This is a genomic window from Rhodanobacter sp. MP1X3 (assembly GCF_014207165.1).
Lineage (GTDB): Bacteria > Pseudomonadota > Gammaproteobacteria > Xanthomonadales > Rhodanobacteraceae > Rhodanobacter.
Map to the genome: position 1 here is coordinate 344,341 of NZ_JACHCO010000002.1, position 57,016 is coordinate 401,356.

General features: G+C 61.3%; 56 protein-coding genes, 2 pseudogenes and 1 riboswitch (1 of these 59 cut by a window edge). Of the genes and pseudogenes, 34 read left to right on the forward strand and 24 right to left on the reverse strand.

Annotated elements, in window-relative coordinates; translation table 11 throughout:
- The 5 genes from HDE79_RS08030 to HDE79_RS08050 form a co-directional block, all read left to right on the forward strand.
- Positions 1-37, forward strand: the 3' end of a protein-coding gene (locus tag HDE79_RS08030) for a cytochrome c biogenesis protein DipZ (RefSeq protein ID WP_184601417.1). The gene continues 1,685 nt to the left of window position 1, outside the view; the window shows 37 of its 1,722 coding nt (coding positions 1,686-1,722); its start codon lies beyond the left edge, outside the window; it ends in the stop codon at positions 35-37.
- Positions 38-146: 109 nt separating this feature from the next.
- On the forward strand, positions 147-761 hold the full coding sequence (gene msrB, locus HDE79_RS08035; RefSeq protein WP_184601418.1) for a peptide-methionine (R)-S-oxide reductase MsrB: 615 nt from the start codon (positions 147-149) through the stop codon (positions 759-761).
- A gap of 114 nt (positions 762-875) precedes the next feature.
- Positions 876-1,613, forward strand: coding sequence for an SH3 domain-containing protein (locus HDE79_RS08040; RefSeq protein WP_184601419.1), 738 nt, complete (start codon positions 876-878; stop codon positions 1,611-1,613).
- A gap of 205 nt (positions 1,614-1,818) precedes the next feature.
- A complete protein-coding gene (locus tag HDE79_RS08045) occupies positions 1,819-3,333 on the forward strand; it encodes a peptidase S10 (RefSeq protein ID WP_184601420.1) in 1,515 nt (504 codons plus the stop codon).
- Positions 3,334-3,517: 184 nt separating this feature from the next.
- On the forward strand, positions 3,518-4,225 hold the full coding sequence (locus tag HDE79_RS08050; protein ID WP_184601421.1) for an SH3 domain-containing protein: 708 nt from the start codon (positions 3,518-3,520) through the stop codon (positions 4,223-4,225).
- A gap of 86 nt (positions 4,226-4,311) precedes the next feature.
- On the opposite strand, the gene egtD is transcribed toward HDE79_RS08050, so the two are convergent.
- From egtD to HDE79_RS08075, 5 genes are all read right to left on the reverse strand, one after another.
- Entirely contained in the window at positions 4,312-5,298 is a 987-nt protein-coding gene (gene egtD / locus HDE79_RS08055) for an L-histidine N(alpha)-methyltransferase (RefSeq protein WP_184601422.1), read from the reverse strand.
- Positions 5,295-6,548, reverse strand: a complete 1,254-nt coding sequence (gene egtB, locus HDE79_RS08060; protein ID WP_184601423.1) for an ergothioneine biosynthesis protein EgtB — start codon at positions 6,546-6,548, stop codon at positions 5,295-5,297. The genes egtD and egtB overlap by 4 nt, the downstream gene beginning before the upstream one ends.
- Positions 6,549-6,823: 275 nt before the next feature.
- Positions 6,824-7,216, reverse strand: a complete 393-nt coding sequence (locus HDE79_RS08065; RefSeq protein ID WP_184601424.1) for a hypothetical protein — start codon at positions 7,214-7,216, stop codon at positions 6,824-6,826.
- A 63-nt stretch (positions 7,217-7,279) separates the two neighbouring features.
- The gene (rlmKL, locus tag HDE79_RS08070) at positions 7,280-9,466 is read right to left on the reverse strand and encodes a bifunctional 23S rRNA (guanine(2069)-N(7))-methyltransferase RlmK/23S rRNA (guanine(2445)-N(2))-methyltransferase RlmL (protein ID WP_184601425.1); all 2,187 of its coding nucleotides are present in this window, start codon (positions 9,464-9,466) and stop codon (positions 7,280-7,282) included.
- A complete protein-coding gene (locus tag HDE79_RS08075) occupies positions 9,463-9,990 on the reverse strand; it encodes an alpha/beta hydrolase (RefSeq protein ID WP_184601426.1) in 528 nt (175 codons plus the stop codon). The genes rlmKL and HDE79_RS08075 overlap by 4 nt, the downstream gene beginning before the upstream one ends.
- A 72-nt stretch (positions 9,991-10,062) precedes the next feature.
- Here HDE79_RS08075 and HDE79_RS08080 point away from each other — a divergent pair, with 72 nt between their 5' ends.
- The 4 genes from HDE79_RS08080 to HDE79_RS08095 all read left to right on the forward strand — a co-directional run bounded on the left by HDE79_RS08080 (position 10,063) and on the right by HDE79_RS08095 (position 12,746).
- Positions 10,063-10,617, forward strand: a complete 555-nt coding sequence (locus HDE79_RS08080; protein WP_184601427.1) for an N-acetylmuramoyl-L-alanine amidase — start codon at positions 10,063-10,065, stop codon at positions 10,615-10,617.
- A gap of 80 nt (positions 10,618-10,697) precedes the next feature.
- Positions 10,698-11,564: an acyl-CoA thioesterase II gene (gene tesB, locus HDE79_RS08085; protein WP_184601428.1), complete on the forward strand. Its 867-nt coding sequence runs from the start codon at positions 10,698-10,700 to the stop codon at positions 11,562-11,564.
- A gap of 14 nt (positions 11,565-11,578) precedes the next feature.
- The gene (locus HDE79_RS08090; RefSeq protein WP_184601429.1) at positions 11,579-11,971 is read left to right on the forward strand and encodes a hypothetical protein; all 393 of its coding nucleotides are present in this window, start codon (positions 11,579-11,581) and stop codon (positions 11,969-11,971) included.
- Positions 11,972-12,032: 61 nt separating this feature from the next.
- On the forward strand, positions 12,033-12,746 hold the full coding sequence (locus HDE79_RS08095) for an arginyltransferase (RefSeq protein ID WP_184601430.1): 714 nt from the start codon (positions 12,033-12,035) through the stop codon (positions 12,744-12,746).
- Between the two features lie 82 nt (positions 12,747-12,828).
- On the opposite strand, the gene HDE79_RS08100 is transcribed toward HDE79_RS08095, so the two are convergent.
- A complete protein-coding gene (locus tag HDE79_RS08100; RefSeq protein WP_184601431.1) occupies positions 12,829-14,349 on the reverse strand; it encodes an FMN-binding glutamate synthase family protein in 1,521 nt (506 codons plus the stop codon).
- An 86-nt stretch (positions 14,350-14,435) separates the two neighbouring features.
- Complete coding sequence (gene purT / locus HDE79_RS08105; protein WP_184601432.1) at positions 14,436-15,617, reverse strand: formate-dependent phosphoribosylglycinamide formyltransferase; 1,182 nt, start codon at positions 15,615-15,617, stop codon at positions 14,436-14,438.
- 160 nt (positions 15,618-15,777) lie between these two features.
- Here purT and HDE79_RS08110 point away from each other — a divergent pair, with 160 nt between their 5' ends.
- From HDE79_RS08110 to HDE79_RS08120, 3 genes are read left to right on the forward strand one after another with little or no spacing between them, the layout of a single operon-like run.
- Positions 15,778-16,647 (forward strand): SPFH domain-containing protein, encoded by an 870-nt coding sequence (locus HDE79_RS08110; RefSeq protein ID WP_184601433.1) that lies wholly within the window; start codon positions 15,778-15,780, stop codon positions 16,645-16,647.
- A 10-nt stretch (positions 16,648-16,657) separates the two neighbouring features.
- Complete coding sequence (locus tag HDE79_RS08115) at positions 16,658-17,011, forward strand: hypothetical protein (RefSeq protein ID WP_184601434.1); 354 nt, start codon at positions 16,658-16,660, stop codon at positions 17,009-17,011.
- Entirely contained in the window at positions 17,001-17,189 is a 189-nt protein-coding gene (locus tag HDE79_RS08120; RefSeq protein ID WP_184601435.1) for an Arc family DNA binding domain-containing protein, read from the forward strand. Before HDE79_RS08115 ends, HDE79_RS08120 begins: the two co-directional genes overlap by 11 nt.
- A 63-nt stretch (positions 17,190-17,252) precedes the next feature.
- Here the strand turns inward: HDE79_RS08120 and HDE79_RS08125 are convergent, their stop codons facing one another.
- Both HDE79_RS08125 and HDE79_RS08130 read right to left on the reverse strand, forming a co-directional pair.
- Complete coding sequence (locus HDE79_RS08125; RefSeq protein WP_184601436.1) at positions 17,253-17,639, reverse strand: hypothetical protein; 387 nt, start codon at positions 17,637-17,639, stop codon at positions 17,253-17,255.
- 95 nt (positions 17,640-17,734) lie between these two features.
- Complete coding sequence (locus tag HDE79_RS08130; protein WP_184601437.1) at positions 17,735-18,112, reverse strand: DUF423 domain-containing protein; 378 nt, start codon at positions 18,110-18,112, stop codon at positions 17,735-17,737.
- 82 nt (positions 18,113-18,194) lie between these two features.
- Between HDE79_RS08130 and HDE79_RS08135 the strand changes: the two genes are divergently transcribed.
- Positions 18,195-18,809, forward strand: coding sequence for an SCO family protein (locus HDE79_RS08135; RefSeq protein ID WP_184601438.1), 615 nt, complete (start codon positions 18,195-18,197; stop codon positions 18,807-18,809).
- Entirely contained in the window at positions 18,806-19,258 is a 453-nt protein-coding gene (locus tag HDE79_RS08140) for a copper chaperone PCu(A)C (RefSeq protein ID WP_184601439.1), read from the forward strand. Before HDE79_RS08135 ends, HDE79_RS08140 begins: the two co-directional genes overlap by 4 nt.
- Positions 19,259-19,274: 16 nt before the next feature.
- Here HDE79_RS08140 and HDE79_RS08145 read toward each other — a convergent pair whose 3' ends face one another.
- The 7 genes from HDE79_RS08145 to HDE79_RS08175 form a co-directional block, all read right to left on the reverse strand.
- Entirely contained in the window at positions 19,275-20,150 is an 876-nt protein-coding gene (locus HDE79_RS08145) for a cytochrome c oxidase assembly protein (RefSeq protein ID WP_184601440.1), read from the reverse strand.
- Between the two features lie 28 nt (positions 20,151-20,178).
- The gene (locus tag HDE79_RS08150; protein ID WP_184601441.1) at positions 20,179-22,119 is read right to left on the reverse strand and encodes a Gldg family protein; all 1,941 of its coding nucleotides are present in this window, start codon (positions 22,117-22,119) and stop codon (positions 20,179-20,181) included.
- 3 nt (positions 22,120-22,122) lie between these two features.
- Positions 22,123-22,857, reverse strand: a complete 735-nt coding sequence (locus tag HDE79_RS08155; protein ID WP_184601442.1) for an ABC transporter permease subunit — start codon at positions 22,855-22,857, stop codon at positions 22,123-22,125.
- A complete protein-coding gene (locus HDE79_RS08160; RefSeq protein WP_184601443.1) occupies positions 22,854-23,813 on the reverse strand; it encodes an ABC transporter ATP-binding protein in 960 nt (319 codons plus the stop codon). Before HDE79_RS08160 ends, HDE79_RS08155 begins: the two co-directional genes overlap by 4 nt.
- Before the next feature lie 197 nt (positions 23,814-24,010).
- Positions 24,011-25,369, reverse strand: coding sequence for a polyketide cyclase (locus HDE79_RS08165; RefSeq protein ID WP_184601444.1), 1,359 nt, complete (start codon positions 25,367-25,369; stop codon positions 24,011-24,013).
- 286 nt (positions 25,370-25,655) lie between these two features.
- Positions 25,656-26,297: a response regulator transcription factor gene (locus HDE79_RS08170; protein WP_184601445.1), complete on the reverse strand. Its 642-nt coding sequence runs from the start codon at positions 26,295-26,297 to the stop codon at positions 25,656-25,658.
- Between the two features lie 157 nt (positions 26,298-26,454).
- Positions 26,455-27,678 (reverse strand): sensor histidine kinase, encoded by a 1,224-nt coding sequence (locus HDE79_RS08175; RefSeq protein WP_184601636.1) that lies wholly within the window; start codon positions 27,676-27,678, stop codon positions 26,455-26,457.
- A gap of 233 nt (positions 27,679-27,911) precedes the next feature.
- Here HDE79_RS08175 and HDE79_RS08180 point away from each other — a divergent pair, with 233 nt between their 5' ends.
- The 7 genes from HDE79_RS08180 (at position 27,912) to HDE79_RS08210 (ending at position 34,228) form a co-directional block, all read left to right on the forward strand.
- Entirely contained in the window at positions 27,912-28,556 is a 645-nt protein-coding gene (locus tag HDE79_RS08180; RefSeq protein ID WP_184601446.1) for a GNAT family N-acetyltransferase, read from the forward strand.
- Complete coding sequence (gene minC, locus HDE79_RS08185; RefSeq protein WP_184601447.1) at positions 28,553-29,347, forward strand: septum site-determining protein MinC; 795 nt, start codon at positions 28,553-28,555, stop codon at positions 29,345-29,347. Before HDE79_RS08180 ends, minC begins: the two co-directional genes overlap by 4 nt.
- A 44-nt stretch (positions 29,348-29,391) precedes the next feature.
- A complete protein-coding gene (gene minD, locus HDE79_RS08190; protein WP_184601448.1) occupies positions 29,392-30,207 on the forward strand; it encodes a septum site-determining protein MinD in 816 nt (271 codons plus the stop codon).
- 5 nt (positions 30,208-30,212) lie between these two features.
- The gene (minE, locus tag HDE79_RS08195) at positions 30,213-30,497 is read left to right on the forward strand and encodes a cell division topological specificity factor MinE (RefSeq protein WP_184601449.1); all 285 of its coding nucleotides are present in this window, start codon (positions 30,213-30,215) and stop codon (positions 30,495-30,497) included.
- A 57-nt stretch (positions 30,498-30,554) separates the two neighbouring features.
- A complete protein-coding gene (locus tag HDE79_RS08200) occupies positions 30,555-31,070 on the forward strand; it encodes a hypothetical protein (protein ID WP_255488330.1) in 516 nt (171 codons plus the stop codon).
- 122 nt (positions 31,071-31,192) lie between these two features.
- Positions 31,193-32,974 (forward strand): DUF885 domain-containing protein, encoded by a 1,782-nt coding sequence (locus tag HDE79_RS08205; protein ID WP_221440080.1) that lies wholly within the window; start codon positions 31,193-31,195, stop codon positions 32,972-32,974.
- A 99-nt stretch (positions 32,975-33,073) separates the two neighbouring features.
- Positions 33,074-34,228 carry a DUF2235 domain-containing protein gene (locus HDE79_RS08210; RefSeq protein WP_184601450.1) on the forward strand — a complete coding sequence of 385 codons (1,155 nt, stop codon included), beginning with the start codon at positions 33,074-33,076 and terminating at the stop codon, positions 34,226-34,228.
- 36 nt (positions 34,229-34,264) lie between these two features.
- Here the strand turns inward: HDE79_RS08210 and HDE79_RS08215 are convergent, their stop codons facing one another.
- A complete protein-coding gene (locus HDE79_RS08215; protein ID WP_184601451.1) occupies positions 34,265-35,533 on the reverse strand; it encodes a multidrug effflux MFS transporter in 1,269 nt (422 codons plus the stop codon).
- A 125-nt stretch (positions 35,534-35,658) separates the two neighbouring features.
- A riboswitch (Fluoride riboswitch) is annotated at positions 35,659-35,766 on the forward strand.
- 72 nt (positions 35,767-35,838) lie between these two features.
- Here HDE79_RS08215 and crcB point away from each other — a divergent pair.
- The 4 genes from crcB to HDE79_RS08235 all read left to right on the forward strand — a co-directional run bounded on the left by crcB (position 35,839) and on the right by HDE79_RS08235 (position 38,796).
- Complete coding sequence (gene crcB, locus HDE79_RS08220; protein WP_184601452.1) at positions 35,839-36,225, forward strand: fluoride efflux transporter CrcB; 387 nt, start codon at positions 35,839-35,841, stop codon at positions 36,223-36,225.
- A 46-nt stretch (positions 36,226-36,271) separates the two neighbouring features.
- Entirely contained in the window at positions 36,272-36,610 is a 339-nt protein-coding gene (locus HDE79_RS08225; RefSeq protein WP_184601453.1) for a DUF190 domain-containing protein, read from the forward strand.
- Between the two features lie 72 nt (positions 36,611-36,682).
- A complete protein-coding gene (cfa, locus tag HDE79_RS08230) occupies positions 36,683-37,801 on the forward strand; it encodes a cyclopropane fatty acyl phospholipid synthase (protein WP_184601454.1) in 1,119 nt (372 codons plus the stop codon).
- A gap of 110 nt (positions 37,802-37,911) precedes the next feature.
- Complete coding sequence (locus HDE79_RS08235) at positions 37,912-38,796, forward strand: TraB/GumN family protein (RefSeq protein WP_184601455.1); 885 nt, start codon at positions 37,912-37,914, stop codon at positions 38,794-38,796.
- A gap of 28 nt (positions 38,797-38,824) precedes the next feature.
- Here the strand turns inward: HDE79_RS08235 and HDE79_RS08240 are convergent, their stop codons facing one another.
- A complete protein-coding gene (locus tag HDE79_RS08240; protein ID WP_184601456.1) occupies positions 38,825-39,373 on the reverse strand; it encodes a hypothetical protein in 549 nt (182 codons plus the stop codon).
- Positions 39,374-39,492: 119 nt separating this feature from the next.
- On the opposite strand from HDE79_RS08240, the gene parC reads away from it, so the two are divergent.
- On the forward strand, positions 39,493-41,733 hold the full coding sequence (parC, locus tag HDE79_RS08245) for a DNA topoisomerase IV subunit A (protein ID WP_184601457.1): 2,241 nt from the start codon (positions 39,493-39,495) through the stop codon (positions 41,731-41,733).
- 100 nt (positions 41,734-41,833) lie between these two features.
- Positions 41,834-42,373, forward strand: coding sequence for a hypothetical protein (locus HDE79_RS08250; RefSeq protein ID WP_184601458.1), 540 nt, complete (start codon positions 41,834-41,836; stop codon positions 42,371-42,373).
- A gap of 27 nt (positions 42,374-42,400) precedes the next feature.
- Here HDE79_RS08250 and HDE79_RS08255 read toward each other — a convergent pair whose 3' ends face one another.
- Positions 42,401-42,889: an 8-oxo-dGTP diphosphatase gene (locus HDE79_RS08255; protein ID WP_184601459.1), complete on the reverse strand. Its 489-nt coding sequence runs from the start codon at positions 42,887-42,889 to the stop codon at positions 42,401-42,403.
- Positions 42,890-43,077: 188 nt separating this feature from the next.
- On the opposite strand from HDE79_RS08255, the gene HDE79_RS08260 reads away from it, so the two are divergent.
- The 7 genes and pseudogenes from HDE79_RS08260 to HDE79_RS08290 all read left to right on the forward strand — a co-directional run bounded on the left by HDE79_RS08260 (position 43,078) and on the right by HDE79_RS08290 (position 51,675).
- The gene (locus HDE79_RS08260) at positions 43,078-43,833 is read left to right on the forward strand and encodes a phosphodiester glycosidase family protein (protein WP_255488331.1); all 756 of its coding nucleotides are present in this window, start codon (positions 43,078-43,080) and stop codon (positions 43,831-43,833) included.
- Positions 43,830-46,247 (forward strand): penicillin acylase family protein, encoded by a 2,418-nt coding sequence (locus HDE79_RS08265; protein ID WP_184601461.1) that lies wholly within the window; start codon positions 43,830-43,832, stop codon positions 46,245-46,247. Before HDE79_RS08260 ends, HDE79_RS08265 begins: the two co-directional genes overlap by 4 nt.
- A gap of 91 nt (positions 46,248-46,338) precedes the next feature.
- A pseudogene (locus HDE79_RS08270) lies at positions 46,339-46,443 on the forward strand (transposase); the annotation flags it as partial.
- 753 nt (positions 46,444-47,196) lie between these two features.
- Positions 47,197-49,290, forward strand: a complete 2,094-nt coding sequence (locus tag HDE79_RS08275; protein ID WP_255488332.1) for a TonB-dependent siderophore receptor — start codon at positions 47,197-47,199, stop codon at positions 49,288-49,290.
- Between the two features lie 39 nt (positions 49,291-49,329).
- Positions 49,330-49,647 carry an iron uptake protein gene (locus HDE79_RS08280; RefSeq protein ID WP_184601462.1) on the forward strand — a complete coding sequence of 106 codons (318 nt, stop codon included), beginning with the start codon at positions 49,330-49,332 and terminating at the stop codon, positions 49,645-49,647.
- A gap of 14 nt (positions 49,648-49,661) precedes the next feature.
- Positions 49,662-51,332: a PepSY-associated TM helix domain-containing protein gene (locus HDE79_RS08285; RefSeq protein ID WP_184601463.1), complete on the forward strand. Its 1,671-nt coding sequence runs from the start codon at positions 49,662-49,664 to the stop codon at positions 51,330-51,332.
- Positions 51,325-51,675, forward strand: coding sequence for a DUF3325 domain-containing protein (locus tag HDE79_RS08290; RefSeq protein WP_184601464.1), 351 nt, complete (start codon positions 51,325-51,327; stop codon positions 51,673-51,675). Before HDE79_RS08285 ends, HDE79_RS08290 begins: the two co-directional genes overlap by 8 nt.
- 309 nt (positions 51,676-51,984) lie before the next feature.
- Here the strand turns inward: HDE79_RS08290 and HDE79_RS21930 are convergent.
- The 5 genes and pseudogenes from HDE79_RS21930 to HDE79_RS08315 form a co-directional block, all read right to left on the reverse strand.
- Positions 51,985-52,565: pseudogene (locus tag HDE79_RS21930) on the reverse strand (transposase); the annotation flags it as partial.
- A 121-nt stretch (positions 52,566-52,686) separates the two neighbouring features.
- Complete coding sequence (locus tag HDE79_RS08300; protein WP_184601466.1) at positions 52,687-53,559, reverse strand: hypothetical protein; 873 nt, start codon at positions 53,557-53,559, stop codon at positions 52,687-52,689.
- 584 nt (positions 53,560-54,143) lie between these two features.
- Positions 54,144-54,599, reverse strand: a complete 456-nt coding sequence (locus HDE79_RS08305; protein WP_221440081.1) for a hypothetical protein — start codon at positions 54,597-54,599, stop codon at positions 54,144-54,146.
- A 411-nt stretch (positions 54,600-55,010) separates the two neighbouring features.
- Positions 55,011-56,558 (reverse strand): M56 family metallopeptidase, encoded by a 1,548-nt coding sequence (locus HDE79_RS08310; RefSeq protein WP_184601468.1) that lies wholly within the window; start codon positions 56,556-56,558, stop codon positions 55,011-55,013.
- Positions 56,558-56,932, reverse strand: coding sequence for a BlaI/MecI/CopY family transcriptional regulator (locus HDE79_RS08315; protein WP_184601469.1), 375 nt, complete (start codon positions 56,930-56,932; stop codon positions 56,558-56,560). The genes HDE79_RS08310 and HDE79_RS08315 overlap by 1 nt, the downstream gene beginning before the upstream one ends.
- Positions 56,933-57,016 lie beyond the last annotated feature (84 nt).

Here is a 57,016-nt window from a genome sequence, read left to right on the forward strand (position 1 = left end):
TCCGGGTGTGCAGGCGTATGCCTTCACGTTCGGCTGATCCGGAGACACTGCGATGGCCGTTCCGATAGTGCCGCGTGCGGCAAGTCACTCGCGGAAGCATCGCCACTGGAGTCGTTCCAGCTTTACCCGTTTCAACGGAGGTTCCCATGTCACGCATCAATGAAACTCTCGCGGCGGATCGTCGCCGCTTCGTTCGTGCCGCCGTCGCCGGTGGCGCGCTGCTGGCTATCGGCGGTGGCGTGCTTATCCCGCGCCTGTTTGCTGAGGAATCCGCGGCGAGCAACAAGCCGATCGGCAAACCGGGCAATGTGCTGCTGGAAGTCTTTTCCGATGACGGCAAAGATCTCGGCGCGCGCCCAGTGCCGCGGTTGATATTGAGCGACGCGCAATGGAAGCAGCGGCTGTCACCGGCCAGCTACGACGTACTGCGCCGTGACGGCACCGAGCGGGCCTTCAGTGGCGATCACGAGAAGCCCGCCAGCCCGGGCCTGTTCCGCTGCGTCGGCTGCGCCACCGCGCTGTACGACGCGGCAACCGAGTTCGACTCGGGTACCGGCTGGCCCAGCTTCTGGCAGCCGATCGCCAAGACCAACGTGTTTGAAAAACACGACAATACGTTCGGCATGGATCGCGTCGAAATCCGCTGCGCCAATTGCGATAGCCACCTCGGCCACGTTTTCGACGATGGCCCGAAGCCGACCGGCTTGCGCTACTGCATGAATGCCGTGGCGCTACGTTTTGTTCCAAGAAAAGCTGCCTGAACGGCGAGCCAAAGCCTCGCCGTAAAAACCACGTGATCGCGGTCAAAAGCGCATATAAAGTGAACGCGCTCGCTCGATAGGGAGCGCGCTCTTTTTTCGCCGGAGATCGACGTGATGAAACGCAAGCTTTGGTCTTCCCTCGCTGTGCTGTGTCTGGCAGCGCCCGTATGTGCCTATGCGGCCGAAGGGTATGTGGTCGATAACGTGAACCTGCGCGCAGGTCCCGACCCGAGTTACCCGCTGGTCGACCAACTGCCGACCGGCACAGAAGTCGATGTACAGGGGTGCACCAACGGCTGGGAATGGTGCGACGTGATCAACGAGGGCGACGGCAGCCGCGGCTGGATCCCCGGCGGTTACATCCAGTACGAGTACCAGGATCAGCAGGTTCTGCTGCCGGAGTACGGCGAACAAATCGGCATTCCCATCGTCGCCTTCAGCATCGGCGCCTATTGGGATCGCTACTATCGCAGCCGTCCGTTCTATGGCCAACGCGCCAACTGGTATAACCGGCCTTACGTGAGCAGGCCGCCATCGCCACCGTCGCACGGCCCCTACCCGGGACGTCCGGGTGGATCCGGCCAGTGGCATGGGCCAAACGGTAACTATGGCGGCCAACCCGGAGCAGGGTATCAGCGGCCAGGGCGTCTCGGACCCGTGAGCCCGGGTTATCCCGAGCGCGCCATACAGAACGGCCAGTCATCGGTTCCGCAGCGGGGGCAAGGCCCCGCTGTTCGGCCAGGAACAGGCCAGCCGGCAACCAGCCAGGGCCGACCGCAGCCGCAAGCTCATCCGACAGGGCACCCTGAAGAGCACCACGACAATGATCATAACGACGACAACGGCCATTGATCGATCGATCATGCTGTCCAGATGATCGTGATGACACAGAACGGGATGATGCAAATCATCCCGTTCTGCTGTGTGGCTACGCACGCCATCGCATGGCTATGTTTTCAATGCGACGCGCAGCGAATGCCTCACCCATGCCTTTATGCACACTCCGGCGGCACAACGGACGGTTAGGCTTGTGCCTTTAGTCCTGAGGAACGGATCTGTGCGCAAGTCTCTGCAATCTGCCCTGCTGGCCACGCTTGTGCTAGCCGGTTTCAATCTATCCGCCATTGCCGCCGATGGTCACAAGTCGGACAAACCGGCATCGACGGATGATGCCGGCAGCAGCAATGGCTTCCACCTGCCACCGCTGCCGGCCGACGCACACGTCTCGCAGAGCACCAGCGTGGATGGCCGATCGCTCAAGTACACCGTCACCGTCGGCTCGCTGCCGGTGCGCGATGACAAGGGCACTATCACCGCTGAAGTGGTATTCACCGCATACACGATGCCCGGCAAGGATCGGCCGGTGACATTCGCCGTCAACGGCGGACCGGGCGCATCGTCGGTCTATCTCAATTTCGGCGCCATCGGACCGAAGAAAGTGAGTTTTGGCGTCGAGGGTGACACGCCTTCGGCACCCGCCACCTTGCACGACAATCCAGGCACCTGGCTGGGCTTTACCGATCTGGTCTTCATCGACCCGGTCGGCACGGGCTACAGTCGCGCGCTGGTCGATGACAAGGAAGCAACCAAGCAGTTCTACAGTACCGATAACGACATCAAGTACCTGTCGCGCATCGTCTACGACTGGCTGGTCAAGAACGGGCGCATGACCTCACGCAAGTATCTGGTCGGTGAGAGCTACGGCGGCTTCCGTGGCCCGCGCATCACCGACTATCTGCAAACCCAGCTCGGTGTGGCGATGAACGGCCTGGTACTGCTGTCGCCGTATCTCGACTCGGCGGCATCCAATGACGAAAACGTATCGCCGCTGCCATGGATGCTGACCCTGCCCTCAATCGCCGCGGCGCACCTGGAGCGTGAGCACAAGCTCACGGACGCAGCGATGGCACCGATCATCGAATACACACGCGGCGAATACGCCACCGACCTGATGAAGGGCCGCTCCGATCCGCAGGCGACTGATCGCGTAGTCAGCAAGGTCACCGAATTGACTGGGCTCGATCCACTGTTCGTAAAACGCTCCGGCGGTCGGCTGGAAACGCAGGCTTATCTGCGCGAGGTCTATCGCGCCGAGGGCAAGCTGGGCAGCCGCTACGATTCCAACGTCACTGCATGGGACCCGTTCCCGTACGCACCGCATCAGCAGACCGGCGATCCGATCCTCAACGGCATCATCGCGCCCACCACCAGCGCGATGGTCAACTTCGTCACGCAGACGGTCGGCTGGAAATACGACGGCCGCTATAACGCACTGAGCTATGACGTGAACAAGCTGTGGCATGAGGACGACGATGCCAATCAGGGCTCGGTATCGCAGTTGCGCGAAGCGGTCGCCAACGATCCCGGTCTGCGCGTGCTGATTGCTCACGGCTGGGACGACCTGTCCTGCCCGTTCATGGCCTCGGTGCTGATCGTCGATCAGATGCCCGAGATGGGTGATCCGACCCGCGTGCAGGTGAAAGAGTATGCCGGCGGACACATGTTCTACGCGCGCGAAGACAGTCAGTCCGCGCTGTCGCACGACGTACGCGCACTTTACGGCGTCAAGTAATCGTTATTGAACGGCAGAGGGCGAAGCACGCCCTCTGCCGTTGAGGCGGTTGAACTAAATTCGCACTAAGCTTGCGCTGCTGCCAAAACTGGAACAATGTCATGGGGTGCGAGGCGGCTTCGACCATGTCAGGTGCATGGTCAGCCGGCCTGCCAACTCGAGCTGACCGCCGGAGATTGATCTCATGAAACGTCCAGTATTCGCTTTGCTGGTTTCATTGTTTCTTCTCGCACCGCTGCTCGCACATGCGGCGGATGGCTTCGTTACGACCAACGTCAATTTGCGTGCGGGACCGGATAGCAGCTATCCGCGAATCACCACGATCCCGATCGGCACTCAGATAGCCATCCAAGGGTGCACGGATGGATGGGAATGGTGCGATGTCATCGCCTTCGGTAATCGCGGCTGGATCGCCGGCAATTATCTGCAATACAACTACCAGAATCAGCGCGTACTGGTGCCTGCATATGGCGCACAAATCGGCATCCCGATCGTCAGCTTCGTGATCGGCAGCTACTGGGGTAACTATTATCGGGATCGACCGTTCTACCGCGATCGCAGTCGCTGGTATGGTCGTCCGATCCCCCATCGCCCGCCGCCACGTCCGATCCAGCGCCCACCGCCACGCCCACCGGTACAGCACCGCCCGCCGCGCCCTACCCGCCCGCCCACAGGCAATCGTCCACCAGCGCGTCCGCAACCTGGTGTCGGCGGCCCTGGCCGGCCCGGTCAAGGGAATCAGAACGGTAATCGGCCAACCCGACCGGGCCAGGGAAACCCCGGTAGCAGCAATCAGCGGCCCGGTTCAGGCCCCGGCAACAACCGCCCCAATCCGGGTCAGCAGCGTCCACCGGGTCGGCCTGCGACAAAGCCTGCCAACAACGGCAACTGAAACATAAAAACACCTGCCGCACAGGCAGGTGTTGACGCGCCTGATTTCAGGTCGCTGGCAAGAGCCGGCCTATGAGACCTGCCGGTTCAACGCGCTACCGTGCTGGCACGCACGAGGTATTGCACGCTGAACATCTGCTGCGCATCGGTCCACACGCGAAGCACGGCCAGCCCTGCCTTGGCAGCCAACGCCTCGAAGTCCGCCAGCGAATACTTGCAGCTGTATTCGACTTGGATCGCCTCATCTTCGCGGAACGCCACGTTGGCGCGACCAATTTTTACTTGCTGCGACTTGGCGCTGACGATATGCGTCTCGATGCGACCAGCCATCGGGTTGTAGTGCGCGCGATGACGGAAGGCAGTCAGATCGAAATTGCTGCCGATATCCCGGTTGAGGCGTGTCAGCATGTTGAGCGTAAATCTGGACGTGACACCGGCGCGATCGTTGTAAGCCGCCTCGATGACTGCATGATCTTTCTTCAGATCCACGCCGATCAGGATGCCGCCGGCATCGCCCATCTCGTTGCGCATCTTGCGCAGCAAGACGGCCGCATCACGGTTGTCGAAATTGCCAATGGTCGAGCCCGGAAAATACACCACCGTACGACGCGGCGCACGCGGAGGAATCGGCAGGCGCAACGGCTTGGTGAAATCCGCACACAGCGGCTGCACTGGCAGCGATGGAAATTCCGCGCCGAGTCGTTCGACACTTTCGCGCAGGGGCTCGGCTGAAATCTCCACCGGCACGTAGGCCACCGGTTCATGCAGATGCTGCAGGAGCATGCTCGTCTTGCGTGCGTTGCCGCTGCCGTACTCGACCAGGCGTACGTCGCTGCCCAGGGTGTCGGCGATGTTGCCAGCATGTTCATCCATCAGCGCGATCTCGCTGCGCGTCAGGTAGTACTCGGGCTGTTCGCAGATCTCGTCGAATAGTGCGGAACCGCGTTCGTCATAGAACAGCCACGACGGTAGACGCTTCGGCTTCAGCGCCAATCCACGCTGGGCAATTTCCAGCAATTCATTGGAAGGTGGGCGACGATCGTCGTCGCTGAGACCCGAGACTTGCGCGTTCATTGATCTTGTCCCAATCGTAGCCCGGCAAACTGCCAACGGGCATGGGGTGGAAAAAAGTTGCGATAGCTGGCGCGGATATGATCGCGCGGCGTGGCACAGGAGCCACCGCGCAGAATCCATTGTCCGCTCATGAATTTGCCGTTGTACTCGCCCAGCGAGCCGGGCAAAGGTTGGAAACCCGGATAGCTGATGTAGGGCGATGCCGTCCACTCCCAGACATCGCCATACATCTGCAGCAGGCCGCCGTCGTCGCTGGCGGCAGCAGGATGAAACCGCTGGTCGTCCTGGAAGTTTCCCTTGATGGGCAGACCTTGAGCCGCGGATTCCCACTCGGCCTCGGTCGGCAAGCGGGCACCGGCCCAGCGGGCAAACGCTTCGGCTTCGAAGTAGCTGATATGCGATACCGGATCGTTTGGGCGGATTTCCTGCACACCGGCCAGCGTAAATTCGCTCGCCAGATCATCCTGCCAGTAAGCCGGGTGCTCCCATCCTTCGCGCTGCACGGTAGCCCAGCCATCGGAAAGCCAGAGGCCAGGCTCGCGGTAACCACCCTCGCGCACAAACGCGAGGTATTCAGCATTGGTCACCAGCCGATTGGCCAGCGCGTGTGGCTGCAATAGCGTGCGATGCCGCGGTGTCTCGCTGTCGAAAGCAAAACCTTCACCACGATGACCAATTTCTACGATGCCTTCCTTGCCGCTGATGAAACGCAAAGGCAGCAAACTCGCCGACCCCGGCAAGGCCGCTTTCCTGTCGTGATAAGCAGGCAGCAGCGGATTGCACGAGAGTGCGTGTTTGATGTCGGTGAGCAACAACTCCTGATGCTGCTGCTCGTGCTGCAACCCGAGTTCAATCAACTCTGCCAGCTCGGGATCGTCATCGCGCGAAAGCAGCTCATTGACCGCCGTATCGATACGTTCGCGATAGTCGAACACCTCGCCCAGCGACGGACGGGATATCAGTCCGCGCTGCGGGCGGGCGTGCATTGGCCCGATAGATTGGTAATAGGAATTGAAGAGGAAATGCCAAGCCGGATCGCGCGTCTTATAGCTGGGATCGCGGCCAAGCACGAAGTGCTCGAAAAACCAGGTGGTATGCGCCAGGTGCCATTTGCCTGGACTGGTATCCGGCATCGACTGCACCAGCAGATCTTCCGCACTCAGTCCCTCGACCAGCCGGAGCGTCTTCGCACGAATCCTGCTGAATCGCACGGCAGCTTTGGAAGAAACCAGAAAAATTTCGCTAGACATGGCAACCATCCTTCGCTCTACACCTTGGCGCAGTTACGGTGCCCAGAACCTGGCGCGGAGGATGGCTGAAAAACATGGCGGCAAGGATGCCGTGCCAAGCGTTGAAATCTTGTGATTGGGGCGCGACATTCGCGGATGGCTGGCACCCGGCCAGGGATGACGCCATGCGATAACTGGTGTTTGAGCCCCACCTTGGTAGGCATATGCCCCAATGAAAGAGCCCAGCATCAAGCCGGGCTCTTTTGTCTTGCTAGATCTTGAAAACAGATCTGATATCAGTTGCCGTAATAGCCATCGTCGCGGACGTACTGCGTAGGCTGGCTGTAAGTCGTCACGGTACGGGTAACGACCGGGGCATTCTCATACACGACCGTGGTTGGCTGTGAGTACACGACCGGAGGACCGTAGCCGTAGTACACCGGCGCCGGACGGGTCGCGCTGTAGACGAGGCCGCCAACCAAACCGGCAACAATGGCGCCGCCGATCCAGCGTCCACCACTCCAGTAACCACCGCGGCCGTAACCGCCGTGATAACCACCGTAGCCGCCATGGTAGCCATATCCGCCCCAGCCGCGTGCTGATGCGCTAAGCGGCATGGCGACTGCCGCTGTTACAGCAAGGCCGAGGGCCAACATCTTGGTTGCACTACTGAAACGTTTGTTGCTCATGGCAGTTCTCCGTTGGTACGGGACCTATGCTCGACTTTTCGGGCTTAATGTGAACTGAAGCGTTTACTTTTTAATACGGGCCGAATCCCATGGATTTATTCCCGGGTCAGCCGGACGACGACGCAGCAGCCAGCAGCCGTGGATGTCGGCCCGGCGAGCGAAATCGAACGGGATGCTGGGCACAGTCCATTCCTCGATCACGAAGCGCTGTCCCAGCTCGGCCTTGTCCAGTTTGAAACGTCGGAAATTGTTGGAAAACACAATCACGCCATCGCGCGTCAATCGCTCGTTACAGGCATCAAGCAGCTTCACATGATCGCGCTGCACATCGAAATCGTCGGCACGCTTGGAATTGGAGAACGTCGGCGGATCGACGAAGATCAGCCCGTAATGACCGCGGTCACGCTGCAGGAATTCCAGTGCGTCGAATTGCATCAACCGATGGCTTGCGCCACTGAATCCGTTGAGCGCGAGATTGCGCGAGGCCCATTCCAGATACGTGGCTGACAGATCCACACTGGTGGTTTCCAGCGCGCCACCGGCAGCCGCATGCACGCTGGCCGTCGCGGTATAGGCAAACAGGTTGAGGAAGCATTTGCCATCGGCCAGCTCGCGCACTTTTCCACGCACCAGCCGGTGGTCCAGGAACAGACCGGTATCCAGATAGTCGGTGAGGTTGACCAGAAACTTCAGGCTGTCCTCTTCCACCTCGATGAACTCATTGCGCTGGTCGAGCTGGCCGTACTTCGAACCGCCCTTGCCGCGCTCGCGGGTTTTCAGCGCGATGCGCTCGCGCGGCACGTTGAGTACTTCACCCGCGACGCGAGCAATCTCGCGCATGCGCAGTCGTGCCACGTCCGGCGGCACATCGGCAGGCGCGCGGTATTCCTGAATGTGCAGATGATCGTTGCCATGCGTGTCGCCGTAGATGTCGATCGCCGCGGCGTACTCGGGCAGATCCTGGTCGTAGGCACGCCAGCAGTGGACGCCTTCGCGGGTCAGCCGCTTGCGCAAGTGCTTGACGTTCTTTTCCAGCCGGTTCTTCAGCATCTGCGCACCGGCCGACAGTGGCTTGGGCTCGCGTGGTGCTTCGTCCCGCTTGCTCAGGTCGAACGTCAGCAACACGGTTTCCAGTGCGCCGTTGTACAGCGTATAGCGCTTGTCGGCATGCAGCTGCATGGCCCGGCCCAGTTCCACGTCGCCGGCCAGCACGGCAGCGCGCCAGCCGGTGAAGCGAGCGCGCAAGGCATCGCCGACGGCGCGATACAGCAGCGGCATCTCGGCACGTTCGCCCAGGCGTTCGCCGTACGGCGGATTGGTGATGACCAGGCCGTAGTCGACGCCCGGCGGCGGCGCGGCGTGCGACACCTCCTGCCGATCCAGCGTAAAGAATCCGGCCACACCCGCTTCCTGCGCATTGCGTTTGGACGTCTGAACCATGCGCGGATCGGCATCGCTGCCGAAGAACACGCTGCGCAATTCGCGCAGGCCCTTTTCGGCACGCTCGTTCGCCTCGGTCAACAAGCTACGCCACAATGTGATGTCGTGCTGATGCCAGCCAAGGAAACCAAAGTATTCGCGGCGCAGGCCGGGCGCCACATCGGCAGCCATCAGCGCGCCTTCGATCAGCAGCGTGCCCGAACCGCACATCGGATCGAGCAGCGCACCGCCAGCGGCGTACACCTCAGGCCAACGCGCGCGCAGCAACATGGCGGCGGCGAGGTTTTCCTTCAGCGGCGCCTCACCCTGTACTTCACGCCAGCCGCGTCGGTGCAACGGCGTGCCGGCGAGATCCAGCGATACCGTCGCGCGGTCGCGACGTAGCCTCAAGTTGATGCGGATATCCGGCTCGTCGGTATCCACACAGGGTCGGTTGCCATCGCGCTGACGGAACTGGTCGACCACCGCATCCTTCACGCGCTGCGCAATGAATTGGCTATGCGTGAGCTTGCTCAGCGCCGTGCCCGCATCGACCGACAGCGTGCCGTGGGCGGCCAGATGCGTGCTCCAGTCGATCGATTGCACGCCGCGATACAGCGCATCGTCATCGGCTGCATCAAAATCCGCCAGCGGCAGCAGAATCCGGCTGGCCAGCCGCGACCACAGACAGGCACGGTAGGCGGTTTCCAGCGTGCCTGAAAAATGCGCACCGGCCAGCGCTTCGCGGACATCGACCGCACCCATCGCAACCAGTTCGTCACGCAGCAGGTATTCGAGCCCCTTTGGGCAGGTGGCAAAGTAATGACTCATGCGGCGGTCGCCAATTGATCGAGCAGGCTCTGGAACTGCGCAGAAATCACATCCATGTTCGCACCCAGGCGGTGATCGTCATCCAGCATCAGCAGCGGCAGCCGATGTTTGCCTGCAAAGGCCAGCATGCCCTCGGGCGGGCAGACATCGTCGCGCCAACCGTGGATCAGCATGGTGGGCACGCCGTGCCTGAGATCGAACGCCCGCGCATAGCCCGGGATCTCACTGGGCGTAGCCAGCAGCAGCAAGCCGAGTACCGGCACATCCAGCGAGGCCAGACCCGAGACAAATGCACCCATGCTGGAACCCACCAGCAGTGGCGGCGTGGGCAGCGCCTCAATGGTGGCGCGCAGGCGGGCGACGCGCGGCGCGACGCAACCATCATGGCCGCGTGCGTCGTCGTCGCGGTAATCCGGCCGTTGTGTCTGCCAGCCCTGGGCCTCGGCCTGCGCAGCCAGCGCGCTGACCTTGGTGGCATTCGGTTCGGAGTTCAGGCCGTGCGAAAGAATGATCTGGCCGCGCATGGCGGACTCCGTCTAACTGCAATAAGTGAGTTGCACATGGTAACAGGCGGCGTTTCCGGCGAGACTTGGCCCATGTCACTGACCATCCACGATCAACCGCTGCCCTATATCGACCAATTGCCCGAGCGCGACGTCAGCGCAGTGGAAGTCGTGGTAATCCACTGCACCGAACTGCCGGACCTTGCCATCGCCCGCGAGTATGGTGAAAGAGCGCTGCATGAAAACGGTACCGGCAACTGCGGCCACTACTACGTCGATCGCGACGGCGGGATTTATTGCTACGTCCCGTCCACTCGGGTGGCCAACCACGTGCGCGGCCACAATCCGAACTCCGTAGGCATCGAGCTGGTGAACCTGGGCCGCTATCCGCACTGGTGGGATTCGCGCCACCAGATCATGACCGAGCCCTACACCGACGCGCAGATCACCGCATTGCTCGCCTTGCTTGAGCAGCTGCGGCTCGATCACCCCAACCTCCACGCCATCGCCGGGCATGAGGATCTGGACACCGCACGCATGCCAGCCAGCGACGACGCATCGAAGGAAGTGCCGCGCAAGCTCGATCCAGGTCCGCTGTTTCCCTGGGATCGCGTGCTACACGACAGCGGACTGACTCGCCGAGCCTAGGCCAAGTCAAACGGTCCGCAGCGGGTGATGGATCGGCTACCGCTATAATCGTGGCACTCCACCTGTACTGAGCCAACGCCATGCTGGAAAATCACGTCGCCGAACTGGTCGACCTGCTGCACCTCGAGCGGCTGGAAGACAACCTGTTCCGCGGTCAGAGCCGCGACATCGGCACCCAGTTCGTGTTCGGCGGGCAAGTTTTGGGACAGGCGCTGGCAGCGGCACAGAATACGGTCGATCCGATCCGCGAGGCACACTCGCTGCACGCGTATTTCCTGCGTGCCGGCGATATCGATGCTCCGATCGTCTACAGCGTGGAGCGCACCCGCGACGGCGGCAGTTTTTCGTCGCGCCGCGTGGTGGCGATCCAGCATGGACAACCGATACTCAACGGCTCGGTCTCGTTCCAGGTGCCGGAAAAGAGCTTCGAACACCAATCCTCGATGCCCGAAGTTCCCGCGCCGGAAGATATCGAACCCATGCAGCCACTGAGCGCCGAGCAGCTGATCAAGCTGCCGGTAAAGCTGCAGCGCTGGCTGGGCGTGGATTCGCCGATCGAATTTCGCCACGTGTGGCCGCAGGACAGACTGCATCCAGTCAAGCGACCGCCGATCCAGCACATCTGGTTCCGCGTCGCCGCGCCAGTAGACGACTCACCCGCGCTGCACCGCGCGCTGCTGGCCTACGCCTCGGACTTCAACCTGATCGGCACGGCCACGCTGCCGCACGGCATTTCCTATTACACGCACAACGTGCAGATGGCCAGCCTCGACCATGCATTGTGGTTCCATCGCCCTTTCCGCGTTGACGAGTGGCTGCTGTACTCGTTCGACAGCCCCACCGCGCAGGGCGCCCGCGGGTTTGCCCGTGGGCAGATTTTCAGCCGCGACGGCCGGTTGGTGGCCTCCACCGCGCAAGAAGGCCTGATCCGGCTTCGCGGCGATTGATACACTAACTAACTATGCGCCAGATCTATACCTCCCAGCGACAGGAAAACATCGACCGCGTGGTTGCCCTCATGAGCGAACACGCCATCGAAACCCTGGTTACGAACCGCTCCAATTGGAATCGGCCCAGCTACCAGCGCTTCAGCTATTCCGAACGCACTGAAGATCGCGAAACCTGGCCGCAGGTGTGGATCAGCCGGGCGGACGACTACACTCGTGCCCGCGAACTGCTGCGCAGCATCGGCATCGAGCCAGTCATCCGTCACGGCGAGGAGCTGGCGGCCGCGCGCAATCCCACGCCCACCATTCAGCGCCGTGGCACCGTGGTGCGCGTACGTCGCATTGTGATGATCGCCGTGCTTGCGGCCTGCGCCATGGTCGTACTGCGGTACATGCATATCGTCTAGCGACGAGCGGATGATTCATGCTGCATCGCTTCGTGCTGCCGCAACGGCATAGAATCGGAGCATGCGCGCCGAGCCCACCATCCGCCTGTTCCAGACGCTGCCCCACGCCTGCGGCTATTACGCCGAACGCACGGCGCAGAATCTGGTGATCGACCCGGCCGCACCGCAGCTCGACAAGCTTTACGGCCCTGCGCTTGAACAGGGGTTTCGGCGCGCCGGTGGTCACCTGTATTTTCCACAGTGTCCGCAGTGCCACGCCTGCACCCCGTGTCGCGTGAATGTGGAAAATTTCCAGCCGGATCGCTCACAGCGCCGCTGCCTGAAACGCAATGCTGATCTCAGCATCAGCGAATCGATACCCAGCTACAACCGCGAGCGGCATGCGCTATACGAAAGTTATCTGCGTCGCCGCCATGTCGGCGGTGGCATGGACGAAGCGGAAGCCAGCGACTTCCGCCGCTTCCTCACCGCGCCGTGGAGCCCCACGCTATTTCTGGAAATCCGTAACGGCGAGCGTTTGCTGGCTATCGCCGTCACCGATGTCTGCCTCACCGGTGTGTCCGCGGTCTATACCTTTTTTGATCCTGCTGAATCCGCACGTAGCCTCGGCACCTTCGCCATCCTGCAGCAGATCGAACTCGCTCGCCGCCGCGGCATACCCTGGCTGTATCTGGGCTTCTGGATAGACGGCCATCCGAAGATGGATTACAAGCGCCGCTTCCAGCCGCTTGAAATTCGCAAAGCCGGCAGCTGGTTGCCGATGCTGCCTTCGTAGGTTGGGATGAGCATTGGCGAATCCCAACGCCGCGGCACGACATGTTGGGATTCGCGTACCGCTCATCCCAATCTACGCAAGATCAGGCATTTTCCGGCAACTTCGCCACTTTCGGATACGGGTACAACGTCTCCAGCGGAACCGACAAACCATCGTTGCCAACCACGCGGCAATGGCTGCGGTTGAGCTCACGGGGTTCGCTGACGCCGCAGCTATGGGCGATGATGCCGACCTCGTGCATCAGGTTGTCGGCATAGTGGAATACCCGCTCGCTCTTGTCGGCAACCACTAGGCCGCGCTGCAACTTGGTGTTCTGCGTCGTAATGCCGGTCGGACAGGTATTGCGATTGCACTGCAGTGACTGGATGCAACCCAACGCCAGCATGAAGCCGCGTGCCGAGTTGACGAAATCCGCGCCGATCGAGAGGGCCCATGCCACGTCATAGGCGGTGATGCACTTGCCCGAACAAATCACCTTGACGCGCTCACGCAGGCCCTTGGTAATCAGCATGTCGAGCAGTGCCGGCAATGCCTCGTGCAGCGGCAGGCCGACACCTTCCATCAGCGTCTGCGGCGCCGCGCCGGTGCCTCCTTCGGAGCCATCGACGATGATGAAATCCGGTGCGCTCTGAATACCTCGCTTTTTCACCTCGTCACAGAGATCGCCGATCCAGTCCACCCCGCCCAACACCGCCTTGAAACCCACCGGCTTGCCGGTGAGTTCGCGGATATGCGCGATCTTGTCGAGCAGCTGGTGAATATTGCCGATGTCCAGATGACGGTTGGGGCTCTGCGAGTCCTTGCCGACCGGGATGCCGCGGATCTCCGCGATTTCCCGCGTGACCTTGGCCGCCGGCAACAGGCCGCCCATGCCCGGCTTGGCGCCCTGCCCCAGCTTGATGCTGACCATCTTCACTTGCTTGTGTGCGCAGATCGCCAGCAGCTTGTCGTCGTCCAGCTGACCGTCTGGCGTGCGCACGCCGTATTTGGCCGTACCGATTTCGAACACGATGTCGCAACCGCCCTCGAGGTGGTACGGCGCCAGACCACCCTCGCCGGTATCCATCCAGATGCCCGCCTTGGCCGCGCCGCGCGACAGCGCACGCACCGCAGGCGCTGACAAAGCGCCGAAGCTCATCGCCGAGATATTGAAAAACGCGGAGTGGCTATATGGCTCGCGCGCATACGGGCCGATCGTGACTGGCACGGGCTCGACGTGCTCCTGGCCAAGATCGGGAAACGGCGCATTGACGAAAAACGGTACGCCTTCCGCACGCAGGTCACGGCTGGAACCGAACGCCGCCGTGTTGTCGACGTTCTTGGCGGCACGGTATACCCAAGTGCGCTCGGCCCGATTGAACGGCATCTCCTCGCGATCGCTGGAATACAGGTACTGGCGAAAGAATTCGCCCAGATGCAGAAACCAGTAGCGAAAATGGCCCACCACCGGAAAATTGCGCAATACCGAATTGGCCTTCTGATTGCGGTCGATGAACCACATCGATGCGATCACCACGACACCAAGCGCCAGCACCATCAGCGCAATCGCCGCACCGATTTCCACCACCACGATCAACCAGTGTGCGAAGCCCGTCGATTGCATATTCGTTCCCTTGTGTCGTTGGCGTCGCGATGCGGACGCGGAGTTTTGTCGTTTCGGGCGGAGCCTAACCCATAAGGTTTACCGGATTACAGCTCAATGCGCAGGCAACCTGCCGCCCGCTTTGCCTTGGCTACCGCTGCCTCCACCGTCTCGGCGCGTGCCAGCGTCACACCCATGCGCCGACGTCCTTTCACCGCCGGTTTGCCAAAGATGCGCAGCTGCGTATCCGGCTCGGCGAGCGCCTCGGCCACGCCGTGATACCGAGGTGCCTCCCCTTCACCTTCGACCAGCACGGCACACGACGCCGAGGGGCCGTTCTGATGGATCACCGGAATCGGCAGCCCGAGGATCGCCCGCGCGTGCAGCGCAAATTCGGAAAGCTCCTGCGAAATCAACGTCACCAGCCCGGTATCGTGCGGGCGCGGGCTGACTTCGGAAAAAATGACCGCGTCACCCTTGACGAAAAACTCGACGCCGAACACGCCCCAGCCACCCAGCGCGCCGGTGATCGCTTCGGCTTGGCGCTGTGCTTCGGCCAGCGCAATATCACTCATCGGCTGCGGCTGCCACGATTCACGGTAGTCACCGTCTTCCTGACGATGGCCGATCGGTGCACAGAAACTCACGCCGCCCTTGTGACGGACGGTGAGCAAGGTGATCTCATAGTCGAAGGCCACAAAGCCCTCGACGATGGTGCGCCCTTTGCCTGCACGGCCGCCGGACTGCGCGTAATCCCACGCGGCCTGCAGTTGGTCCTCGCGCTTCACCACACTCTGGCCCTTGCCCGAGGAACTCATCACTGGCTTGATCACGAACGGCAGGCCGATCGCCGCCACGGCTTCGCGGTATTGCGCTTCGTCATCGCAGAAGCGGTACGGCGAAGTCGGCAACTTCAGCTCCTCGGCAGCGAGTCGACGAATGCCTTCACGATCCATCGTCAACCACGCAGCACGCGCGGTGGGAATCACGTGCAGGCCTTCCTTTTCCATGGCGATCAGGGTCGGCGTGTGGATCGCCTCGATTTCCGGCACCACCAGATCGGGCTGCTCCTGCTCGATCACGGCGCGCAACGCGTCGCCATCGAGCATGTCGATGACGTGGCTACGATGGGCAATCTGCATCGCCGGCGCATTGGCATAACGATCCACTGCGATCACCTCGACCGCAAATCGCTGCAGCTCGATAGCGACTTCCTTGCCCAGCTCGCCGCAACCCAGCAACAGCACGCGAAACGCATGCGACGAATGAGGGGTGCCGAACGGTTTCATCGGGTGCTCCTGAGGCAAACCCGCATTGTAGGGCGAGGCCATGGCGAACGGCCGGTCACCAAACGACAGGCCAGCATCCCGGTCAGGCGTCCTGCCACAAGGCACTTGAATTAGATATCATTTTGATATCTAATTTTATCTCCACGGGAGGATCGCACCAATGAACGAACGCAAGGGTTTCTCGATTGCCGGCATTCCTTTCATCGCTGTCTGTCTGCTGCTATTGGCGATGGGGTTCGGGTTCGGCATCCAGGCAAACGGCGGCTTGCCACTTTGGCTTCCCGCCATCGGCGTGCCGATTTTTGCCATCGCGGTGTTTGTAGCGAAAGGCTTTTTCCAGGTCGCCCCGAACGAGGGCCAGGTACTGCAGCTGTTCGGCAAGTACGCCGGCACGGTGCGCGTTGAGGGTCTGCGCTGGACCAATCCATTTTTCAGCAAACAGCGAATCTCGCTGCGCGTGCGCAACTTCGAGAGCGGCAAGCTCAAGGTCAACGACAGCGACGGCAACCCGATCGAGATCGGCGCCGTGGTGGTGTGGCAGGTGCTGGATACCGCTGAGGCCGTGTTCTGCGTCGACGACTACGAAAACTATGTGCACATCCAGAGTGAATCGGCCCTGCGGCAGATGGCACAGAGTTACCCCTACGACGCGCACGATGACAGCAAGGCCTCGCTGCGCAGCCACGGCGAGGTGATCAATTCGCACCTGCGCGACGAGATCCAGACACGGTTGGGCAAGGCCGGCGTGCAGGTGGTCGAGGCGCGCATCAGCCACCTCGCCTATGCACAGGAGATTGCTCAGGCGATGCTGCAGCGACAGCAGGCCGGCGCCATTATCGCGGCCCGCACGCAGATCGTCGAAGGCGCGGTGAGCATGGTCGAGATGGCGCTCGACCAACTCTCCAAGCGCGGCGTGGTGCAGCTCGACGAGGAGCGCAAGGCGTCGATGGTCAGCAACCTGCTAGTGGTGCTGTGCGGTGAGCGCGGCACGCAGCCAGTGGTGAATACTGGCTCGCTGTACAGCGGTTGAGGCGCTCGGCATGTCCACACAACTTTCCGAATTGCTGACCCAACTGTTTCCCGCCACCATTCTCGCCGTGCTGGGTTGGGTCATCCGCACGAATGGCCCGCAGGGTTTCGTGCACGGCATGGTCGACTGGAGCAAAGTCGACGATGCCATGCGTCGGCGCGCCGGCCGGGATGTCGGCAACCTCCTGTTTGCGATGGCCATCTGGATAGTCGGCTATGTCGTATTCCGCTATCAGGGCGCATACGACCAGGCGACCGACAATCTTGCCCAGGTGATCTTTGTTGGCGGCATCAGCGTGCTGGTGATCGTGATGATCTTCGTGCTGCTGCGACTGCGGGAGACCAAACCAAAGCATGGCCGCTGACAAAAAAGCCTACCCGCTGCGCATCAGCGCTGATGTGCTGAAGGCCATGCAGCAGTGGTCGGACGACGAGCTGCGCAGTGTCAATGCGCAAATCGAGTATGTGCTGCGGGAGGCGCTACGCAAGGCGGGCCGCCTGAAAGCCGGCAAGACATCTACCGCCGATGACGAGAGCAACTGAACTGCTGACCTTCGTTTTGCACGCTGCATTGCCGCGGGTCAGCAGCTGCTAACCCGCTCTGGATCAAGGGCCGTTGGCGGCAACCATTTGCAACTGCGGCAGCTTCAGCTCGCCGAGCTTGCCATCGTCACCGACGACAAACAGACGACCATCGCGTTGCGCGAGGGCGTTTGCATCATTGAGGCCATGCCGCACGGCAACACGCCGCACCAGGCTGCCATCAACCGCGTTGTAGATGCTCAGCTGGTCGCTCTGCCCATCGCCCACCAACAGCCAGTCGTGACTGGCGTCGTGCCAGTGGACCAGCATGTTGGATGTGGGCGATGCCGGGCCAGCAAGACGTGCCGCGTGGCTGAGACCAAAGCCGCTCATGACAACCACGACGAGCGCGGCGAGCATGGCGGAGGCCGGCAACCAGGGGGACATTCGCAAGCGATTGGCGATGTTCATGGCTGCATGCTGACGCCATGGCATGACACGGGGATGACGCCGAGCCTGCCTCAAGTCGCCAATCGGCTCGAATCGATACCTTCTTTCAACACGCTTCAATCAGCGCGGGCACGAAGCGACAGGCCAAGCGCCAGCCAGCCAATGATGAAAGCCAGGCCACCAAACGGCGTGATGATGCCCGTCCAGCGCGGCGCTCCGAGCGCCAGCGCGTAAAGGCTGCCACTGAATAGTGCGATACCCAGAGCGAAACAGATGATCGCAACCCGTCTGCTGCGGCCACCGCCAACAGCCACGGCCAGCGCGAGCGCCAACGCGTGCCATACGTGATAGTTCACTGCGGTATGCCACAACTCGCTGTGGTACTCGTCGAGCACGCTCTGCAGCGCATGCGCACCGAAAGCGCCCAGCAGCACGGCGCTGGCGCCGGCTGCGCCGACCAGCAGGCTGGCGCGTGTACTGACAATTTGACGCATGGGTCCGGGACTTCCTGATTGACGAGCGCCGAGCTGCAGCCGGTGTCGTATGCTTGACGGGATGAACTTGCCGAATTCTCGCATGAAGCCTCTGCCATCACTCCGCCTCGCGCTGCTATTGCTTTTGCTCGCTTTCATCGCGTTGAGCGGCTGCGATAGCAGCCAGAAGCTACCGTTCCGACTGACCGACGTCAGCGGCCATATGCCCGATCTCGATTTCAAGCTCACCGACGATCACGGCAAACCGGTGACTGGCGCCGACTATCGCGGCAAGGTGGTGGTGCTGTACTTCGGCTACACGCACTGCCCCGACGTCTGCCCGCTGACGCTGGCACAGCTGCATGTGGTGATGCAACGGCTGGGACCATTGGCCGACAAGGCGCGCATCCTGTTTGTCAGTGTTGATCCGGCGCGCGACACGCCCGCAGTGATGCACGCCTACGTCAATGCATTCGACCCCCGCGCGATTGGCCTTACCGGCGACGCGCGCGACATCGAGGCGCTGAGCAAGCGCTATCGCTCCGCGTATACGCGCGAGCCGAGTGGCAAGGATGGCAGTTACGAAGTAAGCCACAGTTCGGCGATCTACGTTTTCGACAGCAAAGGCGGCGCGCGGGTGCTGGCGACACCGGCCGACTCGCAGGATGATCTGGTGCACGACCTGCATCTGCTGCTGGATAACGGAACCCCTTCATGAAATCACACGCGCTGTTACTACTGCTTGCCGGCCTGATGGTGACGAGCGGCGTTCATGCCACTGAAGCCGAGCACGTCCGTGCCAGCCATGCGTGGCTGCGCGTCTTGCCGGGTGACCTGCCCGCCGGCGCGTATGTGACGCTGGAAAACGATGGCGCTCAGCCGGCCGTGCTGAGCGGCGCCAGTAGTCCGCTTTATGCGGACGTGATGCTGCACAAGAGTTCCAGCGACGGCGGCATGAGCCGTATGGCCATGGTCGACTCGCTGAGCGTACCCGCACATGGCAAAGCCGTATTGGCACCAGCGGGTTACCACCTGATGCTGATGAAGGCGATTCATCCGGTGAAACCCGGCGATACGATAACGCTGAATCTGAAATTCGCGGACGGCAGCACGCTTGCCACGAATTTCCTTGCGCGCCCGGCAAACGCTGTGGACTCCGGTCCTTAGAGGCCGAACACAAGAATTACTTGTTCGATACAGCACCTGTAGCCGACCGCACGATCGGCTGTCTCGGCACACGACGTGGCAGCCGCCCGTTACGCGACAAGCGTAGCCATTGACGCAATGCCATCAGGCCGCCGATCGATTCGATCAATGCCGCCGGCACCCAAGTGATCACGCCGCCAATCAGTTGCCCTGTCAACACGTTGAAGGTAAACGCACGACCGCAGATTTCGAAGATCGGATACAAATCGGTTTTCGAAAACGTGACGATCGCGCCGGCGAGAATCTGCGGCGTCATGGTGACCGCCGGCGACAGCACGCGCAGCCCGGCAATCATCCGTCCGGGCGGGTGCGGTCGGTGATCCAGCACCAGCGACCAGTAGGCGAAGCCGCTGATCAGCATCGTCCAGTTCATGAAGCGGTACACGCGCCAGTCCAGCATCGCCGTGGTCTGCATTGACGGAATCAGCCAGATCAGGATGAAGCCAATAAACAGCACCGTTGCTACCGCCGGATTCAGCAGCACGCCCATCACTACACGCCATGGCCACGAACGCTGCAACGGGCGCAGCACGCGCAGCCGCCACGCCAGCGGCAGGCCAGCCCGCAGTACGCTCGCCGGATATGCCGTGACGATCAATAGTGGCGCCAGATGGTGCAGCAACACCTGCTGGATGCGATGCATGAAGAACTCATGCTCGGCGTAGTAATCGAGATACGTCTGCAGCGACAGATAGATGATCGCCATGCCGACCCAGAACACCAACTGGCGACTGAAGCTCACCGACAGCCGACGGCTGCCGCGTACATAGAGCACGCAGGTTCCGAGGAAAATCGCCAGAAACACCCATGAGAATTCCCACGGCACCAGCCATTTCAGCAGCGTGGCGATCATGTCGGCGCGTTATCCAGGACAACCACCATTAGCGGCGCTCGCGGCTGCGCCGTGAACGCCGCCAGCCGTATAGCAGTCCGAACAAGGTCACCAGAAGCGGGACCAGGACGATATTGATGAACTTCAGCCGGAAACCCAGCGCATCGATTTCAGCATTGAGCTGATGTTGCACGTCACGCAGTTCCTTGTTGATCGCCAACTGGCGCTGACGAAACTGCTCGATCTCGCGACGCTGTTCGGCACTGGCCGTGCTGGGTTGGCTGCCCTTGGCCGGCTGCAGTTCGTCCAGCCTGCGGCGAGTATCGGCAAGCTCTTGCTCCAGCTCGTGCTCTTTCTGAAGAAACTTCTGATCGGCCACGTTGCGCAACGCCTGCACGCGGGTGAAGGGCCGCTGCGAAGTCGAGCGTCCATGGATCGACAGCAGGGCCGACGAGCCAGTGAGATTGTCGACCAGATTGGTAACAAAATCGCCGTTGTTGGCAAACACCCGCATCATGGTCTGCCCCAGAATGTTCTGCGGCTCCACCCACAGCCGGTCGGTGAGCAGATCCGTGTCGGCCACCAGAATCACCTCGGCATTCGGCACTGAGATCGCCAGGTGCCCGGACTGACGTGCACGTTCAGGAAATGCCGACTCGAACGGCCCGCGCAACCGCGCCGCCAGCACGTAGTTCGCGTTATCTGGCCGGTAACCCTGCAGTAGCAAGGTGGGATCGTTGCTCGCCGCAATCACTCGTTGCGTTGACACGAGCTCTGCATCGAGACTGCTTTGCAAAAGTGGAATCAACCGGGTGCGTGCCGTCGGCGTCAGATCGAAATGGCCGGCATTGGATACGTCGATGCGCTGCAGGCTCGCAGTGATGACGTCGTTGCGATTGAGCTCCTGTGAGCTCAGGCCGAGCATGGCCGGATGATTGAAACTGTTGCCGCCCAGCTCGATCGACAGCATGCGCGCACGGTCCAGCACGATCTTGTGCGGATCGAAAACCACGCCCCATGCCGCAAACAGCCGCGGCAAATCCGAACTCTGATCAGGTTGCCCGCCCATCACCGCGCTGGCCGACGCTTCCGTCGAGGTGTCCAGCTCGGCATCCGGATCGACGAATACGGCGAGGTGACCGCCGCGCAGCACGTATTGATCAATGGCATATTGCGCATCGACCGACAGCTGGCGTGGGTGGATCAACAACAGCATCTTCAAATTGTCATCGACATGCTTGAGCGTATCCATGTCCAGCGTCTTGACGTCGAACAACTGGCCAAGCTGCTGCATCACAGCCCACGGCTGTTCGCCGAGCACCGGGTTGCCGTCGATCGGCAGCGAACTGAGCACACCGATTACCGGCTTGCTGGTCTGGTTCAGCTCGTACAGCAGCTTGGCCACGTCGTATTCGAGAAACGCTTCGCGGGCTGGATCGAAAAACGGAATCGCCAGCGTGCGGTCGACCGGGCGATCCTCCATCACATCGCTGTCGACTGTGCCTGAGACGGCATTGCCGGCCAAACCAAAAAACATCCGCTCGCCGTTGGTGCCACCGCTGGCTGCGGTGAGGCCGCTGCCCTCGGCACTGGCCTCGTCGTCTGAGTACGGCACCGGGTCGATGATCTGCAACTGGATGCGCCCATGCGAACGCGCCACCATCTCCTGCAACATTTCGCTGACGCGCTGTTCATAACTGCGCAGCTGCGGTAGATCGCGCGCCGCGTGGTCGGAAAAATACAGGGTGATCTTCAGCGGCCGCTGCAACGTATCAATGATCTGCAACGTACCCGGCGTCAGCGTGTACAGCTGATCGGTCGTGAGATCGACCCGAGACGCGCGCAACCAGCGGCTGGTGGTAACGATCAGCGTGGCGAAGACCAGCAGCAACAGCAGCAACAGCCCGTAAAGCACGGTGCGACGGCTCAGATGCAGCGCCCTGGAAAGCGCACGGCGCAAACGCTGAATGATTGGCGGAAGGCTGGCCATCGGTCAGCGCGTCCGTTTCAGGTCAAGCAGCAGCACGCCGGCGATCAACCAGCCGATCATGCTGATCAGAAAATACAGCAGGTCGCGAACGTCCAGCACGCCGCGCGAGATCGCTTCGAAATGCTGCAGCATGCTCAGATGCGCAATGGCGCGGACGAGCTTGCGTGGCAGCGTGCCCTGAAAGAAATCCAGCACCTGCGGCTGGCCGGCCAGGATCAGCAGCACGCATACCAACGCCGTGAGGATGAACGCCACCACCTGACTGCGTGTCAATGCCGAAAGACACGCGCCAATCGCGATAAACGTTCCCGCCATCAGCCAGCTGCCCAGATAACCAGCCGCGATCACACCGTTGTCGGGCGCACCCAGATAATTGACCGTGATCCAGATCGGAAAGGTCAGCAGCAGCGCCAGCCCGATAAACAGCCATGCCGCCAGAAACTTGCCCAGCATTGCTTGCCACAATGTCAGCGGCAACGTCAGCAACAGTTCCAGCGTACCGCCCTTGGATTCTTCCGCCCACATGCGCATGGTGATCGCCGGCACAAGAATCAGGTATAGCCACGGATGCATCACGAAAAATGGCTGCAGGTCCGCCTGTTCGCGCTCGTAGAAGTCGCCGGCGTAGAACGTGAGCGTGCCTGCCAGCACCAGAAAGATCACCAGGAACACGTACGCCACCGGCGTCACGAAATAACTGCGCAATTCGCGCCGCATCACCGCGTTGATCGGACTCATTCCGCCGTCTCCGAATTGACGTTGCGGCCACCGTCGACGTCTTGCGTGGTGATCTGGCGAAACACCTCGTCCAGGCGGCCACGTTCCAGCTGGATTTCCGAAACCTCGAGGCCCTGCTCGCGCAGCAGCGTTTCCACCGGTTCGAGAATGCGTTCACCGGTTTTCGGAAACACAGTGATGCGACCATCCAGTGGATCGACTTCGATCGATGCCACCTGTGGCAAGCGACCGAGCATTTCCTGCGACATGCCGGCCCCGGGTGCGCTGAACGATACCGCGCCGTGATAACGCGAGCGCTGCTCAAGCTCCGCCGGCGTGGCGTCGGCCAGCAGCTTGCCGTGAGCGATGATCACCACGCGGTTGCACAGTGCATGCACCTCTTCCAGCAAATGGGTGGAGATCAGAATCGTCCGCTCACGCGCCATCGTGTCAATCAGCTGGCGCACCGCATGCTTTTGATTCGGATCGAGGCCATCGGTTGGCTCGTCCAGCATCAGCACCGGTGGGTCGTGCAGGATCGCCTGGGCCAGACCGACACGGCGACGCAGGCCTTTGGACAGTGTATCGATGCCCAGTCCCAGCACTTCCTCCAGCTGCAGGCGGTGCACCACCTCGTCGAAACGCCGATACGCCGCGTCCGCTTTCAGCCCGCGCATGCGCACGATGAACTGCAAAAATTCGCGCACCGTCATCTCGCCATAGCTTGGCGCACCTTCCGGCAAATAGCCGAGTGCACGCTTGGCTTTCAGCGGCTCACGCGAGACATCGTAGCCGCAGACGCGGGCCGTACCCGAGGTGGGAATCAGGAATCCAGCGATCATGCGCATCGCCGTGGATTTGCCGGCGCCGTTGGGGCCAAGCAGACCAAGCACCTGGCCCGGCTCGACGCGAATGCTCAATGCATCCACTGCAGTCAGGTTGCCATAGCATCGGGTGAGCTGGTCGGTTTCGATCATGTCCGCGGAAAGACTGTGACTGGACGGGTCATCGAACGCCCGTGATCTGCATCATCGGCGCACGACATCCTGCTGCAATGTAGCGCAAGACTCCTGCACGGTTAGGCATCGTTATCGGCAGATGGTTCGCCTGATGGACAAAAACAAAAGGCCCTTCCCATGGGAAGAGCCTTTTGCTCATGCAACAGCGATCAACCTTACTTGCCTGCGCTGGCGGCCTGCGCAGGTGCTGCGGCGGCCGGCGCCGAGCTGGCACTGGCAGGCGAATCGGAATCCGGTGACGGCGGCTTCATGCCGGCTTCCTGTTCTGGCGTCTGCAGTGGCGCATTGGTGATCGGCAGATAGATGTCGTATTTGGCGTAGCTCGTGATGTTGCCGCCGGCGTCCTTCACTTCCGGCGTCACCAGGATGTCGTACGAGCGGTTGATGACGTCGTCAAACTTGTAGCCATGCGTCTGTGCATAGGCCTTGAGCATGTCACGCACCTGCGGCACACCGGCGAAGGTGCCGTTCCAGACACCCTCCAGTGTGGAGCCGCCGAAGGCGAGCAAGGCGCGCACATTGCCGTCGATCACCAGACGGCCAAAGCGGTCACGGCTGCCCGGGGCAGCGTTGTCAGCTGCAGCGGGCGTTGCCGCAGTGCCGGCCTCAGCCGGCGCACCGGAGGCGTCCAGCGCCGGCGGCGTTGCGACAGTCAGCTGCTGGCTCTGCCCGGCGACGGTCAGGGTGCTCGAGTCGATCGGCATCGCCACGTCGAAGGTGAACGTGTCATCGCCATAATTGGTGGTGATCAGCTCGCGCGGGCCGGTGATGTTGACACCCAGCTTCTTCGCTGCCGCCTGAATCTGGCCAATGGCCTTGTTGGTGGCGTCATCCAGACCATCCAGACCATCCTTGCGGGCAATCGAGGTGGACACCATGAGCACCGGCGCCTGCTGCGTCTGCGCGATGTAGGGGATCAGCTCGCTGTAGTCGATGTTGGGCACGCCGGCCAGCACGTTCTGCAGGTTGTTCAGGCTGAACTGGATGAATGAATCGGGGTCGCCATGGATGTACAGATTGGCAAAGCGATTGACCAGATTCCAGCCGTAGGACACGTCATACGACCACTTCACCGTGGTCAACTGCCCGCGGCTGCCCTTGCGCTCCAGGTCCAGCGTGAAGTGCTTGTCCAGACCGCGCCAGCTGTTGTCCAGATCCCAGACGATGGAGGCGCTCTTGGTGTTGCTGTCGATCTTGTCGAAGTTCGGGGTGGCGCTGGCAATGGTCAGGCCGCCGTTGCCGACTTTCGGGTCGTTCGCGGTCCAGCTGATTTCCGCACCCGGGCCGTAAGCCTTGCCGGAGAACTTGAAGTCCACGCTCGAATCAAGCGTACGCAGCACCGAGTAATCCGGGAAGCGGTGGAAGTTGTCCAGCACGTCGTAAACCTGGCGCAAGTCCTTGCCGACGTCCAGCGAGCGATCCACATGACCACTGCCTGGCATGACCACCGCTGCCAGCACGCCGAGTGCGGCGACGATGACCAGCGCAACAAGAAATTCAAGGGCACGCATCATTCCAGAGTTCTCCGAGCGTCTCTACGCCAATGACAAACAGCTTAAGTGTCTAAAAATGGATTGCCGGCTTCTGCACGAGCTTGTGCAGCAGTAACGGCGGGGTCCGGCAGATGCCGAGCTTACGGATGTTACTTGCTCGCGGGCCCGAACGCCATGACGTTTTCCCTGGCCATCCAAAACGCCCAAACCCAGCTGCAGCGCCCGCGCCAACCCTATATACCGAGCCGGGTTTTCGTCGCGCCAAGCAAAGTGTTCGGCGGCGAAAAGGGTACGAACGGGCAAAAATTCAGACGATGCCCAGTTCCAGCGCTTTCAGTACCGCCCGCGTGCGGTCGCGTACGCCCAGCTTGGAAAGGATATTTGACACATGGTTTTTCACCGTGCCCTCGGCCACTTTCAACGAATTGGCGATCTCTTTATTGCTATAGCCGCCGGATAACAGGCGCAGAATTTCCGTCTCGCGCTCGGTCAGCGGATCGGGCTGCTCCAGGCTGGTGAACTGGTTATGCATGCGCGAGACGCCGGCCATCAGCCGCTGGGTCACCATCGGCGCCACCAGCGAACCGCCTGCCGCCACTGTGCGAACGGCCTCCACCAGCTGTTCCAGCGAAACGTCCTTCAGCAGATAACCGCGTGCGCCCGCCTTGAGGCCCTGCAACACCAGCTGGTCGTCGTCGAAGGTGGTCAGAATGATCGTCGGCGGCAGTTCGTTGCGCGCGGAAAGCGCCTGCAGCACTTCCAGCCCGCTCATGTTGGGCATGCGCAGATCGAGCAGCACCACGTCCGGCTTGATACGCGGAATGTCTACAACCGCCTGGGCGCCGTCGACGCACTCGGCGATCACGCGAATATCTTCAGCAAGATCCAGCAGGGATCGGACACCTTGGCGCACCAGATTCTGGTCGTCAACAAGACAAACGGAAATCATCGCGAATCCTCGGACAAACGTGAGCTCGCCAAACGCAGCTCGCAAAATAACTCGTGGAATGATGCACGAAGTAACGCATGAATTCGGCGGTGCCTGCCCTGCACGGCCGTCACTATTCTGGCACGACTGCCGTGGTCACCGGGCTCTGACCGCAATGTTACGACACGCTCAAGGCTGGCGGCTCGAAGCGGGTCGGCGCATGTGCCAACGCGCTGTGCTCGCCCAGCGGCAGCCGCACGGTCAGGGCAAACCCCTGACTCATGCCCGTTTCCAGCGTCAGGCTGCCACCAAATTCGGCCAGCCGCTCGCGCATACCCGAAAGTCCATTGCCTGGCTCGATCTGCGCCGCGCCGCGACCGTCATCACGGGCATGCAAGCCCAGCAGGCTGGCGTCAGCGTAGGCAAAATTGAGCCACAGGTTGCGCGCGCCGGCGTGCTTGGCGGTATTAGTGATGATCTCCTGCGCGCAGCGCAGCAGCACTTGTGCGCGACGCGGATCTTCCATGCTGAAACGCGGCGGCATGGCCACGTGAATGCTGAGTCCCGGTACGCCGTCGGTAAGGCTGCGCAGCGCCTGGGTCAGATCAATCGCGTCATCCTGGCGCAGCTCGCTGACCGCCTCGCGCACGTCAGCCAACAGATGCTTGGCCGTACTCTGCGCCTTTCGCACGTGTGCGCCGGCCGCTTCGTTGGTGAGATGGCTGGCCACTTCCAGATTCAGGCTGAGCGCGGTCAGATGATGCCCGATCAGGTCATGCAGGTCGCGGGCGATACGCATGCGCTCAGCGATACGGCTGGACTCGGCCAGCAGCGCGCGGGTGGCGCGCAGTTCGGAATTGAGCCGTCGTTGCACCTCGCGCTGTTCGGCCTGCTGGCTGGCCACCGTGGAGGTGACGAACACCAGCACCGAAATGCCCAGATAAATACTGGCCTGCAGGAAACTCAGCGCGATGCTCTGGTCGTATTCGGGAAAAGTGACGAAAATCGCGACTAGGCTCAACTGTTGCAACACCAGCCAGAGCACGCCCAGCCAGAACGGCAACAGCCAGGGCAGCACCAGCGACGCCACCACCATCAGCATCGCCGACAGGCCGCTATGGCTATACCAGCCTACCGCCACGGCCATCGCCGTCATCAGAGTCAGCCCAAGCAGTTTCAGCACGGGGTGGCGGCGCGAGCCGAGGTTGCTGGTCAGCAGCCAGTACATCAGGCCGAAGATGAGGTAACACAGCGTCCACAGCAGCAGCGCGAAATTGGGACGCTGCAACTGGTTCAGCCGTTCAGTCGCCCAATTGGTGATCAGCGGCGTACCCACCGACAGGTAGGTAAAAAAGCCCGCGTAACGAAGCAAGCGGGTGTGATTGAAAAAGGGCCAGCGCATACCGTGCATCATTGGCCGTCGCGGGCCATCGCGCAATGCGCGAGAAGTCATGCCTGATCCTTTGGCGATCCTGCGCCATGAGCTTTACGAAACTCTTACTTACAGATCGACTACCTGCCGGGCCAACTACCTGCCGCGATGCGAGATGTAAGGGCCGCATCCGCATGCCATAATGCCGTCTTGCACGAGGCAGCATCGGCCTCGTTATCGATCTCATCATTGCGGAGCAACGCATGGCTCTTGCCATCCGCGACGTGCACGAGCACGACCTGGATGCCGTACTGGCACTCAACAACACTGCCGGTCGCTCCATCCTCGCCCTTGACGCCAACCACCTGCGCTATTTCCACGATCACGCCGAGTATTTTCGCGTGGCGGAGATCGACGGCAACCTGGCCGGCTTCGTCATCGCCCTGCGTGAAGGCGGCGATTACGAAAGCACCAATTACCGCTGGTTCGCCGCGCATTACCCGCAGTTCGTCTACATCGACCGCATCGTGATCGCCAACGCCTACCGTCGACACGGCCTGGGCCGCATTTTCTATTCCGACGTGAACAGCTACGCCGAAGTTCGCGTGCCGCTGATGACCTGCGAAGTGTTTCTGGAGCCACGCGATGACGTCGTGGTGCTGTTCCACGGCACCTACGGCTTTCAGGAAGTCGGCCAGCAGCGCATGGGCAATGACGGTCCACAGGTGAGCCTGCTGGCCAAGGATCTGCCCAGCTATACCTTTGTGCGCGAAACCTGGCTCGATCACGGCGGCCTGCCCGACCTGCCGTGGCTGGCCGAGAGCACGCGCCTGATTTCACCGATTACTGTCTCATCAATCACCCTTTCACCGATTACCAAGCCATCGTCCGGAGAACCCCGCTCATGAACGTCAAAGCGGAGACTTCCGACGCCTGCGATCTGCGCTTTGGCCAGGTCGGTATTGCCTGCGTGCGCGTGCGCCGAGTCGATGCAGCCGCACTGTGCGATGAACTGGAGCGGCGCGTGCGCGCCGCGCCAGCCATGTTTTCGCGTGCCGCTGTGGTGCTGGATCTGAGTCACCTGCTCGACCTGCCCGACGACGGTGCCGTCGATGCCCTGCTCGAAGCCGTGCGCAGCGCTGGCATGCTGCCGGTCGGGCTGGCTTATGGCACCAGCGAGACTGAGGCGCTGGCAAAACGCATGGGCCTGCCGCTGATCGCCAAGTTCCGCGCGGCGTATGAGCCGGCAGGTGGCAGCGAAACTGCACCGGCCGCCGAACTGCCGCGCAGCAAGGCGAAAACACGTGAGGAGATCCAGCCTGAGCCTGACCTGCGCGAACCGATCCTGTCCGCGCCAGCGCCCGGCACATCTGTTGGCGCCCAACATCACGCCGGCGCGGTGCGCTCCGGACAACAGGTTTACGCGCGCGACCGCGACCTGATCGTCACCGGCGCGATCGCCAATGGTGCCGAAGTGATCGCCGATGGCAATATCCACATCTACGGCGGCCTGCGCGGTCGCGCCATGGCCGGTGCCCAGGGCGACGAAAAGGCGCGCATCTTCGTATCCGACTTTCGCGCCGAGCTGGTGGCGATTGCCGGGCATTATCGGGTGTTTGAAAAAATTCCTGACGACCTCGAGGGCCAGTCCGTGCAATGCTGGCTCGATGGCGAAAAGTTGCTGATCGCCAAGCTCTAAATCTTTAAATCAATCAATTATAAAAATATTCCGGAGATGAGCCATTGACTGCTGAGATTATCGTCGTCACTTCCGGCAAAGGCGGCGTCGGCAAGACGACCACCAGCGCCTCCCTCGCCACCGGCCTGGCCATGGCCGGAAAGAAAGTTGCCGTCATCGACTTCGACGTCGGCCTGCGCAACCTCGATCTGATCATGGGCTGCGAGCGTCGCGTGGTGTACGACTTCGTCAACGTCGTCCACGGCGAAGCCACGCTCAAGCAGTCACTGATCAAGGACAAGCGCCACGAGAACCTGTTCGTGCTGGCTGCCAGCCAGACCCGTGACAAAGACGCGCTGACCCAGGAAGGCGTCGAAAAGGTACTCGACGGCCTGTCCGAGGACGGCTTCGACTACGTGGTATGCGACTCGCCAGCCGGCATCGAGAAAGGCGCGCACCTGGCGATGTACTTCGCCGATCACGCGGTGGTGGTGGTCAACCCCGAAGTATCCTCGGTGCGCGACTCTGATCGCATCCTCGGCCTGCTCGCCAGCAAGACCCGGCGCGCCGAGCGCGGCGAAAAGCCGATCACCCAGCACCTGCTGCTGACCCGCTACAACCCGGCACGCGTCGCCATTGGCGAAATGCTCAGCGTCAAGGACGTCGAGGAAATTCTCGGCATCAGTGTGGTCGGCGTGATTCCCGAATCGGAAAACGTGCTGACCGCGTCGAACAACGGCATCCCGGTGATCGTCGACGCCAATTCACTTGCCGGTCAGGCCTACAGCGACACCGTAGCGCGCATCCTCGGCGAAGAACGTCCGCTGCGCTTTATCGACGTGCCGAAGAAAGGCTTTCTTCAGCGCGTATTCGGAGGTTGATCACGATGGGCATTCTGGATTTCCTGAAGCGCAAGCCCGAACCCACGGCCAATGTCGCCCGCGAGCGTCTGCGCATCATCGTCGCGCAGGAGCGCTCCAATCGCGGCGCACCCGACTATCTGCCGATGATGCGCAGCGAGTTGCTCGAGGTGATCAAGAAATACGTCCACGTTGACATCGAGGCGATCAGCATCAAGCTCGAGCAGGACAGCGGTCACGAGATCCTCGAGCTTTCCGTCGCCCTGCCGGACGGCAATTCGGCAACGAAGAGTGACACTGCGGCCGGCTGAGCCCGGGCGTCGCCGGAGCGCTGAAATCCGGTACGCCGTCTGATCTGGCAACACCTCATGCATCCTCAAACCCAAGCCAGCACCTCCCCGGGCGAGCCGGTCGACAACGACCCGGCGAATACCGTGCTGCGCGTCGGCCAGCTCGGCTTCGATGCACCTGCGACCTTGCTCGCCACCTTCGGCCTGAAGCTTGAACGCGTCGCCGATAACGAGCCGATTCCCGGCAGTTTCTGGGGTGACGAGGAAGCCGGCATCATCGGCATCACGGTTTACGCACGTGACGACACGCCGGTGCACTCGCTGCTGCACGAAGCCGGGCACCTGATCGTGTTGCCTGAGGAAAGACGTCCGGACGTCCATACCGACGCCACTGATTCGATCGAGGAAGAAGACGCGACCTGCTACCTGCAGATCGTGCTGGCCGACCGTCTGCCCGGTGTCGGCCGCGAACGGCTGATGGCCGATATGGACGCCTGGGGCTATTCGTTCCGGATGGGCTCGACACGTGCATGGTTCGAGCAGGATGCGGCTGATGCACGCGCGTTTCTGCTGGAACGCGGCCTACCCTGCTGAGCGTTGGCCGGAGCACATCAACCCGTCCCGTCTGAGCGCCAACGCCATAGGCAGACTCTGCTAATGTTGGCCGCTTATTTGGCTGCTGCGCTGGTCAGCGGCATAGGCTCGGGAGAACACTGATGATGAAGCTTACACAGGCGCTGATCGGCACGCTCGCCATCATGGCGCTTGGCAATTCTGTCGCTGCAGCGGAAACCACAGCTGCCGCCGTGCCGGTGACATCCGCTGCAGACCAGACATTCACCCGCCTGTCCGACAGCTATTTCGACAGCTATTACTTCCCCACCAATCCCACCACGGCCACCGCCGACGGCCTGCACGACTTCGACGCCAAGCTGGAGGACTACTCGCGCGCCGGCGTCGATGCCAACGTCAAGGCGTTGCAGCAGTGGCAGACGAAGGTAGCCGCCGTCGATCCGACGAAGCTCGGCGAGCGTGTGCGCGGTGACCGCGAGCTGGTGCTGAACAATATTCGCAGCACCTTGCTCACCCTGCAGACAATCCGCCCCTGGCAGAAAAATCCGGACATCTATTCCAGCGGCATCACCAACAGCGCCTTCACCCTGATGGAGCGCAAGTTCGCGCCGCCGGAAACGCGACTGCGTGACTTGATCGCGCGCGAACAGTTGATGCCGGCGGTGCTCGCCGACGCCCACAAGAACCTCGACAATCCGCCGCTTATCTACACCCAGATCGCGCTGCAGCAGCTGCCCGGCCTGGTGCAGTTCTTCCAGAAAGATGTGCCATCGGCATTTACTGATGTCACTGATGCTGCGCTGAAAAAGCAGTTCGCCGACAGCAACGCCGCGGTAATCAAGTCGCTGCAGGATTACCAGACCTGGCTGAAAACCGAAGTGCTGCCGCGCTCGCACGGCGATTTCCGCATCGGTGCCGCCGCGTTTCGCGACAAGCTCAAGTACGACGAGATGGTCAATATCCCGCTGGACCAGTTGATCGCGATCGACATGGCCAACATGAAGCAGAACCAGCAGGCCTTTGCCGAAGTCGCCAAGCAGCTCGATCCCAGCAAGACGCCGCAGCAGGTGCTGGCCGAGCTGGGTTCCGACTATCCCGCGTCGGACAAGATTCTCGATACCTTCCGCGCCACATTCAACAACCTGGTCGGCTTTATCCAGCAGAAGCAGATCATCACCATTCCCTCCGACGTGCGTCCGATCGTGGAGGAAACGCCGCCATTCATGCGTGCGATCACGTTCGCCTCGATGGACACACCGGGACCGTACGAGACTGTGGCCAAGGAGGCCTACTTCAACGTCACCCTGCCCGAGCCAGACTGGACGGCGCAGCGCACGAAAGAGTTCATGGCGCAATTCAGCTACCCGGTCATTTCCGCGATCGCCACGCATGAGGCCTATCCCGGCCACTACATCCAGTTCCTGTGGATGCACAAACTGGACGACCGCGCACGCAAGCTGCTTGGCGCCACCACCAACGTGGAAGGCTGGGCGCATTACTGCGAGCAGATGATGCTCGATGAAGGGCTGGCGGCTTATGTCTATCCGAACGACAAGCATCAGCAACTGCTGCTGCGACTGGGCCAGTTGCAGGATGCGCTGCTGCGCAACGCGCGCTTCGTCGTCGGCATCAAGCTGCACACCGGTCAGATGACGATGGACCAGGCGATCGATTTCTTCGTCAAGCAGGGCTACCAGTCGCGCACGGTCGGCGAAGTGGAAACCAAGCGCGGCACCTCCGATCCAACCTATCTGTACTACACGCTGGGCAAATTGCAGATCATGAAGCTGCGCACCGACCTGGCCGCGAAGGAAGGCAAAAATTTCAACCTGCAGCAGTTCCACGACAGCTTCATGCAGCAGGGTTTTGCACCGATCGCGATCGTGCGCGAGGCGATGCTGCACGACAAGTCGCCAACGCTTTGAGCGTATCCGCGGCGGGATCATTCTCGCCGCGGGACTGGCCGTGCTGATTCTCGAGTTTTAAAGTTCTCCCAGCCACATCGCTTTGCACTGGAGGGCACCGTGACGACTCGCCGACTTGCGCTGCTGTTCGACGGCACCTGGAACAAGCCCGAGTCGAATACGAACGTGGAACGGCTGCGGCGCCTGATCGCGCCCAACGATGCGGTAGGCCTGCCGCAACTGGTGAATTACATTCCAGGCGTGGGCGTGTCGCCCGGCATCACCCATTTGCTGGGCGGCGCATTCGGCTACGGCCTGTCGAACAACGTGCTCGACGGCTACCACTGGCTTTGCGAAACCTGGACACGCGGGGATGAGCTTTATCTTTTCGGCTTCAGCCGCGGCGCCTATACCGCGCGCAGCCTTTGCGGAATGATCCGCAAGTGCGGGCTACTCAAACGCGATGCGCTCGGCCGAGTGGACAAGTCCGCCGTATCCGATGCCTATGATTTCTATCGCAACACAGCGATCAAGCCGGACGATCTCGGCGCGATGGACTATCGTGTGGCACATTCGATCGAAATAGACGTCCACTTTATCGGCGTGTGGGATACGGTCGGCTCGCTCGGCATTCCCGATACTTCATCGTGGTTCCCATTCGCACGCTCGCGCTATCGATTCCACGACACCGAATTGAGCAAGATCGTGAAGTATGCGTATCACGCGCTGGCACTGGATGAGCATTGCGCCGACTACGCACCAACGGTATGGACACGTAATCCGTACACAACAAAGCCGGGTGAAAGCATCACCTCGAAAAGGGTCGAACAGATCGAGATCGAGCAGCGCTGGTTTATCGGCTCGCATGCCGACGTCGGCGGCGGCAACGATCACGACGGTGCCGGGCGCACACCCGACCCGCTGCCGGATCTACCGCTGGCGTGGCTTCAACGCAAGGCCATCGAAGTGGGGCTGGCCTGCAGCGAAATCGTGATTCCGGACGCCGACGCGGATACCGGGGTACCACGCAATTCGTATGTGGAATTCATGCATGGCATCTACAAATATTTCAAAGCGCCGCTAAACCGTACCTTCGGCACCGGGGTGAACGAAACCGTGGACGAATCGGTGTGGCAACGCTGGCGTATCGATTCCGACTATCGGCCGCCAACCTTGGTCAGGGCACTCGCCGACGCCGTTTTAATGCCACCCGTCGTAGTGACCGAACCCCCTCCGGCATCGAACGATCTGGCAATGTCCGACCAGGATGCATGAACCCGGCACTCGCAGGCTCGCAGGAGCAGCGAAAAACTAAAGCGGCTCGGCGATTTCCGCCTGCAGAGTCACGCTGGCATCCGCTGTCGCCAGCGACCGATCCAGCGAACGCTGACTGATGCTGCAATACCACCACCAGGACAGCATGCCGCATACGCTCAGAGCCGATGCACCCAGCGCCAGTGGCAACATGCCGCTTGAAAGCAGCGGCGAGAGCACGCCGGCGACGGCGCTGCACAAGATCAGGCTGGCAAACGCCTGTACGGAAGAAATGCTGCCACGCTGGTTGGGGAAGCGATCCAGCAACAACAAGGTCAGCGTCGGAAATGCCAGTTGCACACCGATGCCTTCAAGGGTCAGCGGCAACATTGACCACGGCAGCTGCGGCTCGCGGAATATCAGCGCCAATAAAATATGCAACGCGCACGCTGACAATAGCGCGGCATAACCGAGGTTCACCGTAAAACGTGCGCTGCGTCGCTCCGCCATCCGCCCGGATAGCCACGCGCCGCCCACCAGGCCAATCACCACCGGCATGAACAGCCATGGGAAACCTGCCGCCGAAAGATGCAGCAGTTCGCGCACGATGCGCGGCGCCGAGGAAATATAGAGAAACAGTCCGGCAAAATTGACCGAACTGGAGATCAGCAGCGGCCAGAACGCGCGATCACGGCTGAAGGACAGGTAGCTCGCCAGCAGCGGTCGTGGCGAAAACGACGTGTGTCGCGACGGCGGATGGCTCTCCTCCAGCAACAACAGCAAGGCCAGCGACAGCAGCGCGGTGAACACCGTCAGTACCCAGAAAATGCCGTGCCAGCCACCGAATCCCAGCAGGAGGGCGCCAACCATCGGCGCGATCACCGGGGCCACGCCGAAGATCATCATCACCCGCGACATCAGTCGCTGCGCGTCGGCGCCTTGGAAGGTGTCGCGGATCACTGCCCGCCCCACGACCAGACCCGCGCCGGCACACATGCCCTGCAGGCCACGACAAACCAGCAGCATAGGGAACGAGGTCGACATCGCCGCACCGGCGGAGGCGAACGCATACACCAGCATGCCCGTGGCAATGACCGGCTTGCGGCCGATCGCGTCGGAGATCGCGCCATGGAACAGGCTCATCGAGGCATAAGTGATCAGATATACGCTGATCAACTGCTGTAGGGCGACATCATCCACATGGAAACGCGCGCCGATCAGCGGGAATGCTGGAAACACCGCGTCGATCGAGAACGGACCGATCATCGACAACCCGGCAAGCAGCCACGGCAGGCTGCGCCGCACAGCGCGATGAGAGGAATTCATGACGACAATGGCTACTTGGAAAAAGGCTGCGCAAGTATAAGACAGCCCGCGAACCAGACACGCTTGACGATGCGCCCGCCAGATCGACTAGGATAAGCGCTGGATCAACGATCGCACTCTGTGACCGAATCCAGGGAGATGGCATACCTCCCGTCCTGTTGACGCTACCAGCCTCGGCAGAGCAAACCACCTCACGCGTGACCAGCGACGAGGTTGATGATGCCTGCACCACCGGCTTCCGGCGGCGCAGGCGTGCCTGCTACCGCGGCAACCGGACACTTTTGGATTTTGTCAGGAGACGCGTTATGGGGTTCACCGGAATTGTTGCCGTCGGCGTTGGTGGTGCCTTGGGCTGCTGGCTGCGCTGGGGTCTTGGCTTATTGCTCAACCCGATGTTTCCCACGCTACCGCTGGGCACGCTGGCCGCGAATCTCGCCGGCGGCTTGATGATGGGTTGCGTGATGGGGGTGTTCGATCACTTCCAGACGCTGCCGCCTGAGCTGCGGCTATTCGTGTTCACCGGCTTTCTGGGCGGCTTGACCACCTTTTCCACTTTCTCGGCCGAGGCAACGACGCTGCTGCTGCGCCAGCAGTATTTCTGGTTTGGCAGTCATGTGGCCGCGCACCTGATTGGTTCGCTGACAATGACCGTGATCGGTCTGATGCTTACGCGCAGCGTGCTGCGTCATTGATCCCGGAGATCGCCATGAATGGCGTAATCGATATGAGGTGATTGCCATGAATCAGGAAACGCTTCAACAGGGTGCGCATCTCTACTTCTACTGCCACGCACATACCAAGCACAACGGCATCTTGCTGACCGAGTGGCTGCTGGAACAGGCCAAGAAGCACGGCCTTGGCGGTGGCTCGGTATTCCGCGCCATTGCCGGGTTCGGCCGACACGGCGTGCTGCACGAAGAGCAGTTCTTCGAACTGGCCGATGACTTGCCGGTCAAGATCGAGTTTCTGCTTGCCGACGAGCAGGCCGACGCGCTGCTGCAACTGGTACGCGACGCTGGCGTCGACGCCGTCTATGCACGTTCACCGGCAAGCTTTGCCTTGCTCGGTACAAAGTAGGCATCACGATGTCCGGCGGCTCTCTTCATCGTCGCTTGCTCAAACCAAACCCAGATTCCTATTGAGGAACGCATGAGTCAGGACACTCTGAAAGAGCGCGCCAGCGCCTTGCTCGACCACGCCGGCATTCATCTGAACGGCAATGCATCAACCGATCTGCGCGTACATGACGAACGCCTTTACGCTCGTGTGTTCGCCCACGGCTCGCTAGGCCTTGGCGAGTCCTATATGGACGGCTGGTGGGATGCGGATGATCTGCCAGCGCTTTGCACCAAGCTGCTCACCGCCGGGCTCGATCAGGAGCTGAAGACTCTCGACACCCTGCTCGCCCATCTCAAGGCGCGCTTCCTCAACTTGCAGCGCGGCGAGCGCGCATTCGAGGTCGGCAAGGTCCATTACGACCTCGGCAACGACCTGTTCCACGCCATGCTCGGCAAGCGGATGGTCTACTCCTGCGGTTACTGGGCCGAAGCGGACAATCTCGACGACGCGCAGGCCGCCAAGCTCGATCTGATCTGCCGCAAGCTGCAGCTCAAGCCGGGGCAACGCGTATTGGACATCGGCTGTGGCTGGGGCGAGGCGCTGAAGTATGCCGCCGAGCACTACGGCGTTGAAGGCGTCGGCATCACCATCTCGCAGGAACAGGCCGAGTACGCGCGGCAGCTGTGCGCCGGGCTGCCGATCGAGATCCGCCTGCAGGATTACCGCGAGATCAACGAGCGCTTCGACGCGGTGTATTCCATCGGCATGTTCGAGCATGTCGGCGGCAGAAACTACCGCGCTTATTTCGACGCCGTGCGACGCTGCCTCAAGGACGATGGCCTCTCGCTGCTGCACACCATCGGCAGCAATGGTCAGCCGGCGCAAACCGACCCCTGGATCGAGAAATACATTTTCCCGAACTCGATGATCCCCGCCGCCAGCGAGGTCACCGCGGCACTGGAAGATCTGTTCGTGGTCGAGGACTGGCACAACTTCGGCACCGACTACGACCGCACGGTCACAGCCTGGCGCCACAACGTGGAGGCGGCGTGGCCCATGTTGCCGGCCAGCTACGACGAACGGTTCCGTCGGATGTGGCGCTACTACCTGGCGGTTTCCGCCGCGGTGTTTCGCAGCCGGCGCGATCAGCTGTGGCAGCTCACGCTGAGCCCGCACGGCGTGGCAGGCGGGTATCGCGTGCCACGCTGATTTGTCCAAACGCTGTGCGCGTTTTTTGCATCGCCACGACTGTCGCTTCGTGCCACCATCATTCATAGCGTCGTGGCGCATTCGCGCCATCGTTTACCGCAAGGACGATCATGCCCCTGTTTTGCCGTCGCCATCTCCTTCGCCTCGGGGCCCCCGCGCTGCTGGCGCTGGCGCTCGCAACAACCGCTTTCGCGCAACCGGCGCTGTGGGCAGTAAAAAGCGCGACCACGACAGTCTATCTGTTCGGTACCGTGCATCTGCTTCCCACCGATACCGACTGGCACTACCCGGTGCTGGACAAGGCGCTGGCTGCGAGTGATTCGCTGACCATCGAGCTGACCGACGATAACCCGGCAAATATGCAGGCGCTGGTAATGCAGTACGGGCTCGACCCTACGCACCTACTGTCCGACCAGCTCACCACGGCTGAAAATGCCACGCTGGCCAAGGCTGCGGAAACCGCCGGCATCCCCGGTGGCACGCAGACCATCGAGATCATGCGACCATGGCTGGCGGCGCTCACGCTGGCTATGGCACCGCTGATCAAGGCAGGCCTCGATCCAGCGCATGGCGTCGACAAGCTATTGCAGGCGCAGATGGTCAAGGCCGGCAAACCGGTCAACGGGCTGGAAACCTCCGAACAACAGATCCGCTTTCTGGCCGACCTGTCGCCCGAACTACAGCTGGATTTTCTCCGCTCGACTCTGCACGACGTCGACAAGGACAGTACCGAGCTGACCAGCCTGATCAGCGCCTGGAAAGCCGGCGATACCGCTGCCATCGCGCGCCTGGAAGACGAGGATGTACGCAAGGAATCACCGGAGCTGTATGAAACCCTGATCGTCGATCGCAACAAGGCTTGGGCGACAAAAATTGCCGCCTTGCTGCAGCATCCCGGCACCGTCTTCATCGCCGTCGGCGCCGCGCATCTGGCTGGCCCGGATAGTGTGCAGGCTCAATTAGCCAAGGTGGGAATCACCACGCAGACCCGCTGATCCTGTCGCACGCGCAGATCGCGGAGGCTCAAAAACTTGCCGTGAGCTTCGTAGTATGGATGCTGTTTTGACCAATGCGGATGGTGTACGAGTCCATCTTGCCCAGGTCCTTGTAGGAAACGCTCATGCTTGTGGCAACGGCATTTTGCTGTTTGTTATTACTGTTCGTCTTACCCGCTTTCTTGCCATGCGAGCCTGGCACGACAACCGGCGGTGGCGGTGGCGGTGCGGTGGCGATTTCAATGCTGTAAGCGTGGCCCGGCTGCACGTCCTTGATATCGAACGAAAGCCAGTTGATGTCATTCGCGTGGGAAGCGACCACGCCCACATGGTGCTCTCCGGGCAAAACGCGCACCCACACCGTATTGCCGGCGTTGTAAGGGTTCCAGGTACTCCTGTCGTCAACCCGGATAATCCCGCAAGTGAAGCCGGGTACCTCCGCGCAAGAGAAAATCGCCGTATCCGAAAGCGGATGCCGCTTGTCGGCATAGGCGATCTTCGGATGTTTGTCGATGATCGAGGCGCAACCCGCCAGCAGTGCGCAAGCCAAAACCGCCATATTGCGTAGATAGTGCATCGGCCTCACCTTGGATTGCGGCCACGTTTGTCCGCTTTGATTCTAGCCTAACCGACTCTTCATCTGGCACCATCGACCGGCTACGTGCCCTGCCGCGTACCCCTGATCGAAACCAAGCCATGAACCTGCAAGCCAATTACGAACAGATCCCGCTCAAGGAATACGCAGAGCGGGCCTACCTCGACTACTCGATGTACGTGGTGCTGGACCGCGCCCTGCCCTTCGTCGGTGACGGCCTGAAGCCGGTGCAGCGCCGCATCATCTACGCGATGAGCGAGCTGGGCCTGGCCGCCACCGCCAAGCCAAAGAAATCCGCCCGCACCATCGGCGACGTGATCGGCAAGTTCCATCCGCACGGCGACAGCTCCTGCTACGAAGCGATGGTGCTGATGGCGCAACCGTTCTCGTATCGCTACCCACTGGTCGACGGCCAAGGCAATTTCGGCTCGCCGGACGATCCGAAAAGCTTCGCCGCGATGCGGTATACGGAATCCCGCCTGAGTCCGATCGCCGAGGCCCTGCTGGGCGAGCTAGGCCAGGGTACGGTCGACTGGGTACCGAACTTCGACGGCACCATGGACGAGCCGAGCTGGCTGCCCTCGCGCGTGCCGCATGTGCTGCTCAATGGTTCGATGGGCATTGCCGTGGGCATGGCCACCGACATCCCGCCGCACAACCTGCGCGAGCTGGCCAGCGCCTGCATCCGCCTCCTGGACGATCCCGATGCCACCGTCGCCGACCTGTTCGAGCACGTGCGCGGGCCGGATTACCCAACCGAAGCCGAAATCATCACCCCGCGCAGCGATCTGCTGACGATGTACCAGAACGGCATCGGCTCGGTGCGCGCCCGCGCGGTCTACCAGCGTGAGGAAGGCAACACAGTGATCACCGCGCTGCCGCATCAGGTCAGCCCGTCGAAAATCCTCGAGCAGATCGCCGCGCAGATGCGTGCCAAAAAACTGCCGATGATCGAGGACCTGCGCGACGAGTCCGATCACGAGAATCCCATCCGCCTGGTCATCGTGCCGCGCTCCAACCGCGTCGATGCCGACGAGATGATGCAACACCTGTTCGCTACCACCGATCTGGAAAAGAGTTTCCGCGTCAATCTCAACATGATCGGCCTGGACGGCCGGCCGCAGGTGAAGGATCTCAAGCGCATCCTCAGCGAATGGCTGAGCTTCCGCACCAGCACGGTCACGCGTCGACTCGAGCACCGACTGGCCAAGGTCGAACGCCGCCTGCACCTGTTGGAAGGCCTGCGCATCGCCTACCTCAATCTCGATGAGGTGATCCGCATTGTGCGCACCGAAGATGAGCCGAAAGACGTGCTGATGGCGCGCTTCAAGCTCAGCGAAGAGCAGACCGACTACATCCTCGAAACCCGCCTGCGCCAGCTGGCCCGGCTCGAGGAAATGAAGATCACCGCCGAGCGCGACCAGCTCGAAGAGGAGCGCGCCAAGATCAACGTGCTGCTGAAGTCCCCCGCCAAATTGAAGAGCCTGATCAAGGAAGAGTTGCGCGCCGATGCCGCCAAGTTCGGCGACGACCGCCGCTCGCCGCTGGTGCAGCGCGACGCCGCGCAGGCGCTGGACGAAAGTGCGCTGGTGGTCAGCGAGCCGGTGACCGTGGTGCTGAGCCAGAAGGGCTGGGCCCGCGCGGCCAAGGGCCATGACATCGACGCCGAAGGCCTGAACTACCGCGACGGCGACGGCCTGCTGGCGTCGGTGAAGGCGCGCACCACCCAGCAGGTGGCCTTTATCGACTCCACCGGCCGCAGCTATTCCACACCAGCCCACACGCTGCCTTCGGCGCGCGGCAACGGCGAGCCGCTGACCGGCCGCTTCAGCCCGGCCGGTGGCGCCAGCTTCGACGCGGTGATCGCCGGCGACAACGACACCCGCCTGATCCTGGCCAGCGATTTCGGCTACGGCTTCGTCACCCGCTTCGAATCGCTGACCGGTCGCAACAAGGCCGGCAAGCAGACCATCAGCCTCACCGACAAGGCCAAGGTGCTGGCGCCGCAGATCAGCACCGACCCCGCGCGCGACCGTGTCGTGGTGGTCACCACCGAAGGCCACCTGTTGATGTTCTCGGTCGCCGAACTGCCTGAGCTGGACAAGGGCAAAGGCAACAAGCTGATCGAGATTCCCAAGGCCAAGCTCACCTCCGGCGACGAGCGCGTGGCCGGGGTGGCCGTGGTCAGCGAGGGCAAGGGTGAAGTCACCCTTTACGCTGGTCAGCGTAAACTCACGCTCAAGTGGTCGGATCTGGTGGAATACGGCGGCAATCGGGCTACGCGTGGCGGTTTGCTGCCGCGTGGCCTGCGTCGGGTCGAGCGGATCGAGACCACCGGCTGAGCAACGGCGGCAGGAACTTCCTGCCGCACTGCGCTTTCCAATGTGAATGTACACGCCCAGCCGGCTGGCGCGTTTCACTTGTCAGGTCCTCGGAGCACGTATGAACATCAAGCCATTACTTCTCGCCTCGGCTATCAGCGTGTTGGCGAGCTCCGCGTGGGCGCAATCAACCAACCAACCGCTCAACCTCAAACTGCCCAGCAATCTTCCTGCTGGCAGCAGCACGGCGGCGGCGCCCGCGTCCAGCGCAACAACCGCGAACACGCCCGCACCCACCAGCGTCCATCCCGGCACGGTGGTCAGCAACGGCCGCACCGCAAATACCAGCACGGCGACGAATACGCCCCCCATCAGCACCACCCCGGGCGTCTATTACGGTGATACCAGCGGCCGGCTCGGCGACGACGGCACGGCCGATGCCCAGACCTGCGACGACTCCAAGTTCAACAACGCGCAAGTCCACGGTGCGGTCAGCACGGGAGTGGCCACCGGCAGCCACATGGGGACCAGCACCTATCAAGGCGCGACGGTCAACGTGACCAAAGCCTTCGGCGATTGCGATCATCCGTCCGGCGGCGTCAGTTTCTCGATCAGCGTGAACCAGAACCAGTTCAGCGGCGGCCGTTACCGCGGCTACTGATGGGGCCAAGAAACCACGGCCGGCGGATCACAAACGCGTATACGACCACGACTGCATGCGGCCGTCGCGATACGGCATGACGCCATGGAACGGCCGCGGGTCCTCATCGAATACCAGCGGCAGGAAATGCCGGTCGCCTTCCCACATCGGTAGCGACATGAGCCGGTCGCGCGCCACCCATTCCAGCTTGCCTTCGTCATTGCTTTCGAATGCCGTACCGGCGTAGCTGTCGATCAAAAATATAAAGCCCAGCCAGTCCTCACCGTTCTTGCCGAAGCCGGGCCAGTTGAGGGTGCCACGCAGTTGCATGGATTCGCAGGTGATGCCGGCCTCCTCGAGAATCTCGCGGCGCATGCAGACGGCGATATCCTCGCCCGGCTCCATCTTGCCGCCCAGGCCGTTGTACTTGCCCAGATGCTGATCATCCGGCCGCGCATTGCGATGAATCATCAAAACTTCGCGGCGATCTGGCGAGAGCACATAGCCCAGTGTGGCCACGATCGGGGTGTAAGGCATGGGTTGACGCCGCCAGTAAAACGCCAAGTTTAGCGGCAGACATGGGGCTATGCCTCAGCAAGTGCTGAACGACCCATGCCTGCAGACTTGCGCAGACCCGGCCGGCCGGCGACCATCAGAAGATGCGCCCTCTCACTTCGCCTTCATCCTCTCATCCCTTTGCCTGCCGCCCTTTGTTGCGTTGGGCCTTGGCGTTTGTGTTGCTCACCAACCTGCTCGGCTGCGCTGCGCCTGCGCGGGCAGTCGACAGCAGCGAGCTGACGTTCGACGGGCAAAACTACCGCGTGGTGCATCTGGATCTCAAGCGCGAAAAGCTGAGCCTGCACTGGCGCGACCCGCAGACATCGCAGCCGTTCGGCAGCATCAATGCTCTGCGCCAATGGGGCGAAGCCCATGGCCAGAAGCTGCTGTTCGCGGCCAACGCCGGTATCTACGACAAACAATCCGTGCCGCTGGGCCTGTATGTGGAAAACGGCAAGACCGTGGTGCCGCTGAATCTCAATCACGGCAACCCCGCGTCGGGCAATTTTTCACTACTGCCCAATGGTGTATTTGTGGTCTATCCCGATGGCCACGCCGCCGTGCGCACCAGTAGCGATTTCAAGGCTGACGGTCAGCACGCGCAGTGGGCTAGCCAGTCCGGCCCCATGCTGGTGATTGACGGCAAGCTCAATGATCAGTTCATCGACGCTTCCGACAGCATGAAGTGGCGCAGTGGCGTCTGTGTAAAAACCTCCAGCGAAGTCGTCTTTGCGGTGAGCGAGACGCCAGTGAATTTCCACACGTTTGGACGGCTATTCAGGGATGAGCTGGGCTGCCAGGACGCGCTGTATCTGGACGGCAGCATTTCGCAGATCTATGTCGACGGCAACGGCTACGCCGGCGCGCCGGCTTTCATGGTGAAGCCGTATGCCGGCATCTTCGCCGTGTTTGTCGCGCAATGACTTCGCTGCGCAGGCACATCGTCAGAAGCTTGCTGGTCGCCATTGTCGTGCTGTTGCTGATCGCCATTATCACGGCATGTTGGTTGCTCGCCGGCAGCCGCGCGCGGCTTGATGGGCAGCGACCGTTTCCCGGCCTGAGCGCCAGGGTCAGCATCGGCCGGGACGCGTTGGGCACCGTCACCATCGATGGTGCCAACCGCGACGACATCAGCTTTGCATTGGGCTATGTGCACGCGCAGGAGCGCTTCTTCGAGATGGACCTGATGCGCCGCATGCCGGCCGGCGAACTGGCTGAGCTGGTCGGGCCTGCTGCACTACCCAGCGACCTCAATCATCGCCGCCACCGCCTGCGTGCCGTGGTCGAAGCCGCGTACGCGCAGCTACCGCCAACGCAGAAGCATCAGCTCGACCGCTACCGTGACGGCGTCAATGCCGGACTTGCCGATCTGCATGTGCGGCCGTGGGAATACCTGCTACTGGGCAGCCAGCCGCAGCCGTGGCGATCGGAAGACAGTGCATTAGTGATTGCCGCGATGTACCTGGATTTGAACGGTGACGGCCGCAACGAGCGCGAGCTGCGACTGGCGCAGATGCGCTCGGTACTGCCCGGCCCACTGGTGGATTTCCTGATGGCGCCCGATCCCGACTGGGAGGCGCCACTGGATAATCAGCTGTCGCCACGACAGGCCGTTCCCGATGCCAGCGTCTTCGACCTGAATCGTCTCGCCACAGTCGACAAACCGACCGACCTCACCGCCGCGCTGCTTCCCGCGCTTGATGCGCCGCGTCCGGGCAGCAACAGCTTTGCTGTCGCCGGCTCGCTCACCGATACCGGTGCCGCGATGGTTGCCAACGACATGCATCTGGGCCTGCGCGTACCAAATATCTGGTTCCGCGCGCGTCTTCGCTATCCCGACGCCAGCGCGCCGAACGGGCAGCGCGATGTCAACGGCGTCACCCTGCCCGGCACACCGGCGATGATCGTGGGCTCTAACGGCCAGATCGCCTGGGGTTTCACCAACAGCTACGGCGACTGGCTGGACTGGGTGCGCGTGCAACGAGACCCGACCAACGCCAGCCGCTACAAGGTGCCCGAAGGCTGGGCCAATATCGACGCCCACGATGAACATATCCACGTCAAAGGCAAACCCGACACCGTTCTGAAAGTCAAGGACACACGCTGGGGTCCGATCATGGCCAGCGATGTCGATGACACGCCGCTGGCGCTGGCCTGGATCGCCGATCAGCCACGCGGCTACAACGTCGCACTGATGCAGCTGGAGCAGACGACCGACGCGCATGCGGCACTCGATCTCGCCCCGCAGTTCGGCATGCCGCCGCAGAATTTCGTGGTCGCCGACAGTACCGGTCATATCGGCTGGACGCTGGCCGGCAACAGCATTCCGCTGCGCGCCACTATTGATCCGCTGCGGCCTTCAGACTGGTCAAAGCCCGGCAGCGGCTGGCAGGGCTGGGCCACACCGGCGCAGTATCCACGCATCGAAAATCCTTCAGATGCGCGTCTGTGGACAGCCAACAACCGAACGGTGAGCGGCGATGCACTGGCTCTGCTCGGCAACGGCGGCCACGACCTTGGTGCCCGCGCACAGCAGATCCGTGACGACTTGCGCGCGCAGAATAAATTTGCTCCGAACAACCTGCTCGACGTACAGCTGGACAACCGCGCCGTGCTGCTGACGCGCTGGCAGCAGCTGCTGCAACAGACACTCGCCGATACGCATGACCCCGAGCTGCAAACGCTACGCCAACTCACCGCCACCTGGCGTGGCCGCGCCGATGTCGACAGTGTCGACTACCGGCTAGTGCGTGCCTTCCGCACACAGGTGACCGAAGTCGTGCTGTCGCCGTTCGTGGCGCGGGTCAAACAACGCTATGGCGACTTTGCGTGGCCGGCCGAAAATGCCGCCGAAGGCGCGGTCTGGAATCTGATCACCACGCAGCCAGCCAACCTGCTCAATCCGACCTATCGCGACTGGCATGCACTTTTGCTTGCTGCCGCCAGCCACGTCGCCAGCGAACTCGACAAGCAGCCTGGCGGCCTCGCTGCGCGAACCTGGGGTGAAAAGAATCGCAGCGACATCAGGCATCCGCTTTCCGTTGCCCTGCCCAAGTGGCTAGGCCGCACCCTCAACATGCCCGACGATCCATTGCCTGGTGACAACAACATGCCGCGCGTCGCCGCTCCCGGCTTCGGCGCCTCCGAGCGCTTCGACGTTGCCCCAGGCCACGAGGCCCAGGGCATCCTCGAAATGCCCGGTGGCCAGAGCGACAACCCGCTATCACCCTACTACGGCGCCGGCCACGCGGACTGGGTCAACGGCAAGCCCACACCGCTGCTGCCAGGACCGACACAACACACGCTGACCCTCGAACCCAGCGCCGTGGCTGAATAACGGTTTCGCGTAATGCGAACGTCGGCTACCGACCTATTCTGTTGAAAAGCTCCGTTGAATCGACCAGTTGAACCTGGTCAACCGGCGTCCCGAAGAAGTGCATCTGAACCTGGCCTACCGCTGGTTCTGCCGCCTTGGCTTGGAAGATTCGATACCCGACAACTTGACGTTCTCGAAGAACCATCACGGCCGATTTCCCTACAACGCCCTGACGGCAAGCCGCTGCGCTGCGATTGGAGGAAGTTCGCAGTGCCGCGCTCGGATATCACCAAAGACGACACCATCATTTCCGATCCAGCGTGCATGACTGCAAGCGTTGTCCGATGAAGGCGCGATGCTCCGAGAGCGGCTCATGCACTGCCTGTTTAGCGGACTAAGGGCTGTTACACCTGAAATTTCGGCCGTTCTGCCTACCGAAATCTAGTCACCGCCCGAGCGCGATCTGTTTGCGCCAGTCGAGCCGCTTCAAGAAACCGAGTTTTCAACGGAATAGACCTAGAGCGGACATCCGCGGGAAGGCCACTCTTCGTCGCATCCATGCATGCGGCAGCGGGTGAGAGATGCCGTAGTCATCCAGCATGTCTGCTGGATCGGTTGTGATGCTCCGGGCCTGGGGCACGGTCTCCAGCCAATGCCATCCCGTGCGGCTGAGGGCGTCGCAAAATATCGCACGTGCGGCTGACGGTTTCGCAAGATATTACTTGAAAGATGATAATCATTCGTATTTAATTGCGGCCCGGTAGAGACCTCCAAGACTCGCACATCGTCACGCGCCGCCGGGTGCAAGCGGCGCGTGCCAGACGCTGCGCCCTCTGCCGCCCATTCCCAAAGAGATACGCCAATGCACCCCTTGCGCTCGATTAGCCGACAATCCGTACGTGCTTGCAAAGTTCATTCTCCATCTGCCTCCAACCTCCTGCGGATCGCTATTTGTCTGGCGTTGGCATGCTTGGCGAGCACGGCACTTGCCGCGCCGCAGGATGCGTCGACAGGCGGACAGGCCGGCAGCGATGGCACAGCAACGGACCTGGACGCGGTTCTGGTCGTCGCCCAGCGTGCCGGTCGAGTCAGCAACGGTGCCACGAATCTTGATCTCGGAATCAAGGACACACCACAGTCGATCAGCGTGGTGAATCAGGGGCAAATGGAGCAATTCGGTGCCACCAGTGTCAACGACGCGCTGCGCCTGGCCACCGGCGTCCAAGTCGACGAGTGGGAAACCAACCGCACCAACTACACCTCGCGCGGTTTCGATATCCAGAACACCCAGATCGACGGCGTCGGCCTGCCCAATAGCTGGGGCATCGCCACCGGCGCGATGGATGATTTCGGCTACGAGAAGCTGGAAGTGATCCGCGGTGCCAACGGTCTGCTGACCGGCGTGGGCAACGCGGCCGGCACGATCAACTACGTGCGCAAGCGCCCGACCAACAAGGAGCAGGGCTCGTTCGGCGTCAGCTACGGCTCATGGGGTACCAAGCGCGTCGAAGCGGATTATTCGACACCGTTCACCACTGATGGCAGCTGGGCCGGGCGCGTGGTCGCCGCACACGAGGACGGCGGTTCGTACCTGCGCGGCAAGGACGACAAGCGCGATTTCCTCTACGGCGTGGTCGATGGACAGGTTGGCGAAAACGGCACGCTGGCGCTCGGCTATTCCTGGCAGAAGGCCAGGACCAACGGCAGCATGTGGGGCGCGCTGAGCTTCATGTACAGCGACGGCAGCCAGGCCGATTGGAACCGCGACGCATCGACCACGCAGGACTGGACCCATTGGAACACCACCAACCAGACCGGCTTCCTCGAATACACCCATCAGCTTGCGCCGGACTGGCAACTGAAGCTGTCCTACAACTACCGCCGTATCGGCAACGACACCAAATTGTTCTACGCCACCGACATCATGGGAACCGGACTGGAGCCGGGCACCAACCTGGGCCTGTACGGCTATCCGTGGGGCGGCGTCGACAAGACGACCGCGCATCTGGGTGCGGCCACGCTCAATGGCCATTTCGAACTGTTCGGTCGTGACCAGGAGGTGGTGCTGGGCGTGAGCGTCGCCAGGGGCGAGGCGGTCAACCAGCAGTATGCCGAGGCACTCTGCGGCGATGATTATTGCGGCTATATCCAGATGCCCGGATTCCCGTGGGCCGGCAACGTGGTCCCCGAGCCACAGTGGGGCGATCTCTCCGTTTACAGCACCTTGAACCAGCGGCTCAAGCGCGCGTTCGGCGTGACCCGGCTTGCGTTGACCGACCGGCTCAAGGCCGTGGTCGGCTTCAACTACGCCAACTACCACCGCGATGGCGCCAACTATGGCGTGGCCTTCAACCAGGCCGAGGGCCATACCAGCCCCTACGGCGGCCTGACCTACGACTTCAACGACCACGTGCTCGGCTATGTCAGCTATTCGGACATCTACCAGCCGCAGGACCAGACCGACAAAAACCAGCGTTATCTCGACCCCACCAAGGGCACGAACTACGAAGTGGGCGTGAAGGCCGATTGGCTCGACAAGCGCCTGCTGACGACGCTGGCCGTGTTCAAGGCCCGGCAGGACGGGCTGGCTACCGGCATCGGCTACAACGACAACGGGCAGTACTACTACGCCGGCGTGGACGTCGAATCCAGGGGCGTCGAATTCGAAGCCACCGGCAAGCTCAGCGACAACCTCGATCTGGTGTTCGGTTATACCACCCTGAAGTTGACCGGCCAGGACGGCGACGACACCTATCGATGGGTGCCGCGCCGCACCGCCAACCTCATGCTCAGCGCCCGCCTACCGAGCTACACCGCGTTGTCCTTCGGCCTCGGCGGGCGCTGGCAGAGCGAGATATCCAATGTGGAAGCCAGTGGTTTCGCCGTGCGCCAGAGCAGCTACGCCGTGCTCAACGGATTCGTCGCCTGGGACTTCCGGTCCAATGCCACGCTGCGCTTCAACGTCAAGAACATCGCCAACGAGAAGTACATCAACACCCTGCGCTACAGCGGCTACTACGGCGCGCCGCGCAATTACATGCTCAGCCTGGACTGGCTGTTCTGACGGCCACTTCGACCACTACAGAAAAACCAACCTGAAGCCATGTCCCCTACGTCTTCCATCTGTGGCCCCTCCCGCACCACAGGCCTGAGCACCACCTCGCGGGTAGGCGCCGCGGTGCTGGGTGGTTATGCCTTCGCCTGGGGCGTGGTGGCCGCGATCACCAGCCTGTTGTTTGCAGTTGGCCTGGAATTCCACGATGCCGAGTTCCTGGGTGCCATCGCGGGATTGCTCGCCTATCTCGTGGTGTTCCTGTGGGCGATCGCAGCTCGCCGGCTGGTGGTGGTCTGGGTCGTGCTGTTAGGTGGCGGCGCGTTGATGACCGCCGCCGGCTCGGCTGTGCAATCGCTGTTGGTCTGAAGCGGAGATCCGTTGTGTTCAATAGCTTTCGCCAATCGATGGCCTGGCTGCACACATGGTTCGGTCTGGTGCTGGGCTTTGTGCTGATGGCCGCGTTCTTCTTCGGTGCCCTGTCAGTGTTCGATCGCGAGATTGATCGCTGGGCCATTCCCGCCACGCGCATGGAGCCGCAGCCCATGCCCTCGTTCGATAAGGTGCTGTTGCCGGCGTTTGAACGCATGCAGCCGACGCGCCAGGCCATGGACGCCATGCGCCCGCGCGTCAGCGGGGACATGCCCAGACGATTCGATACCGTCGTCAATTGGAGCGCCTACACCACTCATCGCGATCCGGTGCTGGCGTTGTATGCCAGCTATGAGGTGCCAAACGCCAAGGATCCGGATGAAGTGATCTGGGTCGATAGCACCATCGATCCCCGCAACGGCAAGGCCCTTCCCGATGACCGCCTGAAGATCGGCAGCGGCTTTTTCTACCCGATGCATTACAGCCTGACGCTGGACTGGAAAAACCTGGGTTTCTGGATCGTCGGTTTTGCTGCGCTGGTCATGCTGGCGGCGCTGGTCAGCGGTGTGGTGATGCACCGCAAGCTGTTCCGCGAGTTCTTTACCTTTCGCCTGGGCAAGTCCCACCTGCGCAGTGTGCTGGACCTGCACAACCTCACCGGCGTGGTGGCGCTGCCATTCCACTTCTTCTTTGCTCTCACTGGCCTGTTGATCTTCGCCGGCACCTATTACTTTCCGGTCGGCGACACACAGCTGCATGGTCTGCACGAGCTGCACGAGCAGGTGGAAGCGCAGGAAACGGGTCTGCCGCACGACCGTGCCGGCGCGCCCGCGGGGTTGGCGTCGGTGGATGCGATGGTCTCCGAGGCGCAGCGCCGCTGGGCGGCGAATGACAAGACCGGCGACGTCGGGTTCCTGATACTGCAGCACGTCGGCGACGCCAACGGCTACGTCAGTGTCTACCGCGCGGGCACAGATCGCATCGCACTGGTGGGCGACGGCGTCCACTTCAAAGCCTCGACCGGGGAGCTGATTCGCGAGGATCCGCCGGCCACACCGGTGGGCCGCATCAGCGAATTCCTCACCGGACTGCACCTGCAGCACTTTCGCCATTGGCTGCTGCGCTGGTTTTATATGTTGGGCGGGTTGACGGGGGCGGTGTGCATTGCGACCGGGTTCGTGTTCTTCGTTGAGAAGCGCAAGCGTCAGCATGCCCAGCAGGGCAGCCAGAGTGCGCGGATTGTGGATGTACTGGCGGTCACCACGGTGACAGGCATGCTGCTGGCGTCGCTGGGAATACTGGTAGCCAATCGCCTACTGCCGGAGGGCTTGGCGGCGCGTGGCGACTGGGAGCGTTGCGCCTTTTGGGCCACTTGGGCGCTGGCGCTATTGCATGCAGGCTGGCGCAGCGCACCGGTTGCGCAAGGGCTCGTCAACCCCGCTTGGCGCGAGCAGTGCTGGGCGATCGCGATGCTTGCGCTGGCGGCCGTGTCGTTGAACTGGATCACGACGGGCGATGATTTGTTACATACCATTACCGCCGGCTACTGGCCCGTCGCCGGCATCGACTTGTTCCTGTTGTCGAGCGCCACAATAGCTCTTCTCGCTTCCCGTACGTTGAGCCGCCGCGCTTCGGTTTCCCAAGCGCGCATGATGACAAGTGCGGAGGCCACGCGTGTCTGAAACCGCACTCGCGGCCTGCATGCTGTCGGCTACATTGCTTGCCAGCGTGGCGGGCATGGGCTGGTTGGCGCTATCTATGCCGGCGCATGCGTTGCAAGTCTGGCCCGGTGCTCTGCCACCGGTGACGTCGCGCCTCTTGCGGTGCACGGGCGCATCGAGCCTCGTCGTCGCATTGGGTCTGTGCCTTGCCGTGGACCACGCCTCCATGGCGGCCCTGGTTTGGGTGATGACCTTGACTGGAGCGTCACTGCTCGTTGCTTTCGCTTTGGCTTGGCGTCCCGGATGGCTGCGCGTGCTCGTCCCGTGGGTGCGTGCGTCACCTCATCCCATGCTCAAATCATAGGCGGGCAGCGTTTACGTTCAACGGGCAGCCCAAGGTCTCAACTCAACTGTCCGTGGAAATGGTAGAGCACCTTGACCGTGATGTAACGATTGCGGCAGATGATCGGGATAGGAAAGGGGCTGATTTCGACCACGCTCGGAGCGACCGCTTCTGGCGTATTCCGTTGAAAAACTCGGTTTCTTGAAGCGGCTCGACTGGCGCAAACAGATCGCGCTCGGGCGGTGACTAGATTTCGGTAGGCAGAACGGTCGACATTTCAGGTTTAGCGGCCCTTAGTCCGCTAAACAGGCAGTGCGTGAGCCGCTCTCGTTTCGGTACCAACCACTGTGCCATTCGGCGTAGGTTTTGCGCTGTTGCCACCAACAAGAACTCATCTTGCGCGCCAAGCAGCCCTCGAAGTCGCAAGCGATCCAGTCGCAGGATGCGCTTGAGGTGCGCGAATAACATCTCGACTTTCTTGCAATCCTTGCGGGACTGCTGGTATTGCGCTGTTGTTACGATCTCCCGGGCAATATCGCGTGCTGCTTCATTGAGCTGGCGAGCAATCTTGCGAATCGGTGTTTTCGGGCAGTACTGCGCCTTCATCAGACAACGCTTGCAGTCATGCACGCTGGATCGGAAATGATGGTGTCGTCCTTGGAGATACCCGAGCGCGGCACTGCGAACTTCCTCCAATCGCAGCGCAGCGGCTTGCCGTCAGGGCAACGATATTGGTTATCTTCTTCGCTTCATCTGAAATCGCTTCGAGAGAAGGTGTCATCCGATCGCTCCGACTTGTCCCATACCGGCACATGAGGTTCGATCGACTTGTCATCGACCATCCAGCCAAGCATTTCGGCACTGCCGTAGGCGGTGTCGCCGATCAGACGCGCGGGCTTGAGATCGAAGCGATCTTAACAACGAGCAGAACGCTTCGCTCAACGAGGCCCGACTTGATGCTGCACGGCCATCAACAGATTAAATGAACGCCTAGGCGCAACGCCCCGGCTTTTTCGGAACAAGCCAGAACACTCAGAATGTCAGCGCTATACCTACTTCAACCCGCTGCATGATCGAGGTCGACTTGGGCTCGGAGAAATCGTTATTGACACCCATGCCATAGCCATAGCGCTGCCAGCGGTAGTCGGCGGTGACGTGAAAATTGTAAGTCAGTGCGTAATCGACACCCAAGCTGAGCATCACGGTATCGTGGTTACCGAGAATAATCGGGCCGTTAGTCCCGTTAATGTACTCACCATTCCCCAGATCGATCAGCCCTTCCAGCGCCGGCGCGTGCACGCTCGCGTTGTACAGGTAGCCCAACTGCGCTTCAGCGCTCAACACCAGCACGTCTGTGACCGCATATTGGCCGATGACACCAGCGCTGATGACACTATGCTTGTAGTACTCGGAATAATCGCCTTCACCGCCTCCATCCAGGCGATCCCAATGATGCTGGGCATAATCCAGATAAGGAATCAGCTGGACCGTTTCATCCTCATTGAGTGTAAAGGCCTTGCCGCCACGAATATTCCAGTCGAACAAGCGCGTTGGCGTACGTTGCGTAACAGGCGTTTGCGCCCCCGTGATCAGGTTCACCAGGGCGCCATCGTAGGTCGTTGAGCCGCTGGCGTAGCTTGCCGATACGGCAAAATACAAATCGCTGATATTCCGCCAGTCACGCTGCGTAGTGGCGTACAGACGGTAAGAGGGTTTGACATCGCCATAGTTACCATCGGCGGTCGCACCGTTAATGAACTCGCTATAGTTCTGGTGTTGCGATCCGAGACTCAGGCCAACCACATTGTTGGCGCTATAAAACGCGTAATTGTCCGTGGCATGGACCACCGGCAACACGCCGACAGCACCAATGGCTGCTGCAAGCGCAACGAGTGCGTGCTTCATAGAATACTTCCCTGTAAACGCGTGGCGTGAATGCCCTAGCGTCGTGCGCGCCAGACTCTACCGGATATCCTAAGCCTTGGCTAGGCGGTTCGCTGTGGTCACCTCGCTTGGTTGCGCTCAGCCAAGTTGGACCGAAACGTCCGGCCCGCCGTTGCGCTGGATTTCACGGCTAACGGTGGACGGCACACGACCCAAGTGGATGGCCATCCAAGCGGATGGACTGTCCGGAAATGACGGCCCGCGAGATATCTTCGCGCTCAGCCAACGTTAACGCTCATCGGGATCGACGGCACAACACCGGTCGTATATCGCCATAACTCAAACTGCGGACATCCGTTTTTCAACGACAGTGGCTGCGTTCACCGGCAAGATTCCAGATAATCCAGCAGGCCATCTCATATTTGTTCGGTCACGGCGGGTTTATCCGCTTTGAATTAAGAAATTCCGGCCACAATCCAATGGTGATGTCCGCTTCCGACAGCGGTCTCAACCGGTCGATGCAACAGCTTGTTGAAATCGTTCGAACCGGCTTACTCAAAGTCGAACGCCTGATCGTTAGCGAAAGCGAGGCATCCGGGATCTCATCATTTTTGATTTGATCTGCTCGCGTTTTGCCGTGAGCTCCCAGTTACATGACCGGCCCAACCGTCAAACACATTGACGGATGCCTTATCGATAGCGTTCATAACCTCTTCAACCTTTGGACATTCCTCGGGGTTGGGGATGGCGCCGCCGCTCAGTGTACTGATATCAATCATGCCCTCCATGCAGTAGTCGCTGCCTCCATTGTTGATACGTCGCATCGCATCCATGCCCTGCTGATAGCGCTGCTCGGCACGATTGGCTGCTACGTCATCTGCATACGTCAGTCGCATGATGCTTAACAAGCGCTTCTCCTGACTGCGATCTTGTGAGGAGGACTGCCCAAGCAGCTGGTCATACGCTTGCTCGAAGCGGGAACTGGGCCTTTGCGAAGCCAGTGACAGCCATGCCAGAGCTAGTGGGACGTCGCGCGGTTGATGGTCGCCATCGAGCGCCATGATCCCTAAAACGAATTCCGCCGGCTTACTCGCCCAACTGGCAGCAGTGGTGAAGAACCGTCGGGCGTTTGCCTACTGGTGCTCGCCATACACCATTGAACCTAAACAGTAGTAGTAGTCCCCCGGCAGGGGTTTTTCCTCGCCGATAATGCAGTGCGCTGAGGTCAATTGTTGATCGGACGGAGGGGCGTTCGGCGACAACACCGCGCTTTGGGCCAAACACGTGGAAGCAGGGAATATTGAGAGTGCAAGAGACGCTACGAGTAGCATAAATCGAAATATAAAGCGCATAGCGATGCTCAATTGATCTGAAGTGCTCAGAGGCAACGTGCGCGCTGGTCTCCTGCTGCAGATGAAGAATCGATCTGCACGAATCCTCATAGATGAGGAAGCCAACCCGCGTTCTTCGGCTTACTGGCGACGGTACGAACCGTATATGGTTCCGTCTGTGTCGAGCACAAAGCCCACCACCTCCGTGCCATTTTCGTGGCGAACCAGATATTTGTCCCATCCTTGAGGAGTGACTCCAATGAACTCGTGCGATGTCATTGGACCTAGCTTGCTAAGGAAGGCCTCGGCTGCCGGTTTCTGTTCGCGGATGAGCTTAGCCAGGTCCGGACTTAGCCGTGGTGCATCAGGATTCTGGGTGAGAACGATCTGCAAAACCTGTTCGCTGTCGGGATAAGGTTGCTGGGCGCTTACCCGTGCATCGAGCACTTTCAGAATACCCTGCGCCGTAGCCGCATCGATGCGCGGAGCGGTGACATGGTGGCCATTCTGGTAGAACTCCATGGCCGTGGTTTGGCCTTGCGTATCCACCACGAAATTCAGATGCACATTGAGCCGCGTTACGAAAAACGAGTTATTGCTGCTCGCTTGGTACGGAACGAACCTCTGCCCGGTGAGCTGCCCGTAAAGCTGTGATCCATCCAGCTTCACCGTCATCACCGAATAGGGACCGAATCTGTATATACCCGCATAATTTGCAAGCACTGCAGGGCTTACGTTCACCTCATGCTCCGCTGGTGCATCGGCGCTATCCGGCGGCGTCACCTGGGCGGCGAATGCAGCAACGCCCACCGATACGCCGATCATCGCCAGCGCCGATAGGCGCGCCCACTTCCCTGGTTTCAGCAACATGATTTTGATCCTCTGCTCAAGAAACGATCCGGACTCCGACATGGCAGCCACGGCAGCGATGTAACTGGATTGGTTCTGACCGACCTGGATCAGGGTTTCGCAGTACTCACCCACATCCCGTCCGCCGCGCAGCACACGCGCATCGCAATCCACTTCGATCGCACGGCGCAGCCGATGGAATTGCCACCACAGCGGCAGATTCCAGGGCATCACAACCAGCAGGCATAGCGCGATAGTCAGCATCTGCGGATCACGCGCATCCAGATGGGATTGCTCGTGGGCCATCACGAATTGCTGCCGAGCCGCGGATTCCTGCAGCAGCCACGTCGGCACGACCATGCACGGACGCAGCAAACCGACCACGGCTGGCCCCACATCCGGCGCGATCAACACCGATGTGCCACAAAGAGTTCCCTGCACCCAATGACGTTTGCGCCAATAGAGCAGCCCACCGCTGAGAACCAGCGCCGCCAGTACCAAAAGCGACGCTGCCAGCCAAATGCGGTGAAACTGTGCATCGCCTCGATCAGACTCCACATTCAAATCCGGCATGCCAAGATCAAGCACTGCCATAGGCACATGCACCGATGTCGTGTCACGCAAGACGATGGATTTTGCCGTATTTGCCTGCTTGATCAGATCGGGCACCTGGATGGTGACGTTGGCAATGATCAGCGGCAGCAGCAGCGAGGCGACAATCGATGTCATCCATATCCACCGCCTTGACGCCCCACGCTGCTTCGCCGCGTATTCGGCCACCAGCGCGGCGGCACTCAGCAGAACGCTGACGATCAACACATAGATCACCATGGCCAGCATCACGGCTTCTCCTTGTTGGACCGATCGGCCAGTAATTGGCGCATGCGCCGGATCTGTTCCGGGCTCAGTTTCTGATCGGATACCAGATGCGAAAACAGCAGTTCCGCCGAGCCCTTGAACAGCTTGTCGGTCAGGTGCTGCACAGCATTCTTGCGCGCCACCTGCTGCTTTACGCTGGCGAAATAGCGGTGCCCGCGTCCTTCTTCGTCGTGCCCGACATAGCCTTTGGCTTCGAGCGTGCGCAATACGGTGAGCACGGTGGTGTAGGCAAGCTCGTCGTTCAATCGCTCGCGCACTTCTGCGACAACCGAGGGGCCGTGATCCCACAGCACCTGCATGACATCCGCCTCACGATCGGTAAAGGAGATCTTCATCGCGCACCGTCTATCTACTATGTATATAGTTGATACTAACGCGATCTTTGCCGTTGTCAACTAGAACTCTAGTAGATGCGCAAA

Coding starts and splice junctions, on each gene's coding strand:
- HDE79_RS08115 (WP_184601434.1), top strand. CDS start 16,658: ATGTCCACACAACTTTCCGAATTGCTGACCCAACTGTTTCCCGCCACC.
- HDE79_RS08065 (WP_184601424.1), bottom strand. CDS start 7,216: ATGAGCAACAAACGTTTCAGTAGTGCAACCAAGATGTTGGCCCTCGGC.
- HDE79_RS08125 (WP_184601436.1), bottom strand. CDS start 17,639: ATGAACATCGCCAATCGCTTGCGAATGTCCCCCTGGTTGCCGGCCTCC.
- purT (WP_184601432.1), bottom strand. CDS start 15,617: ATGAAACCGTTCGGCACCCCTCATTCGTCGCATGCGTTTCGCGTGCTG.
- HDE79_RS08160 (WP_184601443.1), bottom strand. CDS start 23,813: ATGATCGAAACCGACCAGCTCACCCGATGCTATGGCAACCTGACTGCA.
- HDE79_RS08080 (WP_184601427.1), top strand. CDS start 10,063: ATGTCACTGACCATCCACGATCAACCGCTGCCCTATATCGACCAATTG.
- HDE79_RS08130 (WP_184601437.1), bottom strand. CDS start 18,112: ATGCGTCAAATTGTCAGTACACGCGCCAGCCTGCTGGTCGGCGCAGCC.
- HDE79_RS08205 (WP_221440080.1), top strand. CDS start 31,193: ATGATGAAGCTTACACAGGCGCTGATCGGCACGCTCGCCATCATGGCG.
- HDE79_RS08100 (WP_184601431.1), bottom strand. CDS start 14,349: ATGCAATCGACGGGCTTCGCACACTGGTTGATCGTGGTGGTGGAAATC.
- HDE79_RS08075 (WP_184601426.1), bottom strand. CDS start 9,990: ATGCGCGGCCAGATCATTCTTTCGCACGGCCTGAACTCCGAACCGAAT.
- HDE79_RS08265 (WP_184601461.1), top strand. CDS start 43,830: ATGACTTCGCTGCGCAGGCACATCGTCAGAAGCTTGCTGGTCGCCATT.
- HDE79_RS08200 (WP_255488330.1), top strand. CDS start 30,555: ATGCATCCTCAAACCCAAGCCAGCACCTCCCCGGGCGAGCCGGTCGAC.
- HDE79_RS08175 (WP_184601636.1), bottom strand. CDS start 27,678: ATGCGCTGGCCCTTTTTCAATCACACCCGCTTGCTTCGTTACGCGGGC.
- HDE79_RS08170 (WP_184601445.1), bottom strand. CDS start 26,297: ATGATTTCCGTTTGTCTTGTTGACGACCAGAATCTGGTGCGCCAAGGT.
- HDE79_RS08280 (WP_184601462.1), top strand. CDS start 49,330: ATGTCCCCTACGTCTTCCATCTGTGGCCCCTCCCGCACCACAGGCCTG.
- HDE79_RS08135 (WP_184601438.1), top strand. CDS start 18,195: ATGAAGCCTCTGCCATCACTCCGCCTCGCGCTGCTATTGCTTTTGCTC.
- HDE79_RS08095 (WP_184601430.1), top strand. CDS start 12,033: ATGCGCGCCGAGCCCACCATCCGCCTGTTCCAGACGCTGCCCCACGCC.
- minC (WP_184601447.1), top strand. CDS start 28,553: ATGAACGTCAAAGCGGAGACTTCCGACGCCTGCGATCTGCGCTTTGGC.
- HDE79_RS08315 (WP_184601469.1), bottom strand. CDS start 56,932: ATGAAGATCTCCTTTACCGATCGTGAGGCGGATGTCATGCAGGTGCTG.
- HDE79_RS08305 (WP_221440081.1), bottom strand. CDS start 54,599: ATGGCGCTCGATGGCGACCATCAACCGCGCGACGTCCCACTAGCTCTG.
- HDE79_RS08255 (WP_184601459.1), bottom strand. CDS start 42,889: ATGCCTTACACCCCGATCGTGGCCACACTGGGCTATGTGCTCTCGCCA.
- HDE79_RS08110 (WP_184601433.1), top strand. CDS start 15,778: ATGAACGAACGCAAGGGTTTCTCGATTGCCGGCATTCCTTTCATCGCT.
- HDE79_RS08150 (WP_184601441.1), bottom strand. CDS start 22,119: ATGGCCAGCCTTCCGCCAATCATTCAGCGTTTGCGCCGTGCGCTTTCC.
- HDE79_RS08155 (WP_184601442.1), bottom strand. CDS start 22,857: ATGAGTCCGATCAACGCGGTGATGCGGCGCGAATTGCGCAGTTATTTC.
- parC (WP_184601457.1), top strand. CDS start 39,493: ATGAACCTGCAAGCCAATTACGAACAGATCCCGCTCAAGGAATACGCA.
- HDE79_RS08225 (WP_184601453.1), top strand. CDS start 36,272: ATGAATCAGGAAACGCTTCAACAGGGTGCGCATCTCTACTTCTACTGC.
- HDE79_RS08310 (WP_184601468.1), bottom strand. CDS start 56,558: ATGCTGGCCATGGTGATCTATGTGTTGATCGTCAGCGTTCTGCTGAGT.
- crcB (WP_184601452.1), top strand. CDS start 35,839: ATGGGGTTCACCGGAATTGTTGCCGTCGGCGTTGGTGGTGCCTTGGGC.
- HDE79_RS08250 (WP_184601458.1), top strand. CDS start 41,834: ATGAACATCAAGCCATTACTTCTCGCCTCGGCTATCAGCGTGTTGGCG.
- HDE79_RS08180 (WP_184601446.1), top strand. CDS start 27,912: ATGGCTCTTGCCATCCGCGACGTGCACGAGCACGACCTGGATGCCGTA.
- HDE79_RS08300 (WP_184601466.1), bottom strand. CDS start 53,559: ATGAAGCACGCACTCGTTGCGCTTGCAGCAGCCATTGGTGCTGTCGGC.
- rlmKL (WP_184601425.1), bottom strand. CDS start 9,466: ATGAGTCATTACTTTGCCACCTGCCCAAAGGGGCTCGAATACCTGCTG.
- HDE79_RS08235 (WP_184601455.1), top strand. CDS start 37,912: ATGCCCCTGTTTTGCCGTCGCCATCTCCTTCGCCTCGGGGCCCCCGCG.
- egtB (WP_184601423.1), bottom strand. CDS start 6,548: ATGTCTAGCGAAATTTTTCTGGTTTCTTCCAAAGCTGCCGTGCGATTC.
- HDE79_RS08215 (WP_184601451.1), bottom strand. CDS start 35,533: ATGAATTCCTCTCATCGCGCTGTGCGGCGCAGCCTGCCGTGGCTGCTT.
- HDE79_RS08145 (WP_184601440.1), bottom strand. CDS start 20,150: ATGATCGCCACGCTGCTGAAATGGCTGGTGCCGTGGGAATTCTCATGG.
- HDE79_RS08040 (WP_184601419.1), top strand. CDS start 876: ATGAAACGCAAGCTTTGGTCTTCCCTCGCTGTGCTGTGTCTGGCAGCG.
- cfa (WP_184601454.1), top strand. CDS start 36,683: ATGAGTCAGGACACTCTGAAAGAGCGCGCCAGCGCCTTGCTCGACCAC.
- HDE79_RS08140 (WP_184601439.1), top strand. CDS start 18,806: ATGAAATCACACGCGCTGTTACTACTGCTTGCCGGCCTGATGGTGACG.
- HDE79_RS08240 (WP_184601456.1), bottom strand. CDS start 39,373: ATGCACTATCTACGCAATATGGCGGTTTTGGCTTGCGCACTGCTGGCG.
- HDE79_RS08090 (WP_184601429.1), top strand. CDS start 11,579: ATGCGCCAGATCTATACCTCCCAGCGACAGGAAAACATCGACCGCGTG.
- HDE79_RS08120 (WP_184601435.1), top strand. CDS start 17,001: ATGGCCGCTGACAAAAAAGCCTACCCGCTGCGCATCAGCGCTGATGTG.
- HDE79_RS08165 (WP_184601444.1), bottom strand. CDS start 25,369: ATGATGCGTGCCCTTGAATTTCTTGTTGCGCTGGTCATCGTCGCCGCA.
- msrB (WP_184601418.1), top strand. CDS start 147: ATGTCACGCATCAATGAAACTCTCGCGGCGGATCGTCGCCGCTTCGTT.
- HDE79_RS08050 (WP_184601421.1), top strand. CDS start 3,518: ATGAAACGTCCAGTATTCGCTTTGCTGGTTTCATTGTTTCTTCTCGCA.
- tesB (WP_184601428.1), top strand. CDS start 10,698: ATGCTGGAAAATCACGTCGCCGAACTGGTCGACCTGCTGCACCTCGAG.
- minE (WP_184601449.1), top strand. CDS start 30,213: ATGGGCATTCTGGATTTCCTGAAGCGCAAGCCCGAACCCACGGCCAAT.
- egtD (WP_184601422.1), bottom strand. CDS start 5,298: ATGAACGCGCAAGTCTCGGGTCTCAGCGACGACGATCGTCGCCCACCT.